This window comes from Kitasatospora sp. NPDC097605, assembly GCF_040302725.1.
Lineage (GTDB): Bacteria > Actinomycetota > Actinomycetes > Streptomycetales > Streptomycetaceae > Kitasatospora.
Window position 1 is genome coordinate 96973 of sequence record NZ_JBEOSF010000005.1, and the last position, 51866, is coordinate 148838.

Annotated in this window: 41 protein-coding genes and 4 tRNA genes; 7 read left to right on the forward strand and 38 right to left on the reverse strand. The window is 72.7% G+C overall.

The window, feature by feature from the left end; genetic code table 11:
• Positions 1-263 precede the first annotated feature (263 nt).
• Positions 264-1502 (forward strand): DUF2786 domain-containing protein, encoded by a 1239-nt coding sequence (locus ABTX81_RS07700; protein ID WP_502892728.1) that lies wholly within the window; start codon positions 264-266, stop codon positions 1500-1502.
• Between the two features lie 106 nt (positions 1503-1608).
• A complete protein-coding gene (locus ABTX81_RS07705; protein ID WP_350542318.1) occupies positions 1609-2715 on the forward strand; it encodes an ADP-ribosylglycohydrolase family protein in 1107 nt (368 codons plus the stop codon).
• Between the two features lie 34 nt (positions 2716-2749).
• On the opposite strand, the gene ABTX81_RS07710 is transcribed toward ABTX81_RS07705, so the two are convergent.
• Positions 2750-4063 (reverse strand): serpin family protein, encoded by a 1314-nt coding sequence (locus ABTX81_RS07710; protein WP_350542319.1) that lies wholly within the window; start codon positions 4061-4063, stop codon positions 2750-2752.
• 151 nt (positions 4064-4214) lie between these two features.
• Here ABTX81_RS07710 and ABTX81_RS07715 point away from each other — a divergent pair, with 151 nt between their 5' ends.
• Positions 4215-4859 carry a hypothetical protein gene (locus tag ABTX81_RS07715; RefSeq protein ID WP_350542320.1) on the forward strand — a complete coding sequence of 215 codons (645 nt, stop codon included), beginning with the start codon at positions 4215-4217 and terminating at the stop codon, positions 4857-4859.
• Positions 4860-4874: 15 nt separating this feature from the next.
• Here ABTX81_RS07715 and ABTX81_RS07720 read toward each other — a convergent pair whose 3' ends face one another.
• The 23 genes from ABTX81_RS07720 to ABTX81_RS07830 form a co-directional block, all read right to left on the reverse strand.
• A complete protein-coding gene (locus ABTX81_RS07720) occupies positions 4875-5879 on the reverse strand; it encodes an ADP-ribosylglycohydrolase family protein (protein WP_350542321.1) in 1005 nt (334 codons plus the stop codon).
• Positions 5880-5898: 19 nt separating this feature from the next.
• Positions 5899-7113: a cytochrome P450 gene (locus ABTX81_RS07725; RefSeq protein ID WP_350542322.1), complete on the reverse strand. Its 1215-nt coding sequence runs from the start codon at positions 7111-7113 to the stop codon at positions 5899-5901.
• Between the two features lie 110 nt (positions 7114-7223).
• Positions 7224-8213 (reverse strand): hypothetical protein, encoded by a 990-nt coding sequence (locus ABTX81_RS07730; protein WP_350542323.1) that lies wholly within the window; start codon positions 8211-8213, stop codon positions 7224-7226.
• The gene (locus ABTX81_RS07735) at positions 8210-9490 is read right to left on the reverse strand and encodes a protein phosphatase 2C domain-containing protein (RefSeq protein ID WP_350542324.1); all 1281 of its coding nucleotides are present in this window, start codon (positions 9488-9490) and stop codon (positions 8210-8212) included. The genes ABTX81_RS07730 and ABTX81_RS07735 overlap by 4 nt, the downstream gene beginning before the upstream one ends.
• A gap of 14 nt (positions 9491-9504) precedes the next feature.
• Positions 9505-10164 (reverse strand): vWA domain-containing protein, encoded by a 660-nt coding sequence (locus tag ABTX81_RS07740; RefSeq protein WP_350542325.1) that lies wholly within the window; start codon positions 10162-10164, stop codon positions 9505-9507.
• Between the two features lie 34 nt (positions 10165-10198).
• Positions 10199-10717, reverse strand: coding sequence for a hypothetical protein (locus ABTX81_RS07745; protein ID WP_350542326.1), 519 nt, complete (start codon positions 10715-10717; stop codon positions 10199-10201).
• Positions 10714-12123 (reverse strand): methyl-accepting chemotaxis protein, encoded by a 1410-nt coding sequence (locus tag ABTX81_RS07750; RefSeq protein WP_350542327.1) that lies wholly within the window; start codon positions 12121-12123, stop codon positions 10714-10716. The genes ABTX81_RS07745 and ABTX81_RS07750 overlap by 4 nt, the downstream gene beginning before the upstream one ends.
• A 221-nt stretch (positions 12124-12344) precedes the next feature.
• Entirely contained in the window at positions 12345-13085 is a 741-nt protein-coding gene (locus ABTX81_RS07755) for an SIR2 family NAD-dependent protein deacylase (protein WP_350542328.1), read from the reverse strand.
• A 62-nt stretch (positions 13086-13147) separates the two neighbouring features.
• Positions 13148-13735, reverse strand: coding sequence for a hypothetical protein (locus ABTX81_RS07760; protein WP_350542329.1), 588 nt, complete (start codon positions 13733-13735; stop codon positions 13148-13150).
• A 121-nt stretch (positions 13736-13856) separates the two neighbouring features.
• Positions 13857-14537, reverse strand: coding sequence for a response regulator (locus ABTX81_RS07765; RefSeq protein ID WP_350542330.1), 681 nt, complete (start codon positions 14535-14537; stop codon positions 13857-13859).
• Complete coding sequence (locus ABTX81_RS07770) at positions 14534-15712, reverse strand: sensor histidine kinase (protein WP_350542331.1); 1179 nt, start codon at positions 15710-15712, stop codon at positions 14534-14536. Before ABTX81_RS07770 ends, ABTX81_RS07765 begins: the two co-directional genes overlap by 4 nt.
• A 284-nt stretch (positions 15713-15996) precedes the next feature.
• Positions 15997-16070, reverse strand: a tRNA-Met gene (locus tag ABTX81_RS07775).
• Between the two features lie 124 nt (positions 16071-16194).
• Complete coding sequence (locus ABTX81_RS07780) at positions 16195-20088, reverse strand: DNA-directed RNA polymerase subunit beta' (RefSeq protein ID WP_350542332.1); 3894 nt, start codon at positions 20086-20088, stop codon at positions 16195-16197.
• Positions 20089-20189: 101 nt separating this feature from the next.
• Positions 20190-23666: a DNA-directed RNA polymerase subunit beta gene (rpoB, locus tag ABTX81_RS07785; protein WP_350542333.1), complete on the reverse strand. Its 3477-nt coding sequence runs from the start codon at positions 23664-23666 to the stop codon at positions 20190-20192.
• A 695-nt stretch (positions 23667-24361) separates the two neighbouring features.
• Positions 24362-24745, reverse strand: a complete 384-nt coding sequence (gene rplL, locus ABTX81_RS07790; protein ID WP_350542334.1) for a 50S ribosomal protein L7/L12 — start codon at positions 24743-24745, stop codon at positions 24362-24364.
• A gap of 90 nt (positions 24746-24835) precedes the next feature.
• Positions 24836-25399, reverse strand: coding sequence for a 50S ribosomal protein L10 (rplJ, locus tag ABTX81_RS07795; RefSeq protein WP_350542335.1), 564 nt, complete (start codon positions 25397-25399; stop codon positions 24836-24838).
• Positions 25400-25753: 354 nt separating this feature from the next.
• Complete coding sequence (locus ABTX81_RS07800; protein WP_350542336.1) at positions 25754-26623, reverse strand: SCO4651 family lipoprotein; 870 nt, start codon at positions 26621-26623, stop codon at positions 25754-25756.
• 146 nt (positions 26624-26769) lie between these two features.
• Positions 26770-27663: a hypothetical protein gene (locus ABTX81_RS07805; protein ID WP_350542337.1), complete on the reverse strand. Its 894-nt coding sequence runs from the start codon at positions 27661-27663 to the stop codon at positions 26770-26772.
• A 178-nt stretch (positions 27664-27841) separates the two neighbouring features.
• Positions 27842-28564 (reverse strand): 50S ribosomal protein L1, encoded by a 723-nt coding sequence (gene rplA / locus ABTX81_RS07810; RefSeq protein WP_350542338.1) that lies wholly within the window; start codon positions 28562-28564, stop codon positions 27842-27844.
• 79 nt (positions 28565-28643) lie between these two features.
• Positions 28644-29078, reverse strand: a complete 435-nt coding sequence (gene rplK, locus ABTX81_RS07815) for a 50S ribosomal protein L11 (protein ID WP_224278191.1) — start codon at positions 29076-29078, stop codon at positions 28644-28646.
• 166 nt (positions 29079-29244) lie between these two features.
• A complete protein-coding gene (gene nusG / locus ABTX81_RS07820; protein ID WP_502892720.1) occupies positions 29245-30138 on the reverse strand; it encodes a transcription termination/antitermination protein NusG in 894 nt (297 codons plus the stop codon).
• 210 nt (positions 30139-30348) lie between these two features.
• On the reverse strand, positions 30349-30681 hold the full coding sequence (gene secE, locus ABTX81_RS07825; protein WP_350542339.1) for a preprotein translocase subunit SecE: 333 nt from the start codon (positions 30679-30681) through the stop codon (positions 30349-30351).
• 149 nt (positions 30682-30830) lie between these two features.
• Positions 30831-30903 (reverse strand) — tRNA-Trp (locus ABTX81_RS07830).
• 258 nt (positions 30904-31161) lie between these two features.
• Between ABTX81_RS07830 and ABTX81_RS07835 the strand changes: the two genes are divergently transcribed.
• The gene (locus tag ABTX81_RS07835) at positions 31162-32406 is read left to right on the forward strand and encodes a pyridoxal phosphate-dependent aminotransferase (RefSeq protein ID WP_350542340.1); all 1245 of its coding nucleotides are present in this window, start codon (positions 31162-31164) and stop codon (positions 32404-32406) included.
• A 133-nt stretch (positions 32407-32539) separates the two neighbouring features.
• Positions 32540-33568 (forward strand): adenosine deaminase, encoded by a 1029-nt coding sequence (locus ABTX81_RS07840; protein WP_350542341.1) that lies wholly within the window; start codon positions 32540-32542, stop codon positions 33566-33568.
• A gap of 43 nt (positions 33569-33611) precedes the next feature.
• Here the strand turns inward: ABTX81_RS07840 and ABTX81_RS07845 are convergent, their stop codons facing one another.
• The 6 genes from ABTX81_RS07845 to ABTX81_RS07870 all read right to left on the reverse strand — a co-directional run bounded on the left by ABTX81_RS07845 (position 33612) and on the right by ABTX81_RS07870 (position 36160).
• Positions 33612-34655, reverse strand: coding sequence for a UDP-N-acetylmuramate dehydrogenase (locus tag ABTX81_RS07845; RefSeq protein WP_350542523.1), 1044 nt, complete (start codon positions 34653-34655; stop codon positions 33612-33614).
• Between the two features lie 55 nt (positions 34656-34710).
• A complete protein-coding gene (locus tag ABTX81_RS07850; RefSeq protein WP_350542342.1) occupies positions 34711-35133 on the reverse strand; it encodes a MaoC family dehydratase in 423 nt (140 codons plus the stop codon).
• Between the two features lie 5 nt (positions 35134-35138).
• On the reverse strand, positions 35139-35600 hold the full coding sequence (locus ABTX81_RS07855; protein WP_350542343.1) for an FAS1-like dehydratase domain-containing protein: 462 nt from the start codon (positions 35598-35600) through the stop codon (positions 35139-35141).
• 122 nt (positions 35601-35722) lie between these two features.
• A complete protein-coding gene (gene rpmG / locus ABTX81_RS07860) occupies positions 35723-35887 on the reverse strand; it encodes a 50S ribosomal protein L33 (protein ID WP_006604855.1) in 165 nt (54 codons plus the stop codon).
• An 84-nt stretch (positions 35888-35971) separates the two neighbouring features.
• Positions 35972-36044, reverse strand: a tRNA-Met gene (locus ABTX81_RS07865).
• A gap of 43 nt (positions 36045-36087) precedes the next feature.
• Positions 36088-36160 (reverse strand) — tRNA-Thr (locus tag ABTX81_RS07870).
• 238 nt (positions 36161-36398) lie between these two features.
• On the opposite strand from ABTX81_RS07870, the gene ABTX81_RS07875 reads away from it, so the two are divergent.
• On the forward strand, positions 36399-37682 hold the full coding sequence (locus tag ABTX81_RS07875) for an amidohydrolase family protein (protein WP_350542344.1): 1284 nt from the start codon (positions 36399-36401) through the stop codon (positions 37680-37682).
• Positions 37683-37888: 206 nt separating this feature from the next.
• Here ABTX81_RS07875 and ABTX81_RS07880 read toward each other — a convergent pair whose 3' ends face one another.
• From ABTX81_RS07880 to ABTX81_RS07915, 8 genes are all read right to left on the reverse strand, one after another.
• Positions 37889-38566, reverse strand: a complete 678-nt coding sequence (locus ABTX81_RS07880) for a response regulator (protein ID WP_350542345.1) — start codon at positions 38564-38566, stop codon at positions 37889-37891.
• Positions 38563-41142: an ATP-binding protein gene (locus ABTX81_RS07885; protein ID WP_350542346.1), complete on the reverse strand. Its 2580-nt coding sequence runs from the start codon at positions 41140-41142 to the stop codon at positions 38563-38565. The genes ABTX81_RS07880 and ABTX81_RS07885 overlap by 4 nt, the downstream gene beginning before the upstream one ends.
• 114 nt (positions 41143-41256) lie before the next feature.
• Complete coding sequence (gene kdpC, locus ABTX81_RS07890) at positions 41257-41880, reverse strand: potassium-transporting ATPase subunit KdpC (RefSeq protein ID WP_350542347.1); 624 nt, start codon at positions 41878-41880, stop codon at positions 41257-41259.
• Positions 41881-41899: 19 nt separating this feature from the next.
• A complete protein-coding gene (gene kdpB / locus ABTX81_RS07895) occupies positions 41900-44038 on the reverse strand; it encodes a potassium-transporting ATPase subunit KdpB (protein ID WP_350542348.1) in 2139 nt (712 codons plus the stop codon).
• A complete protein-coding gene (kdpA, locus tag ABTX81_RS07900; RefSeq protein ID WP_350542349.1) occupies positions 44038-45699 on the reverse strand; it encodes a potassium-transporting ATPase subunit KdpA in 1662 nt (553 codons plus the stop codon). Before kdpA ends, kdpB begins: the two co-directional genes overlap by 1 nt.
• A gap of 1 nt (position 45700) precedes the next feature.
• Positions 45701-45790 carry a K(+)-transporting ATPase subunit F gene (kdpF, locus tag ABTX81_RS07905; protein WP_350542350.1) on the reverse strand — a complete coding sequence of 30 codons (90 nt, stop codon included), beginning with the start codon at positions 45788-45790 and terminating at the stop codon, positions 45701-45703.
• Positions 45791-46125: 335 nt separating this feature from the next.
• Positions 46126-48222, reverse strand: a complete 2097-nt coding sequence (locus ABTX81_RS07910; protein ID WP_350542524.1) for an APC family permease — start codon at positions 48220-48222, stop codon at positions 46126-46128.
• Positions 48223-48597: 375 nt separating this feature from the next.
• Complete coding sequence (locus ABTX81_RS07915; RefSeq protein WP_502892721.1) at positions 48598-50460, reverse strand: APC family permease; 1863 nt, start codon at positions 50458-50460, stop codon at positions 48598-48600.
• A gap of 340 nt (positions 50461-50800) precedes the next feature.
• On the opposite strand from ABTX81_RS07915, the gene ABTX81_RS07920 reads away from it, so the two are divergent.
• Complete coding sequence (locus ABTX81_RS07920) at positions 50801-51487, forward strand: HAD family hydrolase (protein ID WP_350542351.1); 687 nt, start codon at positions 50801-50803, stop codon at positions 51485-51487.
• Positions 51488-51866: the final 379 nt, after the last annotated feature.

A 51866-nucleotide genomic window follows, 5' to 3' on the forward strand; every position in this document is an offset into this window, starting at 1 on the left:
ACGGCGAGGCGCAGCCGAAACCGCCCGGGCGAAGCCCACGGCGAGGCGCAGCCGAAACCGCCCGGGCGAAGCCCACGGCGAGGCGCAGCCGAAACCGCCCGGGCGAAGCCCACGGCGAGGCGCAGCCGAAACCGCCGGGGCCGGGGGTTTGGGTGGGTCCGGCATCATGGGTGGGAGGTAGTGGGACCCCGGAGGTAGGCGGCGTGGGCAGGCGGAAGCAGCAGGGCGGTGGTGGCGGCGGGGAGGCCGGGGCGCTGCTGGAGATGGCGGTGCGGGGGGTGGTGACGGCTCCGGAGGAGGGGCTGGACCTCGCGTTGGACACCGGGGCCTCCCTTCTGGCGGCCTCCCCCGGGCAGTGGCCGGCGGTGAGCCGGGCGGTGCTGGGGTACGCGGACACGGCGGTCGGCCGGTGCTGGTCGGCCGGGTGGCGGCCGGCGGATCTGGTGCGGGTGGTGCGGCGGGAGCTCAAGCCCGTGCACCTGGCGCTCGCCGTGGACCTGATCGCCGCCGAGGGCCGCCGCTACCCGGCGGCCGCGACGGACCGGCGCTGGCAGGAGCAGCTGCGCGAGCTGGAGGCCGAGATCTGGTGGCCCTCCGACGAGGCGTACCTGCCCGCGTTCGCCCAGCGGCACCGCCTCGACCGCTTCGCGCTGGCCACCGCGCTGCTGGAGCTGCTGCGCGGCTGGGGCCGGCTGCCCCCGATCGCCCCGGTGGGCCCTGCTCCGGGACAGGCCGCGCACCGGGAACGCGCCCGCGGCCCGGTGACCGGCGAGCCGCGGATGCTGTCGCGGATCCGCGCGCTGCTGGCGAAGGCGGAGTCCACCGACTTCCCCGAGGAGGCCGAGGCGCTGACCGCCAAGGCCCAGCAGCTCATGGCCCAGCACAGCATCGACGAGGCCCTGCTCGCCGTCGACGGCGCCGACCCGCACGCGCCGGGCGCGCTGCGGATCGGCGTGGACAACCCGTACGAGGGCCCGAAGACGATGCTGCTGGACGCGGTGGCGGCCGCCAACCGCTGCCGGGTCGTCTGGGCGAAGGAGTTCGGCTTCTGCACCGTGATCGGCTTCGACGCCGACCTGGACGGCGTCGAGCTGCTCTACACCTCGCTCCTGGTCCAGGCGACGCACGCGATGCAGCAGGCCGGCGCCCGCCAGCACCTGGACGGCGCCTCCCGCACCAAGGCGTTCCGGCAGTCCTTCCTGGTGGCCTACGCCGCGCGGATCCGCGAGCGGCTGACCGAGGCGACCGAGCGGACGACCAGCGACGCCGCGGCCGGCCGGCACCTGCGCGAGGACGGCACGGCGGAGCAGCTGGTCCCGGACGAGCGGCTACTCCCGGCCCTGAAGGCGCGCACCGAGGCGGTGGACCAGGAGGTGGGCCGGATGTTCCCCAAGCTGGTGTCGCAGCGCGTGCGGGTGAGCGACGGCGAGGGCTGGGCGGCGGGCCGCGCCGCGGCGGACCGGGCCTCCCTGCGCCAACGCTCCGGTGAGATCCGCCGCTGACGTCCTCCACCAGGATCTGAAGCCCGGATCCGAAGCCCGGTTCCGAAGCCGCGGTCCGGCCGCCTGATAGAACAGATCGCGGGGAACCGACGAGGGGCGGACGGCAGTGACGAGTACGGAGACGGGCTACCGGGACCGGGTGCGCGGCGCGCTGCTCGGCGGCGCGATCGGCGACGCCCTGGGCTGGCCGGTGGAGTTCCAGCAACTGCAGCAGATCCGTGAGCGCTTCGGCCCGGACGGCGTGACGGGCCTGCCGGGCGGCGGCCTGGTCGCCGAGGTCACCGACGACACCCAGATGACGCTGTTCACCGCAGAGGGCCTGATCCGGGGCTTCGTCCGCGGCTGGTCGGGCGGCGGCGGCTCGGTGCCGCAGGCGGTGCACGGCGCGTACCGGCGGTGGCTGCTCACCCAGCAGCAGGGCGCGCCGGACCGGGAGCCGCTGCCCAGCCCGTACGACGGCTGGCTGCTGCGCGAGCCGTTCCTGTACGCGCGGCGGGCGCCGGGCAACGCGTGCCTGAGCGGGGTGCAGTACCACCCGGTGTTCGAGCCGCCGGTGGCACTGGGGCAGCCGGGACCGATCAACGCGCACTCCAAGGGCTGCGGCACGGTGATGCGCTCGGCGCCGTTCGGGCTGGGCCGGCTGGGCGTGGAGCAGTCCTTCGGGCTGGCCGCCCAGTGCGCGCAGCTGACCCACGGGCATCCGACCGGCTATCTGGCGGCGGGCGCGTTCGCGGCGCTGGTGGAGCGGCTGGCGGCCGGAACCGAGCCCTGGGCGGCGGTCGGCGAGACGGTGGAGCAGACCCGGCAGTGGCCGGCCTCGAAGGAGACGGTGCAGGCGCTGGCCCGGGCGGTGCGGGTGGCCCAGGAGTCGGAGCCGTCGGCGGAGGCGGTGGAGCGGGTCGGGCTCGGCTGGATCGCCGAGGAGTGCCTGGCGATCGCGGTGTACTGCCTGCTCGCGGCGGCCGACGGGCCGGAGCCGGCCCGTGCGGCGCTGCTGCTGTCGGTGAACCACTCCGGGGACAGCGACTCGACCGGCGCGGTCTGCGGCAACCTGGTCGGCGCGGCGTACGGCGCGGGCGCGCTGCCGGCCGACTGGACGGAGGCGGTGGAGGGCCGGGAGGCGCTGCTGCGGACGGCGGACGACCTGCTGGTGCTGTTCGGCAGCCGCGAGCCGGGCCACCCGGCGCTCGGGGACCGCTACCCGGCCGGGTAGCGGTCCCCGGCCGTGGCGGTCCGGGGCCCCCGGCTTAGCTGGCCGCCGGGTCGGTGACCTGCCCGAGGAAGAGCGGCCGCCCGGTGGCGGTGTCCCGGATCAGGAAGAGGAACGGCCGGTCGATGTGCAGCTGGACGGGGCTCGCGGGCGCCGGCGCGGCCATCGCCTCCACGCCGACGCCGCTGCCGGCCGCGGCGACCGTGCCCTGCTCGTCGACCTGCACGGTGGCCTTCTGCACCACCGTGCCGATGGTGAGCGCCTCGCCGGCGCCCGGCCCGGGGATGCCGGAGAGGTCGGCGGCCGGGCCGAAGGCGGCCTGGACGCCGAGGGCCCGCAGGGTGGGCATGAGCTCGTTCGCCGTGTCGAAGTGGAACTTCGGCAGCGTGAGGTCGACGGTCCGCTGGGCGAGCGAGCCGAGGATCCGGTCCAGTTCCGCCTGGTCCAGGCCCTTGCGGAAGGCCGCGAAGCCGCCCTGCGCGGGAACCACCAGATCCATCGCCAAGGTGCTTCCGGCGTAGGGGAGTTCGACGGCCTGCCAGGGTTCGCCGAGGATGCCGCCGGAGCCCTCGGCGTACCGCAGACCGGTGGTCTGGGCCATGGTGGGGACGGCGGCCTCGGTGCCGTCGAGCCGGTGGAACGGCCGGCCGGTGGTCTTCCCGGCCTTGAACGGCTCCGCCCAGTCGGCCTTGAGGTAGAGCGCGTCGGTGAGCGCGAGCCGGGTGTTCGGGTTGATCTGCCCCTCGGCGAAGAGGTTCTTGATCCGGCCCTCGGTGGCCTTCTCGACGACGCCGTTGACGGCCTTGCGGGCGCCCTCCGGGTCCTTGCGGAAGTCGGCGGTGTGCACGCGGGTGTCGAAGGCGGCGGCCAGCACGCCGAGGTAGTGCGAGTCGAGCGGGTAGTCGCGCTGGGCCCAGAGGTCGTCGGACTGCCGCAGGACCGGCCCGCCCTTGGCAGTGGCCGTCGCGGGGCGGTTCAGGGCGCCGGTGGCGAGCGCGTACTGCTCGGGGGTGAGCTCGGTGTGCAGCGCCTTGGCGAGTTCGTCGGCGGTGGCGCCGCGGGCGCCGGGCAGCACCATGGCGAGGACGGTGGCCAGGCCGGACGGCGAGAGCACCAGGTTGCGGCCGGCCGCGGCGGGGTCGGCGGTGAGGGTGTGCAGCAGGTCGAGGCCGAAGGCGCCGGTGCCCGCGGCGGTGGCGGCGACCTGCGCGGGGTCGGCGGGCGGCAGGGCCGCGGGATCGACCCGGACCACGGTCGCGGTGCCACCGGAGGAGCCGCAGGCGGTGAGCAGGGCGGCGCAGCAGAGCAGGAGCGCCGCCGGGCGGCGGGTGCGGACGGACGTCGCGGACATGGCCGGCCTCGCCTCTCGGTCGCGGCGCGGGCCGGTGCCCGCGCCTCGGTGCCGGTTCGACGCGGCGCGGCCGCGACCGGTTCCCGGGCCGCCGGCCGGCTGTGCCATGATCGTTCGCCGCAGGACGGCCATGGGACGACCGGGAGGATCGATGAGCAGGCTCAGCTGCCCGCAGTGCGGTGGGCTCGACCAGGTGCAGAGCGTGCCGAGCGTCTACGAGTCGCAGACCAGCACCTACACGGGGCGCAGCACCGGCTACTCCTCCGGTGTCGCCTACGCCCGCGGGGTCGGGATCGTCCCGACCTTCGGCAGCACCACGACGTACGTCTCCGGCTCCTCCAGCAGCCTGCTGGCCGACCAGCTGGCCCCGCCGCCCGCGCCCCGGCTCGCCGCGCCCCGCAACGGCTGCGCGATCGCCGCGATGTTCGGACTGGTCGCCGGCGCCGGCTTCCTGGCACTGATCGTCTCGTTCTCCACCAGCGGCCAGGAGAACAGCGGCCGCGACGCGCTGATCCTGCTCGCCGTGCTGGCGACGCCGTTCCTGCTGACGGCGGCGGGCCTGCTGATCGGGCGCGGCCGCTTCCGCCGCCGCGCCCGGCGGGACTTCGAGGCCTACGCGGCGGTGCACCCGTCGCTGGTCACCGCCTGGCAGGCCGGCTACCTGTGCCACCGCTGCCACACGGCCTTCCTCCCGGACGGCGCGCTGGGCCTGGGGCTCGGCACCACCGCCGTGGTGCCGGTCCCCCGCTTCCCGGACCTGGTCGCCTTCGTCGCCGGGCGCCTGCGCGGCGAGTAGCGGCACGCCGGGCGGTCAGTCCCAGAACGCGCCGAACTCCAGCAGCTCGTCCCGGTGCTCGATCCGCTCCACCCAGTCGGCCGGCCAGGCGCCGGCGCCCAGGTGGGCACCGGCGAAGGCGCCGGCCAGGCAGGCGATCGAGTCGGAGTCCCCGGAGGAGTACGCGGCCCGGCGGACGGCGGCCACCGGGTCGTCCGGCAGCAGCAGGAAGCAGAGCAGCCCGGTGGCGAGCGCCTCCTCGGCGATCCAGCCCTCGCCGGTGGCCAGGCAGGGGTCGGCCTCGACGTCCGGCGCCGCGAGCGCGGCGTCCAGCCGGTCGAGCACCGCCAGGCACTCGTCCCAGCCGCGGGTGGCGAACGCCTCGGCCGTACGGTCCTGGGCGTGGTCGGCGAGGTCGCCGAGCCAGAGTGCGTCGTAGCGGCCCCGGTGGGCGAGCGCGTACGCCCGCAGCACGGCGGTCAGGCCGGCCGGCGGCAGTCCCTCGGCGAGCTTGCGGACGGCGTACGCGGTCAGCTCGCCGGCGGCCAGCGCGGTCGGGTGGCCGTGGGTGAGCCCGGACTGGAGCTGGGCGGCCCCGGCCAGCTGGTCGATCGTCAGCTCGCGGACCAGGCCGAGCGGGGCGACCCGCATATTGGCGCCGCAGCCCTTGGAGCCGACGTCGCTCGCCAGCTGCCAGCGGACGCCGGGCGAGGCGAGCCGGTCACAGGAGCGCAGGCAGGTCATGCCGGGCGCGCGGTTGTTCTGCGGCGAGCGCGACCAGGCGACGAACTCGGCGCGCAGCGGCGGCTCCAGGCTCTGCGGGGTGAGCGGGCCGTGGGCCGACGCGGTGCGCAGGGCGCGGGCCAGGGCGAGCGTCATCTGGGTGTCGTCGGTGACCAACGCGTCGGCCGGCAGCGGAAGTCGCCGCCAGTCCGGCCACTGCCACGCGATCAGCTCGACCTCCGAGAACTCGGTGACCTTGCCCAGCGCGTCCCCGATCGCCAGTCCCAGCAGCGCCCCGGTCGCCCTGCCGCCGCCCATGGCCCGCTCCCCTCGTCCGCTACACCTCGACCACCAATTCCTCCAGCCCCCGGATCACATAGCCCGGCTGCCACGCGGGCTCGCGGACCAGCCGCAGGCCCGGGGCGCGCCGCAGCAGGGTGCCGTACGACTCGGTGAGCTCCAGTCTGGCGAGCGGAGCGCCGAGACAGAAGTGGATTCCGGCGCCGAAGGTGATGTGCGGGTTGTCCGTGCGGCCGAGGTCCAGGCGGTCGGGGTCGGCGAAGCGCTCCGGGTCACGGTTGGCGGAGCCGAAGAGCAGGGCGACCTCGGAGCCGCGCGGGATGCTGACGCCGCGCACCTCGATGTCCTCCAGCACCCAGCGCTCGAACAGCTGCAGCGGGGTGTCCCAGCGCATCAGCTCCTCGATGGCGGTGGGCAGCAGCCCGTCCACGTCGGCGCGCAGCCGGGCCAGCTCCTCCGGGTGGCGGAACAGCGCCCACCAGCCGTTGCCGGTGGTGTTGACGGTGGCCTCGTGGCCGGCGTTGAGCAGCAGCACGCAGGTGGAGATCATCTCCTGCTCGCTGAGCGCGTCCGAGCCCTCCTGGGCCTGGATGAGCGCGCTGATGAGGTCCTCGCCGGGGGCGGCCCGGCGCTCGCGGATGAGGGCGCGCAGGTAGTCGGAGAACTCGGTGCTCGCGGTGACGGCCCGGCGGGCGGCCTCCTCGCTCGGGTTGAGCTCGAACATCCCGGTGATGTCGGCGGACCACGGGCGCAGCAGGTGCCGGTCGGACTCCGGGACGCCGAGCATCTCGGCGATCACCGCGACCGGCAGCGGCTCGGCGACGGCGGCGATCAGGTCGCCGCCGCCGTCCGCGAGCAGTCCGTCGACGAGTTCCCCGGCGAGCCGGCGGACGGTGGGACGCAGGCCCTCGACCATGCGCGGGGTGAAGGCCTTGGAGACCAGGCGGCGGATCCGGGTGTGGTCCGGGGCCTCCAGGTCGAGCAGGCCGTTGTCGTTGAGGGTGTGGAACGGCTCGTGCGCCGGGTCGGGTTCGGGGCGGCCGAACTCCTGGTGGCTGAACCGGTGGGTGTAGGTGCGGCCGAGCCGGCGGTCCCGGAGCAGCGCGCTGACGTCCTCGAAGCGCGAGACCAGCCACTGGTCGGTGGGTTCGAAGTACGTCACGGGGGCCTGCTCGCGCAGGGCGGCGTACGCGTCGTAGGGGTGGGCCACGAACGCCGCCGACCAGGGGTCGAACTTCGCCGTCGTCGTCATCGGTCGATCACTCCAGGCCATGAGGGGGGAGCCGGAAGGATCATCGTACGCATGCGCTCCGTCCGGCCCCCGGCCCCCGACCTCGTCGGCCTGCCCGCCGCCCCGCCCCGTCAGCTGGGCCGCTGCAAGCGGATGCTGCCCCGGGCCGCCCGCCCGTCGAACAGCCGCTCGTCCACCGGCCGGGCCGGACGCGGCGGCGGCGGGGCGACGCCCGGCGCGAGCGGGATGCTGCCCCGCCCTCCGAGCGCCAGCAGCCAGGCGGTCAGGTCCGGCCGGCTCCCGTACGGTCCGGCGGCCTGCTCCCAGACCCGCCGGACCATCACCAGCTGCCGGTCCGTCAGCACCCCCGGCAGCGGGTGCAGCTCCGTGCCCGGCGCCGCGTACGGGTCCTGCGCCAGCGTCCGGCCGACCAGCAGCGCCGCCTTGTAGCGGTCGCTGTCCACCGAGGCCGCGCTGCCGTGCGGAGAGCGCGGATCCGCCCAGTTGGGCGTGTCCGCCTGCTCCAGCACCGGGGCGGCGCCGACCCGGCGGATGCCGTCGCAGTCCAGCAGGTGCACGGCCGGCTCGGGCCGCACCGTCCAGAGCACATTGGCGTGCGAGAGGTCGCCGATCACCAGCCCCCAGCGGTGCAACCGGTCGATCAGCCCGACCAGCTCCAGCACCAGGGCCAGGCGCTGCTCCCCGTCCGGGCGGAGGATGCCCTGGGTGGCGGGCTTCTCCGGGTAGAGCAGGTACTGCGCCTCGGTGAGCTTGCGCGCGCCGGCGGCCGTCTGCCAGGTCATCGTCGGCGGGGCCTCCCGCATCAGGAAGCCGACGCAGCGCGGACCGTCCACCACCCGGCAGAGCGGCCAGGCGGCCTGGGCGTCCAGCCGGTCCCGGTCGGCCTGCGGCAGCGCGAGCCGCAGGCCGACCAGCTCGACCAGGGCCCGGCCGTTGACCCGCCCGGCGTCCAGGTAGCGCTTGAACAGCAGGCCGGGGTAGCCGTCCAGCCGCTGAACCAGGCCCTGGCCGCCCCGGCCGGCCTCGCCGCCGACCGGCAGCAGCGCCAGATCCGCGTCCCCGCCGTCGGCCAGCGCGGTGGCGATGTCCGGGGCGGTCACGGCGCGGCCTCCCAGAGGCAGACGACCGAGCGGTCGTCGTCGTAGCTGCGCACCCGCACCTGGGCCTGCCAGAGGAACTCCGCGAGGCCGGGCACCTCGCGGCCCCAGCGCCCGCCGAGCCACTCCCGCAGCTCGGACTCCTTGAGCAGCGGCAGCGCGAGCCCGTCGGTGCAGAGCACCAGCAGGTCGCCGGGGCGGGTGTCGGTGATCAGCCGGGCCCGGGCGTGCTCGTACGCCTCCGGGAGGCAGTCGGTCCGGGTGCTGATCAGCGCGCCGCCCTCGTCGTCCTCGGCCGCTTCGAGGTTCTGCCAGCCGCCCTCGCGCAGGCGCAGCAGGCCGCCGTCGCCGACCGAGACGAAGCCCCGGAACGGGACCGCCGGGTCGGCCGGCACCAGCAGGGCCCGCAGGGTGGTCGAGTAGGACTTCGGCGGGAGGCCCGCCCGCTCGGCCTCCCGGGCGAGTTCGCCGGCCGCCGCCGCGATCAGCCGGCTCATCAGGCTGGCGAAGTCGAGCTCGGCGCCGGAGCGCAGGAAGGCCAGCAGGGTCTCCGCCTTCTGGGCGACCTGCCTGGTCAGCAGCCGGACGATGCCGTGGGAGCCGTGGTGGGAGTGCGACTGGGAGCCGACGCCGTCGGCCACCGCGACCAGCAGCAGCTCGCCGGTGCGGACGACCAGGGCGGTGTCCTGGCGGCACTCGGCCGCGTAGCGGTGCCCGTCGCCGCGGACCGAGGCGGCGCGGACGGTGACCGGGCCGAACCGTCCGCCGTCCACCACGGTGTCGGGCAGCAGGGCGCCGAAGAGGTCGCCGCCGGAGGGGGCGGGGATGTCGGTCGGCTCGGCGGGGTAGGTCGGAGGCTTGCGGCCGACGTGGGTCAGCGGGCCGGTCTCCCGGAACGAGGACGGCCGGACGGCCGGCCCGGCCTCGTGGACCGGGGCCGGAGTCGGAGCCGGAGCCGGAGCCGGAGCGGTGACGGCCTCGGCGACCGGCGGGACGACGGCCGGCCCGTCGGCGCCCCACGGCTCACGGACCGCCGACGGCCCCGGGCCGATCGGGCGCGGCAGGAACCCCTCCGGGACCACCGGCCCGGAGACCACGGGCCGCGCCGCCTCGGCCGGCGCCTCGACCGGTGCCTCCGCCGGGACCGCGGCCGGTCCCCAGCCGTGCTCGTACACGGAGGCCGCGAGGTCGATCGGGTCGCCCTTGCGGGTCGGCGCGTGCTCCGGCCCGGGCTCCGGCGCCCGGCCGCCGCCCGGCACCTGGTTGTCGTACGCGTTCATCCGGCGGCCCGGCCTCAGAGCTTGTCGAGCGAGACGGAGGTGAACCCGGGCACGTGGTCGTCGACCTGCAGGCTCATCCCCTGGCCGGCCTCGGTCGCCCCGCTCACCGAGCGGACGATCGAGCGGGTCAGGCTGGCCGCGAACTCCCGCAGCGCGACCGCCGGGTTCGCCGTGCCCTCGTCCTGCATGAACGCCTTGAACGTGGCGACCCGCGCGATCACGCTCCGGTCGGCGCCGGTCATGCCGAAGGCGATGATGTGCGGCCGGAACGCGGCGGCCAGCAGGTCCTGGTAGGCCTGCTCCCAGTCGTCGTCCGTCGGCATGCCGTCGGAGAGGAAGAACACCACCGGGCGGTAGACGTCGTGGCCGTCGGCCTTCAGCGCCTGGACGTCCCGCTCGATCGCCCGGCGCAGCAGGGCGAAGGCGTTGCCGAAGGAGGTGAGGCCGGAGGCCTCCAGGGCGGGCAGCTCGTCGAGGTCGCTCAGGTCGACCAGCGGCTGGAGCTCATGGGCGTCGGTGGAGAAGCCGATCAGCCCGAACCGGGTCTTGTCGGCGATGGTCGGGTTGGTGCTGATCTCCTGGTGGAGGTCGAACAGGGCCTTGTTGAGGGTGTCGATGTCGGTGCTCATCGACCCCGACTCGTCGCACACGGCGTAGAACGGGAGGATCTGCACTGCACTTCTCCTTCGATTGGCAGAGCGTTGGCGGTCAGCCGGTGTAGAAGTAGATCTCCACCGAGGCGTGCCGAGGGTTGTCCGCGAGCGAGATGAAGTCCCGGGTGGTGGTGCCCCGGAACATCTCCGGACGGGCCTGCGCCAGCAGGCCGTTGACGGCGTGGGCGTAGGCCTGGCCGGTACCCGGGTCGCGGTTGCTGCCGAACGTGAGGACGACGGCGGCCTGCCGTCCGGCGTACCGCTCGGTGGCCGCGCGGATCTGGGCGGCCAGGCCGGCGGTGTCCGAGGCGTCCCCGCTGACGTCGACGGTGACCGGGTCGTGCTCGACACCGCGCGGTCCGGCCGGGGTGGGCGTCGCGGTGGGCGTGGCACTGGGGGTGGCGGTGGCGCTCGGGGTGGCGGTGGGCGCGGCGGCGGCCCGCTCGGCGGCCACCGGGTCGCCCTGGTCGCCCATCGCGACCAGGGCGAGCACCAGCAGCATGTCGGCGAACAGCCAGCCGGCCAGGTGCACGCCCCGGGCCCGCGGGCGCGCCGTCCGGAACCGGCCCCTCATCGGCCCTGCCCGTGCACCGGCACCTCGTCCAGCTCCAGCAGCGTCCGGTCGTCGGCCTCGACGGAGGAGGCACCCGATGCGGCCGAGCCGGCCGAGGCGGAGGCACCGGTCGCCCGGGACCGGGCGGCGCCCGCGTCGGGCCCGGGTCCGGAGGCCGTCTTCACCATGACGATGCCGCCGTCGCCGCGCTGCCCGCCCGGCGCGGGCGCCTCCGCACGCGCCGCCGCCGCAGTGGCCGCCGAGGCCGCCGCCGCGACCCGGTCGGCCAGCACCGCGACCTCCCGGGCCAGCCCGTCGAGCCGCTCCAGCAGCTGCCCGTTGACGTCGGCCACGGTCTCCGCGCCGGTGGTGAACCCGCGCTGGGCGACCGCGAGATCGCGCACCGCCTCCTCCACCCGTTCGCCCGCGCCGGCGAGTTCGGCGCCCACCCGGTCGGTGGCCCGGCGGACCAGCTCGGCCGCGTCGGCGACCTGCTTGCCGCCCCGGTGGACCAGGTCGTCGGTGGCCGCCGCGCCGTCCCGGACCGTCTCGGCGAGCCGGTCCCCGCTGTCCCGCACCGCCCGGCCGACCCCGTCGACGGCCTTGCCGATCCCGTCGACCGCCTTCTCGACGCCGTCGACGGCCCGGCGCAGCGGGTCGACCGCCTCGCCCGCCTCCGCGAGGCGCTGCTCGGCCCCGGCGACCGAGCGCTCGACGGCGGACGCCGCCTCGCTCAACTCCCGCTGGGTGTCGGCCGCCTGGCGGCCGAGCCGCTCCAGGGTCTCGGCCGCGCCGGTCAGCTCGGCCACGAAGCGCTGCGGCGTGGAACGGCGGCGCTCGTTCAGCACCAGCTGGGCACGGGTGAGCACCGGCGCCAGCTCCGCCAGCAGGTCCTCCGCCCCGGCCTCGGCCGCCGCCTCGCGGCGCTCGGTGCCGGCCCTGCGCACGCCGTGCGCGACGGAGAGCGCCAGCAGCAGCGCGATGAACAGGGTGGCGGACAGCGCGACGTCGCCGAAGGTGGCCCAGCCGGGCAGCCGCCCCTCGAAGCCGGTCTGCCAGAGCTGCAGGAACGGGCGCGCGGCCTGGCCGGCGTCCGCGCCGATCAGGCCCCGGTAGGCGCTGGTGGCCTGCATCAGGCCGGCCCAGGTGACCAGCAGCGGCACGAACACCAGGGCTCCCAGGGCGACTTCGACCCAGCCCCAGAACCGCGGCTCGGGGCCCGGCCGCACCGCGGCCCGCACGCTCTCCGGCCGGACGAAGCTGTGCACCAGGTCGAGTTCGGCCCACCGGTCGAGATCGCCGGTACCGGAGAGGGCCAACCCAAGCTCCTTGAGCTCTTCCTGACGGTGCGCCAGGCCGGGCCGGTCCGCCAGCGCCCGCAGTTCGCCCCCGATCGCGTGCCGGTCCAGCAGTCGGCCTGAGGTCATGAGGGCTCCTTCGTACGCGCCGCCGCGGAGCAGGGGACGCCCGTGGCCGGTACCGCGCGCAGACGCGGCCGCCCGTGCGGCCTCCCCCGGTGGCCGGAAACCGACCGCGCCGCTCCGCGCGGCAGCGTAGCGCAGAACGAGCTACCGGGAGCGGCGAGTTCGGAACCTTGCTATCGACTCGTCACCGAACTCCCCGCCCCCGGGGCACCGCTTCGCGACGCTCAGGCGTACCGGGCGACCAGCCGCTTCACCAGGGCCGGCAGGGCGGTGGAGATCGGCTCCCGGATCACCTCCTCGGCGGCCTCGTCGAACGGCGTCGGCTCACCGTTCACGATGATCAGCCGGGCGCCGGTCTTCACCGCGTTGTACGGCAGCGCGGCCACCGGGAAGACCTGCAGACTGGTGCCGACGGCGATGAACAGCTCGCAGGCCTTGCTGATCGCGTCCGCCTGCTGCAGCACGTCCGGGTCCAGGTTCTCGCCGAACATCACCGTGCGCGGCCGCAGGATCCCGCCGCAGGCCCGGCACTCCGGGTCCGGCTCGCCCGCCGCGACCCGCTCCAGGGCCTCCTCCATCGGGCCCACCACCCGGCACTCCACGCACTGCACCTCCCGTGCGGTGCCGTGGAGTTCGAGCACCTTGCGGGGGGTCTGCCCGGCCCGCTGGTGCAGCCCGTCGACGTTCTGGGTGAGCACCCGCACCGGCAGCCCGGAACGCTCCAGCCCCACCAGCGCCCGGTGCCCGGCGTTCGGCTCGGCGCCGAGCGCCCCCGTCCCGGCCCGCATCCGCCAGGCCTGCCGGCGGACCTCGGGGTCGGTGAGGTAGGGCTCGATGGTGACCAGCCGCTGCGCGTCCGGGTCGCGCTGCCAGAGCCCGTTGGGGCCGCGGTAGTCGGGGATGCCGGAGTCGGTGGAGATCCCGGCGCCGGTGAGCACGGCGATCAGCGGGCGCTTCGCGTTCATGCCCCGGACGGTACGGCTCTCGCCGCCCGCCCGCCACCGATAATCCGACCCGGGAACGCGGCTCAGGCGACCGCCGGACGGGCCGCGCCGCCGAAGCCCGCCAGCGGGGCCAGCGCCACCAGGTAGCAGCCGGCGGCGACCGGGACGAACGCCAGGTCCACCGCGGTCAGCACGGTCCCGGCGAACATCAGCGCCGGGCTCCACCAGCGCAGCACCCGCCCGGCGCCCACCGACGCGGCCACCAGCAGCGCCAGCAGGCCGACGTAAAACAGCATCGGTCCCGCCGAGTAGAACACCGGCAGCACGCCCGGCCGGCTCTGGACCACGTCGAACAGCCGGTGCTGGTCGGCCTTGTCCACCGCCACCGCACCGACGTACAGGTCGATCCCGATCTGCCCCAGCGAGGCGGCCAGTCCGGCGAACGCCACCCCCGCCGCCGCCCGGGCCCACATCCCGCGCCCCCGCCCCAGCGCGGCCAGCACGGGACCGAACAGCAGCAGCCCCAGCAGCATCAGGGCGTGACCGATCAGCCAGCCGGGGCCCGGCTCGCGCGAGCCGTCCAGCAGCCGGATGCCGCCGTACAGCGCCATCAGCACGGGGGCGGCGACGACGGCGAACGAGGTGACGCTGCTGCGCCGCGAGGTGTCCATGGGTGCGCTCCTGACGAAGGGTCCGGTGGTTCCGACACCCCGGATCCTGTCCGCCGCGCCCCTCGTCGCGGATCGCCCGCACCGGCGAATCCGCCCGCTCCCCCGCACGGGGGAGACCCGGTCAGGGCTCCCCCGCCACCACCGCGCCGGCCTCGTACGCGAACACCACCGCGTGCACCCGGTCCCGCAGCCCCAGCTTGGCCAGCACATTGCTGACATGGGTCTTCACGGTGTGCTCGCTGACCACCAGCGCGGCGGCGATCTCCGCGTTGGACAGTCCGCGCGCCAACAGCACCAGCGTCTCCCGCTCGCGCGCGGTCAGCTGCTCCAGCAGCCGCGCCGGCGCCCGCGCCGGCCGCCCGGCGGAGCCCGGCCGGCGGGCGGCGAACTCACCGATCAGCCGGCGGGTCACCGAGGGTGCCAGCAGCGCCTCCCCGGAAGCCACCATCCGCACCCCGTGCGCCAGGTCGTCGCGGCGGACGTCCTTGAGCAGGAACCCGCTGGCCCCGGCGTACAGCGCGTCGAAGACGTAGTCGTCGATGTCGAAGGTGGTCAGCATGATCACCCTGGTGCCGGGGTACTCGGCGCAGACCCGGCGGGCCGCCTCCAGCCCGTCCATCACCGGCATCCGGACGTCCAGCAGCAGCACATCGGGGCCGTGCACCCGGACGGCCTCGACCGCCTCGGCGCCGTCCGCCGCCTCGGCGACCACCTCGATGTCCGGCTGCGCGTCCAGGATCATCCCGAACCCGGCCCGCACCAGCTCCTGGTCGTCCGCGACGACCACCCTGATCGGCGTCATCCCGCAGCCCTCCGCACCGTCGTGCCCAGCGGAAGCCGGGCGCTCACCAGGAATCCCCGCCCGCGCGGCCCGGGCCCCGCCTCGGCCCGGCCTCCGCAGGCCGCCGCCCGCTCCCGGATGCCGACCAGGCCGCGGCCGCCGGAGAGGCCGTCCGCCGGCCGGTCCGGCCGCAGCCCGCGGCCGTCGTCGGAGACCAGCACCGCCAGCTCCTCCCTCTCCCGGACCACCCGGACCGAGACCCGGGAGGCCCCCGCGTGCTTGACCGTGTTGGTCAGCGCCTCCTGCACGATCCGGTAGCCGGCCGCCTCGACGTCCGCGGGCACCGGCCCGGTCCGCCCGTCGACCTCCAGCTCGACCCGCACCCCCGCCCGGCGCACCCGCTCGGCCAGCGCGGGCAGCTCGGCCAGCCGGGGCTGCGGCGCCAGCTCGGGCGCGCTGCCCTCCTCCTTCAGCACCCCCAGTACGCGCCGCAGCTGGACCATCGCGTCCCGTCCGGTGTCGGCGATGGTGTCGAAGGCCTTCACCGCCCGGTCCGGGTCGCCGCGCACCACCAGCGGCCCCGCCTCGGCCTGGATCACCATCAGCGAGACGGCGTGCGCCAGGATGTCGTGCATCTCCCGGGCGATCCGGGCCCGTTCCTCCGCGACCGCCCGGGCCGCGTCACTGGCCGCCCGCCGGCCGGCCTCCCGGGCGCGCTCCGCCTCCACCGCCGCCAGCCGGCGCAGCTCCCGCACCAGGCAGCCGAAGACGAACGCGCCCACCGAGGTGATCAGCGAGAACAGCGCGCCGTCCGGCGAGTGGGTGCCCACCACGTTGGCGGTCACCGTCACCGCCAGCACGCCCCAGCGCTGCCACTCCCCGGCCCGGTCCGCCACCGTGTACAGGCAGATCACCGCGGACAGCGGCAGCTGCGGCATCGCCGAGTGGGCGAGCACCGACAGCACCCCCGACACCCCGCCGCTGACCACCATCACGGTCACCGGCGCGCGCCGCCTCCAGGGCAGCGGCAGGGCCGTCCCCAGCGCCAGCAGATAGACCCACCAGGCCCGGGCGACCTCGTCGTGGTGCACCGACCAGAGCGAGACCGCCGCCGAACCGGCCGCCAGCAGGCCGTCCAGCACGTCCGGGTCGACCCCGGTCACCCGCGCCCGCCACCGTTCCACCCGTCCGGCCATCACCGCTCCCCCGTACCCGGGGACCCCGCCCCCGTGGAGAAGATCATGCCCGACCGGCAGCCCGGTGGGCAGGCCCCCGCCGTCGGCGCCCTCGCCCGCCGGTGCCCGCACCCCCATCCACACCCCTCCGCCCGTCCGCGCCGCCGCTGCGACGCCCCGAGCCTGTCCCGCCCGCACCGCCCCCGCCTCCCCCGCCGGAGGGATCTCCCGCCCTCCCCCGCGCGACGGAGCCGGGGAACGCCGAAGGGCCCGGAGGCTTGAAGCCTCCGGGCCCTTCGATGCAGTAGCGGGGACAGGATTTGAACCTGCGACCTCTGGGTTATGAGCCCAGCGAGCTACCGAGCTGCTCCACCCCGCGTCGGTGAACACGACTCTACGCGAACTCTGCCGAGATCCCTAATCGGTTCTCGCCCGGCCCCGGAAACGCCGCAGGGCGGCCACCCCGGGAGGGGGTGGCCGCCCTGCGGACGGGAACCTTCGACTCAGCCGGTGTACGGGCCGTAGTCGTAGTCGTCCAGCGGGACCGCCTGGCCGGAGCCGGCGCCGAAGGGCGACAGGTCGTAGTCGTCGTAGCCGACGGCCGAGTACATGGCGGCCTTGGCCTCCTCGGTCGGCTCGACCCGGATGTTGCGGTAGCGGGGCAGACCCGTACCGGCCGGGATGAGCTTACCGAGGATGACGTTCTCCTTGAGGCCCAGCAGCGGGTCCGACTTGGCGTGGATCGCCGCGTCGGTGAGGACCCGGGTCGTCTCCTGGAAGGAGGCGGCCGACAGCCAGGACTCGGTGGCCAGCGAGGCCTTGGTGATACCCATCAGCTGCGGACGGCCGGAGGCGGGGTGACCGCCCTCGGAGACCACGCGACGGTTCTCCTGCTCGAAGCGGCCGCGCTCGACGAGCTCGCCCGGGAGCAGCTCGGCGTCGCCCGACTCGATGATCGTCACGCGGCGGAGCATCTGCCGGATGATGATCTCGATGTGCTTGTCGTGGATCGACACACCCTGCGAGTTGTAGACCTTCTGGACCTCGGCGACCAGGTGGACCTGGACGGCACGCTGGCCCATGATGCGCAGGACGTCGTGCGGGTTGGTGGCACCCATGGTCAGCTTCTGGCCGACCTCGACCGCCTCGCCCTCGCTCACCAGGAGCTTGACACGCTTCGAGACCGGGTAGGCGATCTCGTCGGTGCCGTCGTCCGGGGTGACGACGATCTTGCGGGTCTTCTCGGTGTCCTCGATGCGGACCCGGCCCTGGGCCTCCGAGATCGGGGCCACACCCTTGGGGGTACGGGCCTCGAAGAGCTCGACGACACGCGGCAGACCCTGGGTGATGTCGTCACCGGCCACACCACCGGTGTGGAAGGTACGCATGGTCAGCTGGGTACCGGGCTCACCGATGGACTGGGCGGCGATGATGCCGACCGCCTCACCGATGTCGACCAGCTTGCCGGTGGCCAGCGAGCGCCCGTAGCACATGGCGCAGGTGCCGACGGCCGACTCACAGGTCAGGATCGAGCGGGTCTTGACCTCGGCGATGCCGTGGCGGATCAGCTCGTCGATCAGCACGTCACCGAGGTCGGTGTTGGCCGTGGCCAGCAGCTTGCCGTCGACGGTGATGTCCTCGGCGAGCATGCGGGCGTAGACGCTGGTCTCGACGTCGTCCGTCTTGCGCAGGACGCCGTCCGCGCCGACGGTGCCGATGGCCAGCTTCAGGCCGCGCTCGGTGCCGCAGTCCTCCTCGCGAATGATGACGTCCTGGGAGACGTCGACCAGACGACGGGTGAGGTAACCGGAGTCGGCGGTACGCAGAGCGGTGTCCGCCAGACCCTTACGGGCACCGTGGGTGGAGATGAAGTACTCCAGAACGGTGAGGCCCTCACGGAACGACGCCTTGATGGGTCGCGGGATGGTCTCGTTCTTGGCGTTGGACACCAGGCCGCGCATACCGGCGATCTGGCGCATCTGCATCATGTTTCCACGGGCGCCCGAGTCGACCATCATGAAGATCGGGTTGGTCTTCGGGAAGTTCGCGGCCATGGCGTCCGCGACCTCGTTGGTCGCCTGGGTCCAGATGCCGACGAGCTCCTGCTTGCGCTCGTCGTTGGTGATCAGACCGCGCTCGTACTGCTTCTGGACCTTCTCCGCCTTCGCCTCGTAGCCCTCCAGGATCTGGGGCTTGCTCGGCGGGACGATGACGTCCGAGATGGAGACGGTGACACCCGAACGGGTCGACCAGTGGAAGCCGGCCGCCTTCAGGTTGTCCAGGGTCGCCGCGACGGTGACCTTGGGGTAGCGCTCGGCCAGGTCGTTGACGATCGCGGAGAGCTGCTTCTTGCCCACCTCGTAGTCGACGAACGGGTAGTCCTCGGGCAGCAGCTCGTTGAAGAGCGCGCGGCCCAGGGTGGTCTTCAGGCGGAAGGACTCGCCCTCGAACCAGGACGACTGGCCGTCCTCGTCCAGCGGCGGGGTCCAGCCGCGGGGCGGGACGGTGCCGATGGGCAGGCGCAGCTCGATCGGGGCCTGGACGTCCAGCTCGCGGGCGTCGAAGGCCATGATCGCCTCGGCGGTCGACGAGAAGGTGCGGCCGGCGCCCTTCACGTTGTCGCGGTCCGAGGTCAGGAAGAACAGACCGAGCACCATGTCCTGGGTCGGCATGGTGACGGGGCGACCGTCGGCCGGCTTCAGGATGTTGTTCGAGGACAGCATCAGGATGCGGGCCTCGGCCTGCGCCTCCGCGGAGAGCGGCAGGTGGACGGCCATCTGGTCACCGTCGAAGTCCGCGTTGAACGCGGTGCAGACGAGCGGGTGGATCTGGATGGCCTTGCCCTCGACCAGCTGCGGCTCGAAGGCCTGGATGCCGAGGCGGTGCAGGGTGGGCGCACGGTTCAGCAGGACCGGGTGCTCGGCGATGACCTCTTCGAGGACGTCCCACACGACCGGACGGGCGCGCTCGACCATGCGCTTGGCCGACTTGATGTTCTGCGCGTGGTTCAGGTCGACCAGGCGCTTCATCACGAACGGCTTGAAGAGCTCCAGCGCCATGGCCTTGGGCAGACCGCACTGGTGCAGCTTGAGCTGCGGGCCGACGACGATGACCGAACGGGCCGAGTAGTCGACTCGCTTGCCGAGCAGGTTCTGGCGGAAACGACCCTGCTTGCCCTTCAGCATGTCGCTGAGGGACTTCAGCGGGCGGTTGCCCGGGCCGGTGACCGGACGGCCGCGGCGGCCGTTGTCGAACAGCGCGTCGACGGCCTCCTGGAGCATGCGCTTCTCGTTGTTCACGATGATCTCGGGCGCGCCGAGGTCGAGAAGCCGCTTCAGGCGGTTGTTGCGGTTGATGACACGGCGGTACAGGTCGTTCAGGTCGGAGGTCGCGAAGCGGCCACCGTCCAGCTGCACCATCGGACGCAGGTCCGGCGGGATGACCGGGACGCAGTCCAGCACCATGCCGTTGGGCTTGTTGGTGGTCTGCAGGAACGCGGAGACGACCTTGAGGCGCTTCAGCGCACGGGTCTTCTTCTGGCCCTTGCCGGTGCGGATGATCTCGCGCAGGCGCTCGGACTCCTCCGCCAGGTCGAAGGTCTCGAGGCGGTCCTTGAGGGCCGCCGCGCCCATCGAGCCGGAGAAGTAGGTGCCGAAGCGGTCGCGCAGCTCGCGGTAGAGCAGCTCGTCGCCCTCGAGGTCCTGGACCTTGAGGTTCTTGAAGCGGGCCCACACCTCGTCGAGGCGGTCGAGCTCGCGCTGCGCGCGGTCGCGCAGCTGCTTCATCTCGCGCTCGGCGCCCTCGCGCACCTTGCGGCGCACGTCGGCCTTGGCGCCCTCGGCCTCCAGCTCGGCCAGGTCGGTCTCGGCCTTCTTGGCGCGGGCCTCGAGGTCGGAGTCGCGGCGGTTCTCGATCTGCTGGCGCTCGACCGAGACGTGCGCCTCCAGGGACGGCAGGTCGCGCTGGCGGCGCTCGTCGTCGACCCAGGTGATCATGTAGGCGGCGAAGTAGATGACCTTCTCGAGGTCCTTCGGCGCCAGGTCGAGCAGGTAGCCGAGGCGGGACGGCACACCCTTGAAGTACCAGATGTGGGTGACCGGGGCGGCCAGCTCGATGTGGCCCATCCGCTCACGGCGCACCTTGGCGCGGGTCACCTCGACGCCGCAGCGCTCGCAGATGATGCCCTTGAAGCGGACGCGCTTGTACTTACCGCAGTAGCACTCCCAGTCCCGGGTGGGGCCGAAGATCTTCTCGCAGAAGAGGCCGTCCTTTTCGGGCTTCAGGGTGCGGTAGTTGATGGTCTCCGGCTTCTTGACCTCGCCGTGCGACCACTGGCGGATGTCGTCGGCGGTGGCCAGGCCGATGCGGAGCTCGTCGAAGAAGTTGACGTCAAGCACTGGTCGTCAAGCCCTCTTTCGTAAGTCGAGAGTCGTTCATGTGGTCTGAGGGGGGCCTGGGGGCGGGCCGGCTGCTCAGCGAGCAGCCGGCCCCACCTCCGTCAGACCTCTTCGACGCTGCTCGGCTCGCGCCGGGACAGGTCGATGCCGAGCTCCTCGGCGGCGCGGAACACGTCCTCGTCGGAGTCCCGCATCTCGATGGACTGGCCGTCCGAGGACAGCACCTCCACGTTGAGGCAGAGCGACTGCATTTCCTTGATGAGGACCTTGAAGGACTCGGGAATGCCGGGCTCGGGGATGTTCTCGCCCTTGACGATGGCCTCGTAGACCTTCACGCGGCCGAGAACGTCGTCGGACTTGATGGTGAGCAGCTCCTGCAGCGCGTAGGCCGCGCCGTACGCCTCAAGGGCCCACACCTCCATCTCACCGAAGCGCTGACCACCGAACTGCGCCTTACCACCGAGCGGCTGCTGGGTGATCATCGAGTACGGGCCGGTCGAGCGGGCGTGCAGCTTGTCGTCGACCAGGTGGTGCAGCTTGAGGATGTACATGTAGCCGACCGAGACCGGCATCGGGAACGGCTCGCCGGAGCGGCCGTCGAACAGCCGGGCCTTGCCGGTGGAGTTCACCAGGCGCGCACCGTCACGGGTGAGCGTGGTGTTGTCCAGCAGGCCGGTGATCTCGTCCTCGCGGGCGCCGTCGAAGACCGGGGTGGCCAGGTTGGTGCCGCCCTCGACCGTGTCGGCGCCGATCGCCTGCAGGCGCTGGGCCCACTCGTCGGCGAGGCCGGAGACGTCCCAGCCCTGCTTGGCGAGCCACCCGAGGTGGATCTCCAGGACCTGTCCCGGGTTCATTCGGGACGGGACACCCAGCGGGTTGAGGATGATGTCGACCGGGGTGCCGTCCTCCAGGAACGGCATGTCCTCGACCGGCAGGATCTTGGAGATGACGCCCTTGTTGCCGTGGCGGCCGGCGAGCTTGTCACCGTTGGTGATCTTGCGCTTCTGGGCCACGTAGACGCGGACCAGCTGGTTCACGCCCGGGGGCAGCTCGTCGCCCTCTTCGCGGTCGAAGACGCGCACGCCGATGACCTTGCCGGACTCACCGTGCGGCACCTTCAGCGAGGTGTCGCGGACCTCACGGGCCTTCTCGCCGAAGATCGCGCGGAGCAGGCGCTCCTCCGGGGTCAGCTCGGTCTCGCCCTTCGGGGTGACCTTGCCGACCAGGATGTCGCCGGTGACGACGTCGGCGCCGATGCGGATGATGCCGCGCTCGTCGAGGTCGGCGAGGACCTCCTCGGAGACGTTCGGGATGTCCCGGGTGATCTCCTCGGGGCCGAGCTTGGTGTCACGGGCGTCGACCTCGTGCTCCTCGATGTGGATCGAGGAGAGGACGTCGTCCTGCACGAGGCGCTGCGACAGGATGATCGCGTCCTCGTAGTTGTGACCCTCCCACGACATGAACGCCACGAGCAGGTTCTTGCCGAGGGCCATCTCGCCCTCGTCGGTGCACGGGCCGTCGGCCAGCACCTGGCCGGACTCGACCCGGGCGCCCTCGTCCACGAGCACCTTCTGGTTGAAGGCGGTGCCCTGGTTCGAGCGGGTGAACTTGGCGGCGCGGTACGTGGTGTACGTGCCGTCGTCGTTGGCCACGGTGACGTAGTCGGCCGAGACCTCCTGGACGACACCCGGCTTCTCGGCGGTGATGACGTCCGCGGCGTCGACGGCGCAGCGGTACTCCATGCCGGTGCCGACCAGCGGGGCCTCGCTCTTCAGCAGCGGCACCGCCTGGCGCATCATGTTCGAGCCCATGAGCGCGCGGTTGGCGTCGTCGTGCTCGAGGAACGGGATCATGGCGGTCGCGACCGACACCATCTGGCGCGGCGAGACGTCCATGTAGTCGATCTCGGTGCCCGGGATGTAGTCGATCTCGCCACCACGGCGGCGGACCAGGACGCGGGGCTCGGCGAAGTGCAGGTCCGCGGTCAGCGGGGCGTTCGCCTGGGCGATGACGTAGCGGTCCTCCTCGTCGGCGGTCAGGTAGTCGACCTGCTCGGTGACCACGCCGTCGACGACCTTGCGGTACGGGGTCTCGATGAAGCCGAAGGCGTTGACCCGGCCGTACGAGGCCAGCGACCCGATCAGACCGATGTTCGGGCCTTCCGGGGTCTCGATCGGACACATGCGGCCGTAGTGCGAGGGGTGCACGTCACGGACCTCGAAGCCGGCGCGCTCACGGGAGAGACCGCCGGGGCCGAGGGCGGACAGACGGCGCTTGTGGGTCAGGCCCGACAGCGGGTTCGTCTGGTCCATGAACTGCGACAGCTGGCTGGTGCCGAAGAACTCCTTGATGGAGGCGACGACCGGCCGGATGTTGATCAGGGTCTGCGGCGTGATCGCCTCGACGTCCTGGGTGGTCATGCGCTCGCGCACGACGCGCTCCATACGGGCGAGACCCGTACGGACCTGGTTCTGGATGAGCTCGCCCACGTTGCGCAGGCGGCGGTTGCCGAAGTGGTCGATGTCGTCGACCTCGACCACGATGTCGCGGCCGGTCTCGTCACGCCAGTCGACCTCGCCGGCGTGCAGCTTGACCAGGTACTTGATCGCGTTGATGATGTCGGGCTCGGTGAGCACACCGGAGTCCAGCGACTCGGCGTTGCCGAGCTTGCGGTTCACCTTGTAGCGGCCGACCTTGGCGAGGTCGTAGCGCTTCGGGTTGAAGTACAGGTTCTCCAGCAGCGTCTGCGCGGCCTCGCGCGTCGGCGGCTCGCCCGGGCGCAGCTTGCGGTAGATGTCCAGCAGCGCGTCGTCCTGGCCCTGGGTGTGGTCCTTCTCCAGGGTGGCGCGCATCGACTCGTACTCGCCGAACTCCTCGAGAATCATCTCGTTGGTCCAGCCGAGCGCCTTGAGCAGCACGGTGACCGACTGCTTGCGCTTGCGGTCGATGCGGACGCCGACCATGTCGCGCTTGTCGATCTCCATCTCCAGCCAGGCACCACGCGAGGGGATGACCTTGCAGGAGTAGATCTCCTTGTCGGAGACCTTGTCCAGGGTGGAGTCGAAGTACACACCCGGGGAGCGGACGAGCTGCGACACGACGACACGCTCGGTGCCGTTGATCACGAACGTGCCCTTGTGGGTCATGAGCGGGAAGTCGCCCATGAAGACCGTCTGAGACTTGATCTCACCGGTCTCGTTGTTGGTGAACTCGGCCGTGACGAAGAGCGGGGCGGCGAACGTGAAGTCGCGGTCCTTGCACTCGTCAATGGAGTTCTTCGGCGGCTCGAAACGGTGGTCGCGGAAGGTCAGCGACATCGACCCACTGAAGTCCTCGATCGGCGAGATCTCCTCGAAGATCTCCTCCAGACCGGACTTGGTGGGGACGTCCAGACCGTTCTCCAGCGCCTCCTCGACCCGGGTCTTCCAGGCCGCGTTGCCGAGCAGCCAGTCAAAGCTCTCGGTCTGCAGGGCCAGGAGGTTCGGGACCTCGAGGGGCTCCTTGATCTTCGCGAAGGAGACGCGGAGCGGGGCGGTGGATGCGGCGGAATTGTTCGAGGCGTTGCGCGGCGCGGCCAAGAGGGGGGTCCTTCCGAGGGCTCGGAGCTCACTACGCGCGTACCAGCCGGGCCTTCACGGGCTTGGTCCCGCCTCCCTCGCCACTGGCCTCTGCCGAGGTCGAAACCCCAGGTCAGAGCCGCTTTGCGGAGGTGGTGCCAGACCCCTTCGGGGCAACGCAAACTCCGGGCGACGAGTCACGGAGCAGCTAACAGGCAGCGCAAAGGGACAGTGTAGCCAAAGGCGACACTGCTGTCCAGCTCTGATTCGGAGACCGAATCGGAGACTCCTCCCGGTAGCCGTCGGGCGCGGACGCCCGCCGGGTACTGCACCGGCCCGGACTCGCCGGGCCCACGACTCACGTGGAGTCACTTCCCTCCGGAGCCGCCGGTTATGCATCCGGCGGTGGACCAACCGGGCCGACTCGCGCCTTGAGAATCGCGCGCCGTGCCGGGTTCGTCAAGGGCCCGCCTCCGGTGCGGGCCTCGACCCGTTCATCGCGCCGGACCGCCCCGGCGTTACAGAAGCCGTGGTCGGGGCCTCAGCCGATGACGATCACCATACCCGCCCCCACCGACAGTGCCGAGTGGGCGTTCGGCCACACCGGTCAGCGCGGGCGCGGGGAGGCCGTCGGGGCCGGCGGACGCAAAAGGCCGGGCCGACCACCCGCAAGGGTGATCGGCCCGGCCCGCAGCCCCCTCAGAGGGGGCGGAGAGTCACTTGACGGTGACCTTGGCGCCGGCGGCCTCGAGGGCGGCCTTGGCCTTCTCGGCAACGTCCTTGGCAACCTTCTCCAGGACCTTGGCACCGGCGGTGTCAACGAGGTCCTTGGCCTCCTTCAGGCCGAGGGAGGTCAGGGTGCGCACCTCCTTGATGACCTGGATCTTCTTGTCGCCCGCGCCATCGAGGATGACGTCGAACTCGTCCTGCTCCTCGACGGCCTCGGCGGCGGCGGCCGGGCCACCGGCGGCGGCAACGGCGACCGGAGCGGCGGCGGTGACGTCGAACTTCTCCTCGAAGGCCTTCACGAACGCGGCCAGCTCGATGAGGGTGAGCTCCTCGAACTGCGCGAGCAGCTCGTCCTGGGACAGCTTCGCCATGATTGGCGTCCTTCCACTAAATCGGCAGGTGGTGCCGGATGTACGGGTTGGCGGGCGTACGGGCCCGCAGCGAGGCAGGGCCTCGGCCGATCACTCGGCCGCGGTCTCCTCGGCGGCGGGAGCCGGCGTACCGGCACCGCCCTGCTCGACCTTGTCGCGCAGCGCGTCCACAGTGCGGACGAGCTTCGACGGCAGGGCCTGGAAGAGCGCGGCAGCCTGGGACTGCTTGGCCTTCAGGGCACCCGCCAGCTTGGCGAGCAGCACCTCGCGGGACTCGAGGTCCGCGAGCTTCTTGATGTCGTCGGCAGACAGCGCCTTGCCATCAAGGACACCGCCCTTGATGACGAGAGCGGGGTTCTCCTTGGCGAAGTCACGCAGAGCCTTCGCCGACTCCACCGGATCACCGGTGACGAAGGCGACAGCCGTCGGACCGGCGAACAGGTCGTCGAGCTCCGTGATCCCGACCTCATTGGCCGCGATCTTGGTCAGCGTGTTCTTCACCACGGCGTACTGGGCGTTGTCACCCAGGGAGCGACGCAGGGTCTTGACCTGCTTCACCGTGAGACCGCGGTACTCGGTCAGCACGGCCGCGTTCGAGCCACGGAAAAGCTCCGTGATCTCGGCGACGGCAGCAGCCTTGTCGGGCCTAGCCATAGGCTTACGCCTCCTTCCGTGATGTCGAAGTCCGGCCGACCGCGAGAGTCGACCATTCGCGCCTCGGACCACCGGACGGAGGAAAGCCCCTGCGGAAAAGCAGATGAGCCCCGGTGCGCAGGCGCACGGGGCTCGGCGTGAACTCGACGGATCCACGTGCGGGGCACGCGACCCGGAGGTCAAAGCTCCAAACAGTCCTGCGCGGGCTGTCTGCGCGTGAAGCGCAGATCCTTCGGTCGCGCACTCCCTTGCGGGCGCACGGCGACAACCAGCGGTCTTTGGCTTCGGCAACAGTAACCGGACGCCGCCGTCCGGGGCAAATCACCTCCGCGGACCGGCTCGGCGGACCGGGGCTCAGCGGGCCAGCGGGGACACGCTGCGGGTGCCGGTGTCCACGGTGTCCGCCTCGGCCGGGGCCTGCGCCGAGAGCGGGCCGCCGGGCTCGGAGTAGAGCACCGAGTCGTCCAGCCGGCCGCTGTCCCCCGTCCCGGTCCGCTCCATCCGGACCAGCTGGTCCTTGTCGTTCAGCCAGAGGTCCAGGGTGAGCGAGGCGGAGCCGCCGGGCGCCAGCGCGGTCCGCAGGCCGTCCCGGCGGGCGGGGCTGAGCTGGGTCTGCGCCGCCGCGTAGCGGGCCGCGTCGGTGACCACCCGGTAGTGCTCCAGGGTCTCGTCCTGGATCTTCTCCTCGCCGATGTACTGGGCGGTGATCCCGTCGGCGGTCGCGGCGGCCAGCGCCACCACCGGGTTGAGCAGGTCGATCAGCCCGGCGTACGGGATCTCCCGGTGCCCGTCCGGACCCTGCGGCCCGGCGAACCGCTCCCAGTGCTTGCCGCCCAGCCGGGCCGCGGTGGCCGCGTCACCGCCCTCGTAGGCCACGGTGTCCACCACGATCAGCTGCTCGGGGACGCCCAGGTTGGCACGTTTGACGTGGAGGGCCGTCTTCGGCTGCCAGAACAGCGGCCCGGAGCCGGCGTCCGCGCCCAGCCGGTAGCTCACCTTGGCCCGGCGGGCGGTCTGCATCGCCAGCTGGGAGGAGAGCAGCACGCCGTGCGGGGAGCGGTCGGTCGGCTTGGCCGGCCAGGTCGGCGAGGCGCTGCTGGGCGTCGGTGTCGGGGAGCCTGGCGTGCTCGGCGGGGAGGACGGCTCCGGGCCGGCGGCCGAGCTGCACCCGGCCGCGAGCACCGCGACGGCGACCACCGCCGCCAGCCGCTGCCGCACCGCCATCCAACGCCTCCCCGATATGCCACTGATGTCACTGATTCCGCCGGACGTCCGTACGGGTCGGGACGTCCGCTCCTGCCCACCTTGCCACCCGGCCTCCCGGGACCCCGTGGCACCCCCCGCCACTCGGCCGCACGGCCGTCCCCCGGCTACGGCGTGCGACCGGCCGACGGAGCGGAGGACGGGACGCCGGACGGGTACGCGGAGGCACCGGCGGAGGGCCCCGCGGACGGCTCGGCGCCCGGCTCGGCAACGGGCTCGGCGCCCGGTTCGGCACCGCCCTCGCCGTCCGCGGCGATGTCCGTGGTGGTCACCACCGCGCCGGCCGTGCCGCGGACGGTGGACCGCACCCGCAGCAGCCGGTCCCCGGGGGCCACCCAGAACTCGTAGTCCAGCGTCTCGACGCCGGCCCGCTCGTAGTAGCCGAGCAGTTCGGTCAGCCGCGCGGGGCTCAGCCCCTCCTCCGCGCCGTAGTAGTCCGCCACCGACGCGGTGCCCCGGTAGTGCGCGACCGTCCCGCCGTTCAGCTGCTCGCCGCCGAGCGGGGTGAGCCGGCCCGCCAGCGCCATCGTGTGCGCCGGTCCGCCCGGGTTGGACAGCAGGCCGGTGATCCAGCCGCCGGCCCAGCCGGTCGCCCCGGACGCCGCCGCCCGCGGGTCCAGCGACTCCGCCCTCCCCCGCTCCGCCGTCCTGGGCGCCGCGCCCGGGTAGCCGAGCTCCAGCGCGCCGTCCTGGCCGTGCAGCCGCCCAGTGCCGAGCTCGTCGGTGACGGTCAGCTCGGCCGCGTCGCGGGCGCCCCAGGCCAGCGTGCCGTCGGCGGCGCGCCGCCCGGCCGGGCCCTCCTGGACCACCTGGACCCGGGCCCCGCCGGCGTCGTCCAGCCGCTGCGAGGCGGACAGCAGCACCTGCTTGGGCGGCCGCACGGCGGGACGGTCGCTGATCGGGGTGCGGTCCCCGGACACGGCCAGCACGCTGCACGCGGTCAGACCGGCGGCGAGCAGCAGCAGGGCCGCTCCCTTGGCGGCGGGGCGAAGGGCGGGCACGGCACTCTCCGGCGGTCGGACGGCGGCGGCCCCGGGCGGGAGCGCACGGGCGGACCGGGCGAGCGTACGACGGACCGGGCGGCCGTTCGCCCCGCCGGGGGTATCGATCGGGAAACGACGGCGGGCCCGCACCCCCGGCGAAGGGGGTACGGGCCCGCCGTACGGACGACGACTGCGATCAGACCGCGGCCGGGTCCTCCTCGACGAGGAGGTTGCGGGTGCGGTTCGGGTCCACCTGGATGCCGGGGCCCATGGTGGTCGAGAACGCGGTCTTCTTGATGTAGCGGCCCTTGGCGGCGGACGGCTTGGCGCGGAGCACCTCGTCCAGCGCGGCGGCGTAGTTCTCGACCAGCTGCTCGTCGGTGAAGGAGGCCTTACCGATGATGAAGTGCAGGTTCGAGTGCTTGTCGACGCGGAACTCGATCTTGCCGCCCTTGATGTCGTTGACAGCCTTGGCGACATCGGGGGTGACGGTGCCGGTCTTCGGGTTCGGCATCAGGCCACGGGGACCGAGCACGCGGCCGAGGCGGCCGACCTTGCCCATGAGGTCCGGGGTGGCGACGACGGCGTCGAAGTCCAGCTTGCCCTTGGCGACCTCGTCGATGAGCTCGTCGGCACCGACGATGTCGGCACCCGCAGCACGCGCGGCCTCGGCACGCTCGCCGGTCGCGAAGACCAGGACCCGAGCGGTCTTACCGGTGCCGTGCGGGAGGATCACGGTGCTGCGGACCATCTGGTCGGCCTTGCGCGGGTCGACACCCAGACGCATGGCGACCTCGACGGTGCCGTCGAACTTGCTGGTGCTGGTCGCCTTGGCGAGGCGGACGGCCTCGAGGGGGGCGTAAAGGCGCTCGCGGTCCACCTGGGCGTCCGCGGCCTTCAGAGCCTTGCTGCGCTTCACTGCTGCTCCTGAATGGTGATGGGAGTTGTGGTATTCACGGGCCAGCGCAGGCCCTACCACAGGGAACGAGAAGGGGTGATCAGCCCTCGACGGTGATGCCCATCGACCGGGCGGTGCCGGCGATGATCTTCTCCGCCGCGTCCAGGTCGTTGGCGTTCAGGTCGGGCATCTTGGTGGTGGCGATCTCGCGGACCTGGGCGCTGGTGAGCTTGGCGACCTTGGTCTTGTGCGGCTCGCTGGAGCCCTTCTCGATGCCGGCGGCCTTCAGGATGAGGCGCGCGGCCGGCGGCGTCTTCGTGATGAAGGTGAAGGAACGGTCCTCGTAGACCGTGATCTCCACCGGCACGATCATGCCGCGCTGCGACTCGGTCGCGGCGTTGTAGGCCTTGCAGAACTCCATGATGTTGACGCCGTGCTGACCCAGCGCGGGGCCGACCGGCGGAGCCGGGTTGGCCGCACCGGCGTTGATCTGGAGCTTGATAAGCCCCGTGACCTTCTTCTTCTTGGGAGGCATGTCTCTCCGGGTCCTTCCGAGAGGTGATTGCTGGTGTGCGCCGAACCGGGGCGACACCCGGTCGCCAGCACACACATCGGACCAGGCTAACGCCTCGGCGTCGCTGGGCCAAAACGGATTCGGGGCGGGAGCCTCGGCCCCCGCCCCGGATCCGAAGACGGTATGACTAGTTCTTCTGGATCTGGTCGAAGGAGAGCTCGACCGGGGTCTCCCGGCCGAAGATCTCGACCAGGCCCTTGACCTTCTTCGAGTCGGGGTTGATCTCGTTGATGGTCGCCTGCAGGGTCGCGAACGGACCGTCGGTGACGGTGACCGAGTCGCCGACCTCGAAGTCGAGCACCTGGACCTCGACCGGGCGGACCGGCGAGGCCTTGCCGGCCTCCTTCGCGGCCTGGCGCTCCACGTCGGGGGCGAGCATCTTGACGACCTCGTCCAGGGTCAGCGGGTACGGGTCGTAGGCGTTGCCCACGAAGCCGGTGACACCGGGGGTGTTGCGCACGACGCCCCAGGACTCCGGGGTGAGGTCCATGCGCACCAGGACGTAGCCGGGGAGCTTGTTCTGGCGGATGGTCTTGCGGTCGCCGTTCTTGATCTGGACGACCTCCTCCTGCGGCACCTCGGCCTGGAAGATGTACTCCTCGACGTTGAGGGAGACGGCGCGCTGCTCCAGGTTCTGCTTCACCCGGTTCTCGTAGCCGGCGTAGGTGTGGATCACGTACCACTCGCCCGGCATGAACCGCAGGTCCTCACGGAACTTGGCGACCGGGTCGACCTCCTCGGCCGGCTCGGCCTCGGTCTCGGTCTCGGTCTCCTCGGCGGCGGCCTCCTCGGCCTCGTCCTCGGCGGCCTCGTCGGACTCCACGTGCAGCGCGGCCTCCTCGGCCGACTCCCCGGCCTCGGCCTCGTCGTGCGCCTCGGCCTCGTCCTCGTCGGCGTCGACGGCGTCCACGATCTGCTGCTCGTCGGTCTCGACGTCGTCAGCCAGCTCGGCCGCGTCCTCGGCGGCGACATCCGCCTCGCGGACGGTCTCGTCGGCGTCGTACAGGGGGGACTCAGACACGGTGGCTGCTTCTTTCCTGGAGATGGTGAAGGTGGCGCGCTCCGCGACGGACCGGCGACGCTCCGCTCACGCGGTCGCCGGAAGTTCGCCTCGGAGACTTCAACAGTACCGAGTCCACGGTAGCGGCCTCGTCCCGCCGACGCAGACAGCTCGACCCGGGCCGAGGATCGGCCCGGGTCGGGGAAGCTGTTTCGAAGGTGAACGGCCGCGTCAGCCGAAGATCCAGAGGGCAGCCTTGGAGAATCCATAGTCGAGGCCGGACACGAAGGCCATCATGACCACGACGAACACGACCACGACGGTCGTGTAGCTCACCAGCTGGTTGCGCGTCGGCCAGACGACCTTGCGCAGCTCGGCGATGATCTGCCGGTAGAAGAGCGCGAGCCGGGCGAAAGCGCCCTTCTTGGCACGCTTGCCGGACTTCTTGTCGCCAGAGCGCTTGCGACGCGACTCGCCCTCCGCGGGCGTGGTCTCGGCAGCGCCGTCGGTCCCCTCGGGGTTGCCGCTCTCAGGCGTTGCGGTGGAGCCCGTGGTCTCCGTCACTCGTCCTCACCTGAATCCGGGTCCTGCCGAGCGTCGACTCGATACCCCGAAAAGGGCACGAGCGGCCGGCTAACGGTGCTGATCGGCGCCCTCTCCGCATCAAGCCCGCTCGCTCTGTGGAGCGAACGGGCTGAATGCGGATCAAGCAGCAGGGCAAGAGGGACTTGAACCCCCAACCGCCGGTTTTGGAGACCGGTGCTCTACCAATTGAGCTATTGCCCTACGGAACCTCGCGGCCCCAGTAGCGACCACCAACCTACCGCATCTTCCGCCGATCCCCGTACAGGTTCTGCACGGTGGCGGATGCTCCGGTTCGTTCGGTGGCCGTCGAGCAGTGAGTGTACGTGGTCGGAGGGCGTTTGGTCGAACCTCTTCTTTTCCATCCGTCACCCGGGTCGCTCCGGGCCGCCATGTGGACGGCCCCGTACATATCGTGAAACCGCCATGCCCGGCCCGTGTGCGGTCTGCGACCATGCAGGCATGAGCGCTTCCACCCCGCAGCCCGACAGTTCCGTCCGTCCCGCCGACCGCCGCGTCTCCGCCCGGATCGGCGCGATCGCCGAGTCCGCCACCCTCGCCGTGGACGCCAAGGCCAAGGCCCTCAAGGCGGCCGGCCGTCCGGTCATCGGCTTCGGCGCCGGCGAGCCGGACTTCCCGACCCCGGACTACATCGTCGAGGCGGCCGTCGAGGCCTGCCGCGACCCCAAGAACCACCGCTACACCCCGGCCGGCGGCCTGCCGGAGCTCAAGGAGGCGATCGCGGCCAAGACGCTGCGTGACTCCGGCTACGCGGTGGACGCCTCCCAGGTGCTGGTGACCAACGGCGGCAAGCAGGCGATCTACGAGGCGTTCGCGGCGATCCTCGACCCGGGCGACGAGGTCATCGTCCCGGCGCCGTACTGGACCACCTACCCCGAGTCGATCCAGCTGGCCGGCGGCGTGCCGGTGGAGGTCGTGACCGACGAGACCACCGGGTACAAGGTCTCGGTCGAGCAGCTGGAGGCCGCCCGCACCGAGAACACCAAGGTGGTGCTGTTCGTCTCGCCGTCCAACCCGACCGGCGCGGTGTACACCCGGGCCGAGGCCGAGGCGATCGGCCGCTGGGCCGTGGAGCACGGGCTGTGGGTGCTCACCGACGAGATCTACGAGCACCTGGTCTACGGCGACGCGGAGTTCACCTCGCTGCCGGCCCTGCTGCCCGAGCTGGCCGACAAGACCCTGGTGGTCAACGGCGTCGCCAAGACCTACGCGATGACCGGCTGGCGGGTGGGCTGGGTGATCGGCCCCAAGGACGTCATCAAGGCCGCGACCAACCTGCAGTCGCACGCCACCTCGAACGTCTCCAACGTCGCCCAGCGCGCCGCCCTGGCCGCCGTCGCCGGCGACCTCTCCGCCGTCCACGAGATGCGCACCGCCTTCGACCGGCGCCGCCGCACCATCGTGAAGATGCTGAACGAGATCGACGGCGTGGTCTGCCCCGAGCCCGAGGGCGCGTTCTACGTCTACCCGTCCGTCAAGGCCCTGCTGGGCAAGGAGATCCGCGGCAAGCGCCCGCAGAGCTCCGCCGAGCTCGCCTCGCTGATCCTGGACGAGGTCGAGGTCGCGGTCGTCCCCGGCGAGGCCTTCGGCACCCCCGGCTACCTGCGGCTCTCCTACGCCCTGGGCGACGCCGACCTCGCCGAGGGCGTCGGCCGCATCCAGAAGCTGCTGGCGGAGGCCCGCTGATTCTTTGGGCTCGCTCGCACGTGGCTGTGAGGCGGGTCAACCGCTGATTGACCGGACCGCCCTCTTTCCACCCCTTCGGGGGACGGGAAGAGGGCGGTTCCCGTAGCACCCCCCGATGCGGCAGGATTCGTGAATGGAACGCCTGCTGAACCCGCGAGACGTCAGGGACCTCCCGAAGGCCCACCTGCACCTGCACTTCACCGGCTCGATGCGCCCGGCCACCCTGCTGGAGCTGGCCGACAAGCACGGGGTCCGGCTGCCGGAGGCACTCAGCTCCGGCGAGCCGCCCAAGCTGCGGGCCACCGACGAACGCGGCTGGTTCCGCTTCCAGCGCCTCTACGACACCGCCCGCTCCTGCCTGCGCGACGAGAGCGACATCCGCCGGCTGGTCCTGGAGACCGCCGAGGACGAGCGGCGGGACGGCTCCCGCTGGCTGGAGATCCAGGTCGACCCGACCTCCTACGCGCCCCGGCTGGGCGGCCTGATCCCCGCCCTGGAGCTGATCCTGGACGCGGTGGAGAACGCCGCCGAGGCCACCGGGGTCGGCATCCGGGTCCTGGTCGCCGCCAACCGGATGAAGTCCCCGATGGACGCCCGGACGCTGGCCCGGCTCGCCGTCCGCTACGCGGACCGGGGCGTGGTCGGCTTCGGCCTCTCCAACGACGAGCGGCGCGGCCTGGCCCGCGACTTCGACCGGGCCTTCGACATCGCCCGCAAGGGCGGGCTGCTGGCCGCCCCGCACGGCGGCGAGCTGGCCGGCCCGGAGTCCGTCCGGGACTGCCTGGACGACCTCGGCGCCGGCCGGATCGGCCACGGGGTGCGGGCCGCCGAGGACGAGCGGCTGATGCAGCGGCTGGCCGACCGTCAGATCACCTGCGAGGTCTGCCCGTCCTCCAACGTCTCGCTCGGCGTCTACGAGCACCCCGAGGACGTCCCGCTGCGCCGGCTGTTCGACGCCGGGGTGCCGCTCGCGCTCGGCGCCGACGACCCGCTGCTGTTCGGCACCCGGCTCGCCGCCCAGTACGACCTGACCCGCGACGTCCTGGGCTTCACCGACCAGGAGCTGGCCGAGCTGGCCCGCCAGTCGGTGCGCGGCTCGTGCGCGCCCGAGAGCGTGCGCAAGCAGTTGCTGGCCGACATCGACGCCTGGCTGACCGCCTGAGCCGCCCGAGCAGTCCGGGCCGTCCGAGCAGTCCCGAAGCCGTCTAGAGGCTGACGCCCACCATGACCGGCTCGTTGACCAGCTCCACCCCGAAGGCCGCCCGCACGCCGTCCCGGATCTCCCGGGCCAGTGCGAGCAGGTCCTCGGTGGTGGCGGCGCCGCGGTTGGTGAGCGCCAGGGTGTGCTTGGTGGAGAGGGTCGCCGGGCCGCTGCCGTAGCCCTTGCCGAACCCGGCCTTGTCGATCAGCCAGGCGGCCGAGGTCTTGGTGCGGCCGTCCGGCGCCGGGTAGGCGGGGGCGGTCAGCTCGCGCCCGGCGGCCAGCGCCAGGAAGGCGGCGTACTGCTCGGCGCTCAGCACCGGGTTGGTGAAGAAGGAGCCGGCCGACCAGGTGTCGTGGTCCACCGGGTCCAGCACCATGCCCTTGCCGGCCCGCAGGCCGAGCACCGCGTCGTGCGCCTCGCGCAGGCCGACCCGCTCGTCCTGGGCCACCCCGAAGTGCTTGGCGACCTCGGCGTAGCGGACCGGGGTGGAGCGGCCGTCGGCGTCCTCCAGCGCGAAGCGGACCCGCAGCACCACGTAGCGGTCCGGCTCCGCCTTGAAGCGGCTGTGCCGGTAGGAGAAGGCGCAGGCCTCGTTGCCGAGGGTGACGGTCTCGCCGGAGCGGCGGTCGTAGGCGACCACCTCGGTGACGGTCTGGGCGACCTCCTGGCCGTAGGCGCCGACGTTCTGCACCGGGGTGGCACCGGCCGAGCCGGGGATGCCGGCCAGGAACTCGATGCCGGCCAGGCCCGCGTCGACGGTGCGGGCCACCGCGTCGGCCCAGACCTCGCCGGCCGCCAGCTCCAGCGCGGTGCCGTCGAGGACGAAGCCGGTGGTGGCGATCCGCAGCACGGTGCCGGCGAAGCCGGCGTCGCCGATCACCAGGTTGGAGCCGCCGCCGATCACCAGCAGCGGCTCCCCCGCCGCGTCCGCGGCGCGGACGGCGGCGATCACCTCGTCATCGGTGTGCGCGGTCACCAGGCGGCGGGCCGGGCCGCCGAGCCGCAGCGTGGTCAGCGGGGCGAGGGGGGCGTCGAGTTCTTCCAGCACGCCCCCCAGCGTACGGGGGCCCGTACGCCGCCCCGCCCCGGCCGGGCGGCGCTCAGGCCAGCCGGACGACCGCCCGGGACATGCCGAGCACCTTCTGGCCCGCGTAGGTCGCCACCAGGTCGACCTGGACCTTCCGGTCGTCGAGCAGCTTGGCGACCTTGCCGGTGACCTCGATCACCGAGCCGACCCCGTCGTTGGGCACCGGCACCGGGCGGGTGAAGCGGACGCCGTACTCGACCACCGCGCCCGGGTCGCCGACCCAGTCGGTGACCACCCGGACCGCCTCGGCCATGGTGAACATGCCGTGCGCGATGACGTCGGGCAGGCCGACCTCCAGGGCGAACTTCTCGTTCCAGTGGATCGGGTTGAAGTCCCCGGAGGCCCCCGCGTACTGCACCAGGGTGGCGCGGGTCACCGGGAAGGACTGCGCCGGCAGCTCGGTGCCGGCCTCGACCTCGTCGTAGCGGACCGTCATCGGGCTCACTCCCCCGTCTTCTCGTCGGCGGCCCGGGCCACCAGGGTCATGACGGACGTCACCACGTGCTCGCCGGACTCGTCCGCGATCTCGCCGCGCACGGTGAGCACGTCGTTGCCGGCCAGCGACTTGATGTTGTCGACGGTGACCGCGACGGTCAGCCGGTCGCCGGCCCGCACGGGGCGGGTGTAGCCGAACTTCTGGTCGCCGTGCACCACCCGGCTGTAGTCGAGGCCGAGCTCCGGGTCCTGGACCACCTGGGCGGCGGCCCGCATGCTGAGCAGGATCGGGAAGGTCGGCGGGGCGATCACGTCCGGGTGGCCGAGCGCCTTGGCCGCCTCCGGGTCGGTGTACGCCGGGTTGGTGTCACCCACCGCGACGGCGAACTCGCGGATCTTCTCGCGGCCGACCTCGTACGGCTCGGTGGGCGGGTACGTCCGCCCGATGAAGGAGGGGTCGAGTGCCATCGGCAGAGCTCCTCGGAAACGCGGTGGACAAACGGAAAAAACTCCGGGCCGCAACCCAGTGAGGGATGCGGCCCGGAGTAAAAGACCTGATTTTCACACAGGCCCGATGCCCTACGACAGGGTCAGCGGGTCTCGCGGTGCGCGGTGTGCGAGTTGCAGCGGGGGCAGTGCTTCTTCATCTCAAGACGGTCCGGGTCGTTACGCCGGTTCTTCTTGGTGATGTAGTTCCGCTCCTTGCACTCCACGCAGGCCAGCGTGATCTTCGGGCGGACGTCGGTGGCAGCCACGGGAGTGCCTTCCTTGGACAATGAATAAGAACACAGACAAGAGTAGCCGACCGGGAGTGCGATCTCCCGACCGACTACGCGGGGTAGCGGTGACCGGACTTGAACCGGTGACACAGCGATTATGAGCCGCTTGCTCTACCAACTGAGCTACACCGCCACAGTGATCCGGAGCACAGCCGAAGCTGACTCCTTCTCACCAGAGCCCCCATGCGGAATCGAACCGCAGACCTTCTCCTTACCATGGAGACGCTCTACCGACTGAGCTATAGGGGCGAACGAGGAAGAGATTACACGTTCCGCGCCCAGAGGTGAAATCCGTATCCGGCGGCGAAGTCCGCAGGTCCGCGGCGCGCACGGCCGATCGATCGAAGGTCCGGCGTTCGACCGCCCCGCGCGGCCGCGGCCCGACCCGATACGACTATTGCCCGCCTCCCGGCACCCCGGGGCCTCCCCCCGTAGGCTCGGCGCTCATTGACGCGAGCAGGAGCCGGACGCGAGAAGGAGCCGGGCGATGGACAGCGCAGCCGCCGACGGACCGCAGCCCGGCCCCGGCCCGGCCGCCAACCCGCTCGGGCACGGACCCGTCCTGCTGCTCACCGGGGCCAGGCTGGCGGACGGCCGGGTGGTGGACGTGCGGATCAGCGGTGACCGGATCCAGGCCGTCGGCACCGCCGGCGGGCTCGGTCCGCTGCCCGCCCTGCCCGGCGCCCCCACCGTCACCACCGGGGCCCGGATCGACCTGCGCGGCTACCTGCTGCTGCCGGCCCCGGCCGAGGCCCACGCGCACTACGACGTCGCCTTCTCCGCCGCGCTGCCGGCGCCGCCGCCGGAGACGTCCACCGACCTCACCCGGCGGGTCACCGAGGCCGCGCTGACCTCGCTCGGCTACGGCGCCACCGCCCAGCGCACCCACGTCCGGATCGGCGACGTGCACGGACTGCGCCGGCTTGAGGCGGTGCTCACCGCCCAGCAGGCGCTGCGCGGCCTCGCCGAACTGCAGGCGGTGGCGATGCCCCGGCTGCTCACCGGCCGGGCCGGGGCGGACGGCCGGGCCCAGCTGCGGGAGGCGCTCAAGCTCGGCGCCACCGCGGCCGGCGGCTGCCCCGAGCTGGACCCGGACCCGGCGGGCTACGTCCAGCTGCTGCTGGAGGCCGCCCGGGAGGCGGACTGCCCGGTGGACCTGCACACCACCGCCGCCGACCCGGGCCGGCTGGCCCGGCTGGCCGGGGCGCTCGCGCCGCTGCGGCCCCGGGTGGTGCTCGGGCCGTGCGGATCGCTCGCCCCGGGCGCCTCGACGGTGCTGGCCGGCGCCGGGATCCGGGTGGTCTGCCTGCCGCAGAACGGCGGCTGCGCGGGGCTGGAGGGGCCGGCCACCGGGCTGCGGCCGGCGCTGCTGCGCGAGCTGGTGAAGGCCCGGGTGCCGCTGGCGGCCGGCAGCGGATCGCTGCGGGACGGCGCCAACCCGGTCGGACGGGCCGATCCGCTGGAGGCGGCGTACCTGCTGGCGGCGGGCGGTTCGCTGGACGTGGACGCGGCGTACGACGCGGTGTCCAACCAGGCGCGGCTGGCGCTCGGGCTGCCGCCGGTGCGGGTGGACGCCGGTTTCCCGGCCGAGCTGCTGGCGGTGCGCGGGGACAGCCTGGCCGGGGCGCTGGCCGGCGGGCACAGCCGGCTGGTGGTGCACAGCGGACGGGTGGTCAGCCGGACCAGCGCGGTGCGCGAGTTCGCCGACACGGTGGCCCTGGCGCTGCCCCGGCAGTCGGACGGCACGGACGGGCGCGGTCCGAACGAGTGATCGGGGCGCGCGGCATCGATACCGCGCGCCCCTCCCCCACGGTCGGCCGCCGGAGCGGCGAAGCGGCGCCCCGGGCATCCCCCACATGGAGCGGGACGCCGCTTCCTCACCGCTGACGCTACGCCCGCGAACGGCTGTTCCGGCGGCTCTTGACGCCCTGTTGCCGCCGGGACGGCCGCTCTTGACGGCTCGTTGACGCCCCGTCCTCAGGGCTCGTAGCGGTAGCCGATCCCGGGTTCGGTGATCAGGTGACGCGGCCGGGCCGGGTCGCGCTCCAGCTTCCGCCGCAGGCCGGCCAGGTAGACCCGCAGGTAGTTGCCGCGCCGCTCCTGGGCCGGACCCCACACCTCGCGCAGGATCTGCCGCCCGGGCACCAGCCGCCCCGGGTTGGCCAGCAGCAGGGCGAGGATCCGCCACTCGGTCGGGGTGAGCCGCACCGGCCCGTCCGGACCGGTGACGGTGGTGGCGGCGAGGTCCACCGTGTGGTCGCCGATCACCGGCGCGGGCGCCATCGGGCCGGCGACCGGCGGGCGGCGCAGCACGGCGCGCAGCCGGGCCAGCAGCTCCTCCATCAGGAACGGCTTGGTGAGGTAGTCGTCGGCGCCCGCGTCCAGGGCGCCGACCTTGTCGGCGGCGCCGGAGCGGCCGGACAGCACGATGATCGGCACCGCACTGCGGCGGCGCAGCCCGCGCAGCACGTCCATGCCGTCCAGGTCGGGCAGGCCGAGGTCGAGCAGGACGGCGTCGGGGGTGCTGCGCGCGGCGCGGTCCAGGGCCTCCCCGCCGGTGGCGGCGGTGCGGACGGCGTACTGCCGGGCGCCGAGGTTGATCCGCAGGGTGCGCAGCAGCGCGGGCTCGTCGTCGACGACGAGGATCTCGCTCATGCGGGGGCCTCCCCGGGGTGGGCGGCGGGCAGGGTGAGCAGCATGGTGGTGCCGCCGCCGGGGGTGTCCTCGACCTCCAGGCTGCCGCCCATCGCCTCGGCCAGGCCGCGGGAGAGGGCGAGGCCCAGGCCGACGCCCTGGGTGTTGTCGGTGTCGCCGAGGCGCTGGAAGGGCAGGAAGACCCGGTCGCGGTCCTCGGGGGCGATGCCGGGGCCGCGGTCGATCACCCGCAGCTCGACCCGCTCGGCGTGGTGGCTGGCGGCGACCAGCACGGGCGCGCCGGGCGCGTTGTGCCGCAGCGCGTTGGTGATCACGTTGGCGAGGACGCGTTCCAGCAGCGGCGGGTCGGCGAGGACGGGCGGCGCGGTCTCCAGGTCGAGCGGCTGGACGGGCGCGTAGGGGTCGGCGAGCGAGTCGAGGGCGCGCGGCAGGATCTCGTCGAGGTGGGTCTCGGCGAGGTGCAGGGTGAGCGCACCGGCCTGGAGGCGGCTCATGTCGAGCAGGTTGTCCACCAGACGGGTGAGTTTGACCAGCGACTCGTCGGCGGTGGCGAGCAGTTCGGCCTGGTCCTCGGGCGAGAACTCGACGTCGGGGCTGCGCAGCGAGCCGACCGAGGCGAGGGCGGCGGCCAGCGGGGTGCGCAGGTCGTGGCTGACGGCGGCGAGCAGCGCGGTGCGCATCCGGTCGGCGGCCCTGATCGGTTCGACCTCGGCGGCGACCACGGCGAGCCGGTCGCGTTCCAGGGCGGCGGCGACGTGTGCGGCGAAGGCGGTGAGGACGCGCTGGTCGGCGGCGGGCAGCCGGCGGCCGGTGAGGACGAGGACGGCGTCGGGGCCGACCGCGACCTCGGTGGTGACCTCGGCCTGCCCGGGTCCGGGCTCGGGACCGGTACCAGCGCTGGTACCGGCACCTGCGCCGCCGTCGGAGGCGTCGCAGGAGGCCAGCACCTCGCCGCCGGTGCGCTCCAGCAGGGCGACGGTCCGCATGCCGAAGGCGGTGCGGGACTTCTCCAGCAGGGCGGGCAGCGCGTCGGCGCCGCGCAGCACGCTGCCGGCCAGGGTGGAGAGCGTCTCGGCCTCGGCGGTGGCCCGGGCGGCCCGGGCGGTGAGCCGGGTGGCGTGGTCGACCACGGTGGAGACGGTCAGCGCGACGGCGGCGAAGACCACCAGGGCGATGATGTTGTTGGTCTCGCCGATGGTGAAGTCGTGGACGGGCGGGATGAAGAAGTAGTTGAGCAGCACCGAGGCGACCAGCGAGGCCACCAGGGCGGAGGTCGCGCCGCCGAGCAGGGCCACCGCCACCACGCCGAGCTGGAAGATCAGCGCGTCGGTGGTGAGGTTGACGGTCTCGTGGAACTGCGAGAGCAGCGCGGTCAGCAGCCAGGGCACCACCAGGCCGGCGAGGAAGCCGGCGACGGTGCGCCGCCGGGAGTGGCGCCGGCCGAGCGCGGGCAGCCGGCCGCGGCCGGTGAACTCGTGGGTGACCATGTGGACGTCGATGTCCTCGGAGGCGTCGACGGTGGTCTCGCCGATGCCGGGGCCGGTGAGGAAGCGGGCGGTCCGGCCGCGCCGGCTGGTGCCGAGGACGAGCTGGGTGGCGTCATGGGCGCGGGCGAAGGCGAGCAGCGCGGTGGGGATGTCGTCGCCGACCACCACGTGGTAGCTGCCGCCGAGGGTCTCCACCAGCTGCCGCTGCTGGGCGAGCGCGCCGGAGGAGGCGCCGGCCAGGCCGTCGCTGCGGGTGACGTGGACGGCGAGCAGGTCGCCGCCGGCGGTGCGGTCCGCGATGCGGGCGGCGCGGCGGATCAGCGTCTCGCCCTCGGGTCCGCCGGTGAGGGCGACCACGACGCGCTCGCGGGCCTCCCAGACCCGGTCGATGTTGTGGCTGGCCCGGTAGTCGCGCAGGCCCTCGTCGACCCGCCCGGCCACCCAGAGCAGGGCGAGTTCGCGCAGGGCGGTGAGGTTGCCGACCCGGAAGTAGTGGGAGAGCGCGGCGTCCACCTTCTCCGCCCGGTAGACGTTGCCGTGGGCCATCCGGCGGCGCAGCGCCTGGGGGGCCATGTCGACGAGTTCGATCTGGTCGGCCCGGCGGACCACCTCGTCGGGGACGGTCTCGCGCTGCGGGATGCCGGTGATCTTCCGGACCACGTCGTTCAGCGACTCCAGGTGCTGGATGTTGACGGTGGTGATGACGTCGATCCCGGCGGCGAGCAGCTCCTCGACGTCCTGCCAGCGCTTGCCGTTGCGCCCGCCGGGGATGTTGGTGTGGGCGAGCTCGTCGACCAGGACGACGGCGGGTCGGCGCGCCAGCACGGCGTCGAGGTCCATCTCCTCGAAGTCGGTGTCCCGGTAGGAGCGGTGGGCCCGGGGCAGGACCTCCAGGCCGTCGATCATGGCCTCGGTGTGCCGGCGGCCGTGGCACTCGATCCAGCCGACCACGACGTCCGCGCCGCGGTCCCGTCTGCGCCGTGCCTCGTCCAGCATCCGGTAGGTCTTGCCGACACCGGGGGCGGAGCCGAGGTACACCCTCAGCCGGCCGCGTCGGTGGCCGGTGCCGGGGGTGAGGTCGCGGGCCATGGGCGCTGCTCTTTCGTTCTGCGTCGGAAGGGGGACGGACGGAGGGCCGACCCGGTCCCGGGGCCCTCGCCCCGGCCCGGATCGGCCCGTCTCAGGTGCTCGGCCGAGCTCCCGTCACTTCTGTTCCGCCAGCGCCCTGTTCAGCAGGACGACGTTGACGCCCGGCTGTCCGAGGAAGCCCAGCGAGCGGCCGTCGGTGTACTTCTCGACCAGCTCGCGGACGGTGTCGGCCGGCAGGTTGCGGGCCTTGGCGACCCGGTCGACCTGCTGCTCGGCGTAGGCGGTGGAGATGTGCGGGTCGAGGCCGGAGCCGGAGGCGGTGACCGCGTCCGGCGGGACGCTCGCCGGGTCGACGCCGTCGAACGCGGCCACGGCCTGGCGGCGTTCCTGGACCGTCGTGGTGAGGTCCTCGCTGTTGGGGCCCAGGTTGGAGGCGCCGGAGGCGGCGGGGTCGTAGGCGCCGGGCCGCGGCTGGAACCACTGCGGGTCCGGGCGCGGGGCCTCGTCCGGGTCGTCGGGGTTCTGCTTGGGGAGGTCGAAGCTCTGGCCCAGCAGGCTGGAGCCGGCCTCCTTGCCGTCGACCTCCACGATCGAGCCGTTGGCCCGGTCGTTGAACACGGCCTGGGCGACCCCGGTGACCAGCAGCGGGTAGGCGATGCCGAGGATCACCGTCAGGACCAGCAGGGCGCGCAGCGCGGTGAGGCAGGTGCGCACGGCGGTGGGCAGGGGCTTGGACATGATGCGTTCTCCTCTCGTGCTAGTTGAGGCCGGGGATGAACTGGACGACCAGGTCGATCAGTTTGATGCCGACGAACGGGACGACCAGGCCGCCGAAGCCGTAGAGGCCGATGTTGCGGCGCAGCAGGGAGCCGGCGTCGGAGGGGCGGTACTTCACGCCGCGCAGGGCCAGCGGGATGAGGCCGATGATGACCAGGGCGTTGAAGACGATCGCCGAGGTGATCGCGGACTGCGGGCTGTGCAGGTGCATGATGTTCAGCTTCTCCAGGCCCGGGTAGACCGCCGCGAACATCGCCGGGATGATCGCGAAGTACTTCGCGACGTCATTGGCGATGGAGAAGGTGGTCAGCGCGCCGCGGGTGATGAGGAGCTGCTTGCCGATCTCGACGATCTCGATCAGCTTGGTGGGGTTGGAGTCCAGGTCGACCATGTTGCCGGCCTCCTTGGCCGCCATGGTGCCGGTGTTCATCGCGACCCCGACGTCGGCCTGGGCGAGGGCGGGGGCGTCGTTGGTGCCGTCGCCCGTCATCGCGACCAGCTTGCCGCCGGCCTGCTCCTTCTTGATCAGGGCCATCTTGTCCTCGGGGGTGGCCTCGGCGAGGAAGTCGTCCACGCCCGCCTCCTCCGCGATCGCCCGGGCGGTCAGCGGGTTGTCGCCGGTGATCATGACGGTCTTGATGCCCATCCGGCGCAGCTCGTCGAACCGCTCCCGCGTGCCCTCCTTCACCACGTCCTTGAGGTGGATGACGCCCAGCACCCGGGCGGGCTCCTCGCCGGTCCTCGTCGCGACGACCAGCGGGGTGCCGCCGGCCGCGGAGATGCCGTCGACCAGGGCGGAGACCTCGTCGGTGACGGTGCCGCCGTTGCCGGTGACCCAGACGGAGACGGCCGCGGCCGCGCCCTTGCGGACCTGGTGGACCCCCTCGGGCTCGTCGAGGTCGACACCGGACATCCGGGTCTGGGCGGTGAACGGGACCCAGGTGGCGTGGGTCAGCTCGCCCTGGGCGCGGGCCCGCAGGCCGTACGCCGTCTTGGCGAGGACCACGATCGAGCGGCCCTCCGGCGTCTCGTCCGCGAGCGAGGAGAGCTGGGCGGCGTCCGCCAGCTCCTCCACGGTGACGCCGGCGGCGGGCTGGAACTCGGCGGCCTGGCGGTTGCCGAGGGTGATGGTGCCGGTCTTGTCGAGCAGCAGGGTGGTGACGTCGCCGGCGGCCTCGACGGCGCGCCCCGACATCGCCAGCACATTGCGCTGGACCAGCCGGTCCATGCCGGCGATGCCGATCGCCGAGAGCAGCGCGCCGATGGTGGTCGGGATCAGCGCCACGATCAGCGCGACCAGCACGATCATCGACTGCGGGGCGCCCGCGTAGGCGGCCATCGGCTGCAGGGTGACGACCGCGACCAGGAAGACGATGGTCAGCGAGGCCAGCAGGATGTTGAGCGCGATCTCGTTGGGCGTCTTCTGCCGGGCGGCGCCCTCGACCAGGGCGATCATCCGGTCGATGAAGGTCTTGCCGGGCTCGGAGGAGATCCTCACCACGATCCGGTCGGACAGCACCTTGGTTCCGCCGGTCACGGCCGAGCGGTCGCCGCCCGACTCGCGGATCACCGGGGCGGACTCGCCGGTGATCGCCGACTCGTCGACCGAGGCGACGCCCTCCACGACGTCACCGTCACCGGGGATGACCTGCCCGGCCTCGACCACCACGTGGTCGCCGAGCCGCAGCGCGGTGCCGGGCACCTCCTCCTCGGCCCCCGACGCCGGCCAACCGGTCAGCCGGCGGGCCATGGTGTCGCTCTTGGTGCGGCGCAGGGTGTCCGCCTGCGCCTTGCCCCGGCCCTCGGCGACGGCCTCGGCCAGGTTGGCGAAGACGGTGGTCAGCCAGAGCCAGACGGTGATCGACCAGGCGAACACGCTCGGGTCGGCCATCGCGGAGACGGTGGTGACGACCGAGCCGACCTCGACCACGAACATCACCGGGTTCTTGACCATCACCCGGGGGTCGAGCTTCTTCACCGCGTCCGGCAGGGACGCCAGCAGCAGCTTGGGGTCCAGCAGGCCGCCGGCCGCTCTGTGCGGCGCCCCGGCGGGGGCCGTCTCCGGCCGCGGGGCCGGCTTCCCGGCCCGCTCGGATTCTTCGGTCAGGGTGGACGACATCAGGAGAGACCTTCCGCGATCGGCCCGAGGGCCAGGGCCGGGAAGTAGGTGAGGCCGACGACGATCAGGACGACGCCCGACAGCAGGCCCACGAACAGCGGCTTGTGGGTGGGCAGGGTGCCCGGGGTGGCGGGGACCGGCTGCTGCTGCGCGAGCGCACCGGCCAGGGCGAGGACGAAGACCATCGGCACGAACCGGCCGAACACCATGGCCAGGCCGATCGCGGTGTCGTACCAGTCGGTGTTGACGGTGATGCCGCCGAACGCCGAACCGTTGTTGTTCGCGCCCGAGGTGAACGCGTACAGCACCTCGGAGAAGCCGTGGGCGCCCGAGTTGAGCATCCCGGCCCGCTCGCCCGGCAGCGCCATCGCCACACCCGTGCCGACCAGCACGATCGTCGGCGTGGTCAGGATGTAGAGGGAGGCGAACTTCATCTCCCGGCCGCCGAGCTTCCTGCCCAGGTACTCCGGGGTGCGTCCGACCATCAGGCCGGCCACGAAGACCGCCACGACCGCCAGCACCAGCATCCCGTAGAGGCCCGAGCCCACACCGCCGGGCGCGATCTCGCCCAGCATCATGTCGAACATCGTCAGACCGCCGCCGAACGGCGTGTACGAGTCGTGGAAGGAGTTCACCGCGCCGGTCGAGGTCAGCGTCGTCGACGCCGCGAACATCGAGCTGGCCGCGATGCCGAACCGCTGCTCCTTGCCCTCCATCGCGCCGCCGGCCGCCTGCAGGGCGCTGCCCGCGTGGTGCGACTCGGCGAGGGTGATCAGCGCCGTCGAGGCCATCCAGAACAGCGCCATCACGGAGACGATCGCGTAGCCCTGGCGGTGGTCGCCGACCATCCGGCCGAAGGCACGCGGCAGCGCGAACGGGATCAGCAGGATGAGGAAGACCTCGACCAGGTTGGAGAAGCCGCTCGGATTCTCGAACGGGTGCGCCGAGTTGGCGTTGTAGAAACCGCCGCCGTTGGTGCCGAGCAGCTTGATGACCTCCTGGGAGGCCACCGGCCCGCCCGGGACCGCCTGCGGGTCGCCGGCCAGCGTGGCGACCTCGTGGAAGCCGTGGAAGTTCTGCACCACACCGCTCGCCACCAGGACGAGGGCGAAGACGATCGCGACCGGCAGCAGCAGGCGCAGGCTGATCCGGGTCAGGTCGACCCAGAAGTTGCCGACCCGGTCGGTCCGGTTGCGCGTGAAACCGCGGATGAGCGTGGCGACGACGGCGATGCCGACGGCCGCCGAGACGAAGTTCTGCACCGCGAGGCCGGCCATCTGGGCCAGGTGCCCCATCGCGGCCTCGCCGCTGTAGGACTGCCAGTTGGTGTTGGCGACGAAGGAGATCGCGGTGTTCCAGGCCTGGTGGCCCTCCATCCGCGGCACACCGAGGTTGAGCGGCAGCCACTGCTGGAGGCGGATCAGGCCGTAGAGGAAGAGGACGGAGACGGCCGAGAAGGCCAGCACCGAGCGCAGGTAGACCGGCCAGCGCTGGTCGGCGTCGGCGTCGACGCCGATCACCTTGTAGAGCGCCTTCTCGGCTCTCAGGTGCTTGGAGGTGGTGAGGATACGGGCGATGTAGTCGCCCAGGGGGCGGTAGCACAGGGCCAGGGCGCCCACCAGGGCGAGGACCTGCAGCCAGCCCGCGAGAGTCGAGCCCATGTCAGAACTTCTCCGGGTGGATCAGCGCGAGGACGAGGTAGCCGACGAGGGCGACGGCCACGATGAGACCGGCGATGTGCTCGGCGCTCACAGCTTCTCCACCCCCCGTGCGATCAAGGCGATGACGCCGAACACGGCGAGCGTGACGGCGACGTAGATCAGATCGGACATGGCTCCACCACGGTGGCTCGGAGGTGGCCGCGGCCCGCGTCGGGGCGATCGCCCGGGACGCGGGGCACGGCGCCGGCGGCGGGCCGGCAAGGCCAGCCAACCGCGCTCACGGAGCGTCAACGGCGTTCTTGACGCCCTCCATACGGCGTCTGTTCGATTGTTGACGGGCTCCATACGGGGCGTTGTCCGGACCGTGACCGGGTGCGCCGAGGCCCCGGACGGCGGGTGCCGTCCGGGGCCTCGTGCCGCCCTCGCTCAGTGGCTGCGTGTGCTCTTCCCGGGGGCCGGGCGGGTCTCCGCGCGGGTCTCCGCACGGCTCTCCGGGCGGGTCTCCGGGTGAGTCTCCGGGCGGCTCTCCGGGCGGGTCTCCGGGCGGGTCTCCGGGCGGGTCTCCGGGCGCACCGACGGCTCGCCGCGGCGGACCGCGCCGGGGGCGCGCCGCGAGGGCCGGTTCGCCTTGCCGGCAGAGGTCAGCTGCCACGGCACGCTGATCACCATCACCCCCGGCGTGAACAGCAGCCGGCTCTTCAGCCAGAGCGCCGACTGGTTGTGCAGCAGGTGCTCCCACCAGCGGCCGACCACGTACTCGGGGATGAACACCGCCACCGCGTCCCGCGGGCTGGTCCGCCGCTGCTCCCGCACGTACTGCACCACCGGCTTGGTGATCTCCCGGTACGGCGAGTCCAGCACCTTCAGCGGCACCCGGACGTCCAGCTCGCGCCAGCGCCGCTCCAGCTCCCCGGTGGCGTCCGGCTCCACCGCGACGGTGAGCGCCTCCAGCGAGTCCGGCGCGAAGGCCTGCGCGTAGCCGAGCGCCCGCAGGGTCGGCTTGTGCACCTGGGAGACCAGCACGATCCCGTGCACCTTGGACGGCCGCACCGACTCGGCCCGGGCGTCGTCCACCGCCAGCTCCTCGGCGACCCCGTCGTAGTGCCGCCGGATGCCGCGCATCATCAGCCACAGCACCACCGCCGCCACCACGGCCAGCCAGGCGCCCTGGGTGAACTTGGTCAGCAGCACGATGACCAGCACCAGCGCCGTGGTGACCGCGCCGGCGAAGTTGATCACCCGGGAGCGCTGGGCGGCGCCGCGCACCGACGGGTCGGTCTCGGTGGCCAGCACCCGGTTCCAGTGCCGCACCATGCCGATCTGCGACAGCGTGAAGGAGGTGAAGACGCCCAGGATGTAGAGGTGGATGAGGCTGGTGACGTCCGCGTCGTAGAGCCAGAGCAGTCCGCCGGCCACCACCGCGAGCGCGATGATGCCGTTGGAGAAGGCCAGCCGGTCGCCGCGGGTGTGCATCTGCCGGGGCAGGTAGCGGTGCTCGGCCAGGATCGAGGCGAGCAGCGGGAAGCCGTTGAACGCCGTGTTGGCGGCCAGGATCAGCACCAGCGCGGTGACCGCCTGGACGGCGTAGAAGAGGACGCTGTGGTCGCCGCCGAAGATCGCCGCCGCCAGCTGGGCGATCACGGTCTGCTGCGGCGCGGTCGCGCAGTCCCCGGGGAAGCCGGTGAGGTGGCAGGTGTCGTCGGTGATGTGGACCTTGGAGATCAGCGCCAGGGAGGTGATGCCGACGAACATGACCACGGCCGTGGTGCCCATCACGGCCATGGTGGCGGCGGCGTTCCGCGACTTGGGCGCCCGGAAGGCCGGCACGCCGTTGGAGATCGCCTCCACCCCGGTCAGCGCGGTGCAGCCGGAGGCGAACGCCCGCAGCCCCAGCATCAGCAGCCCCAGGCCGGCCAGGGTGTCCTTGCCGTCCTCCGGCACGATCCCGTACGCGGCGCTGGACGCCACCGGCGCGTCGCCGAACGCCACCCGGATCAGGCCGGTGACCACCATCAGCAGGATCGCGCCGATGAACAGGTAGGTCGGCGCGGCGAAGGCCTTGCCGGACTCCCGGACGCCGCGCAGGTTCATCGCCATCAGCAGCAGGACGAAGCCGAGCGCCAGCTCCACCCGGTGGTCCGCCAGCGAGGGCAGCGCCGAGATGATGTTGTCCACGCCGGAGGCCACCGAGACGGCGACCGTCATCACGTAGTCGACCAGCAGCGAGGCGGCCACCACCAGGCCCGAGTTGGCGCCCAGGTTGCGGGAGACCACCTCGTAGGAGCCGCCGCCGCTCGGGTAGGCGTGCACGACCTGGCGGTAGGACATCACCACGACCGCCATCAGCGCGACCACGCCGGCCGCGACCCACGGGGTCAGGTAGAGGAAGGCGGTGCCGCCGACGGTGAGCACCAGCAGGATCTCCTGGGTCGCGTAGGCGACCGAGGAGAGCGGGTCGGAGGCGAAGATCGGCAGGGCCAGGCGCTTGGGGAGCAGGGTCTCGCCGAGCTCCTCGCTGCGCATCGCCCTGCCGATCACGAGGCGCTTGAGCGCCTGGGGCACGTTGAACACATCGGCGAGCGTAAGCGTGTGCGACGGGCGCGCAATGGGACGTTCCGGCGTGCTCATGCCGCCCGGATTGACGGACGGGCGGGATGTTTCCGCAGGTCGGAGCGGCTACGCGCGAGGCGTTCCGGGTGGGGCGGAGGCGTTTGGAGGGCGTTGAGGGGGGCCGTTAAGACATCGTCAAGATATGACGATCAGGCCGCTTATATGGGCGCATATCATCCCAATTCCATCAGGGGGGGCGATTGCCCGACCGACCGCAGCCGCCGCCGCATCCCCAGCCATATCCGTCGTCACACCCGCCGTCCTCCGCCGTCGTCACACCCACCGTCGTCACATCCGCATCCGGAGCCGGCAGACCACCGCGTCGGTGTGCCGGCGCAGCGCCCGGTCGATGACGGCGCCGCGGCGGTTCTGCAGGGCGCGCTGCCAGGGGCGGACCGGCTCGACCTCGGGGATGAGGACGGTGAGGCGGTCGTAGGCGTGCTCGGCGGCGAGGTCGTTGACGAAGGCGGCGATCGGCGGGCCGAGGCGGCGGTGGGCGTCCGGGATCTCGATCAGCGGCACCCCGGGCTGCCAGAGCTCCCAGTCCCGGCGCAGTGCCTCGGCCTCGGCCGGCTCGTGGACGACGGTGACGGCGAGGACCTCGTCGCCGAGCGAGAGGGCGGCGGAGAGGCCGTCGCGGGTGAGCCGGGTGATCGCGGTGACCGGGACGACGACCAGGCTGCGCTGCGGGGTGAGCGGGCCGGGAACGCGCCCCAGCTCCAGTCGCTCGCCGATCCGGGCGTAGCCGCGGTGCACCGCCTCGAACAGCAGCACCAGCAGCGGCAGGGCCAGGCAGATGCCCCAGGCGCCCTCGGTGAACTTGGTGCCGGTGACGACGAGCGCGGCGGTGCCGGTGAGCAGGGCGCCGAAGCCGTTCAGCGCCGCCTTCCACCGCCAGCCGGCCGGCTTCTCCAGCCACCAATGGCGGACCATGCCGACCTGGCAGACGGCGAAGCCGACGAACACGCCGATCGCGAAGAGCGGTACCAGGCGGTTGACGTCGCCGCCGGAGCCGACCAGCAGCACCGCGGAGACGGCGGCCAGGAAGAGCACGCCGTGCCGGCGCACCTGGCGGTCGGCGCGCAGGGCGAAGACGTGCGGCAGGTGGTTGTCGCGGGCCAGCAGGTGGAGCAGGACCGGCAGGCCGCCGAAGGAGGTGTTGGCGGCCAGGCCCAGCAGGACCACGGTGGCGAACTGCACCAGGTAGAAGCCGGCGCCGTGGCCGAGCGAGGCGTCGGCCAGCTGGGCGAGCACGGTGACGCCCTCGACCGGCTGGAGGTGGAAGCGGCCGATCAGCACGGCCAGTCCGATCAGCATCACGCCGAGCAGCGCGCCGAGCGCGACCTCGGTGTGCTGCGCGCGCTTCACGCCCGGCGCGCGGAAGGACGGGACGGCGTTCGCCACCGCCTCCACACCGGTCAGCGCCGAGCAGCCGGCGGCGAAGGCCTTGAGCAGCAGCAACGCGCCGACGGCGGTCGCGTTGTCGGCCAGGACGGAGGCGTGCCCGTCGGCCGCCGCCGTGCTCACCGGCGCGTCCCGGAACAGGCCGACCACGACGATCGCCAGGACCGACAGCACGAAGACGGCGGTCGGCGCCATGAACCAGCGGGCCGACTCGGCGATCCCGCGCAGGTTCACCGCCGTCACCAGCGCCAGCACGCCCAGGCAGAGCCAGACCCGGTCGTCGTACAGGCCCGGCACGGCGGAGGTGAGCGCCGCCACGCCGGCCGTCACCGATACCGCCACGTTCAGCACGTAGTCCACCACCAGCGAGGCCGCGGCGGTCAGCGCCGTCCGCCGCCCCAGGTGGGCCTTGGCCACCGCGTAGGAGCCGCCGCCGTCCGGGAAGGCCGCGATGACCTGCCGGTACGAGGCGACCAGCACCGCCAGCAGCACCGCGATCGCCGCCGTGACCGGCAGCGTGAACCCGAGGCCGTACGCCCCCGCCGCGGCGAGCACCAGCACGATCGACTCCGGCCCGTACGCCACCGAGGCCATCGCGTCCAGCGACAGCGCCGCCAGCCCGCCGAACGCGGTCAACCGGTGCCGGTCCTCGGCGTTCCCGCTCCCGTTCCCGTTCCCGTTCCTGTTCCCGGCGGTATCCGGAGGCTCGGGTTCGGCGGCGAGGGCCGGGGCGAGGGGGCTGGACATCGGACGGAACCTCCGCAGTCGATCGGTTGCTCCGATCCTGCGGGCGGCGACCGGCTCCACCACCGGCCCCTACGCGTTCCTGACGCGCCGTCGCCCGCTCTTGACGGGCCCTTGACGGCGACTGGGCGGGGTGGGCGGACCGCTGTCCCGGCGGGCGCCGGTTGGGAAGACGATCAGCTGCTACGGAGGACTCCCGGCGCGCTCACACGCGTCCGGGACTGCTCGGAGGCCAAGCCGAACGGTCCGACCCCACCCTGCCCCACCACTGTGCTGCCTGAACCAGGTAATTGCAAGTCATTCGCAATAACCTCGACCCAGCCCCATCCACTACCCTCCGCACATGACCCACCACCCTCCGCCTTCCTCTCCCGCCTCCCCCCTCCTCCTCATCGACCTGGACCACACCCTCGTCGAACGCGACGGTGACGCCGACGCCTGGGCCCCCGCCTTCTGCGCCGCCCACGACCTGCCCGCCGAGGCCGCCCCCGTCGTCCGCACCCTCTTCCGCGCCGACCGCTCCCCCACCGGCTTCGGCCGCATCGGCGCCCGCTTCCGCCTCCCCCACTCGGGCGCCACCCTCTGGGAGGAGCACGTCGCCCACGAGGCCGGCCGTACCCACCTGATCCCCGGCGTCCCCGAAGCCCTCGCCGCCCTCCGCGCGGCCGGCTGGACCATCGCCGTCGTCACCAACGGCCGCGCCGACATCCAGCGCGCCAAACTCGCCCGCACCGGCCTGCTCCCCGCCGTCGACGCCGTCTGCGTCTCCGAGGAGGCCGGCACCTGCAAGCCCGACCCCGCGATCTTCCACCTCGCCGCCGCCCGCCTCGGCCGCACCCTCGCCCCCACCGACTGGATGGTCGGCAACAACCCCGACACCGACCTCCGCGGCGCCCACGCCACCGGCCTCCGCTCCATCTGGATCACCCCCACCCCACCCCCACCCCTCCCCCCGTCCCACCCCACCCCCACCCACACCGCCCCCAACACCCCCACCGCCGCCACCCTCCTCCTCTCCCTCCCCTACTAACCCCAAGGCCCCCGGCCCACATCTCCGCAAACCGGGGGCCCTTCTCCATCCTGCGGCTGGTGCAGCGTTCGAACGTGCGCAGCTTGCGCGACAGATCCACAGACCGCTGACCACTCGCGGCCAACTCACACCCTGACCTGCACTGCAGCACGGCGCCAACGCTTCGCGCCACCTCCTGGTCCGCAACTGGTCCGGATCATGACCAGCTGGGCACCTCAGCACCGGCCAAGCTTCACATCCATGGCCGAGCCTCGGGTTGCGATCAGCCGACCATCGACCAGTTCCCATCGATGCACTTCCGACAGCCACCACCACCCACCCGCAACGAACGCCGCGCCACCAAGGCGACGACTCCTACTAGCTTGGGAGCAACTAGGAC

Coding starts and splice junctions, on each gene's coding strand:
- kdpB (WP_350542348.1), bottom strand. CDS start 44,038: ATGTCGTCCACCCTGACCGAAGAATCCGAGCGGGCCGGGAAGCCGGCC.
- ABTX81_RS07850 (WP_350542342.1), bottom strand. CDS start 35,133: ATGACGGTCCGCTACGACGAGGTCGAGGCCGGCACCGAGCTGCCGGCG.
- ABTX81_RS07760 (WP_350542329.1), bottom strand. CDS start 13,735: ATGGACACCTCGCGGCGCAGCAGCGTCACCTCGTTCGCCGTCGTCGCC.
- ABTX81_RS07910 (WP_350542524.1), bottom strand. CDS start 48,222: ATGCGCAGCGAGGAGCTCGGCGAGACCCTGCTCCCCAAGCGCCTGGCC.
- ABTX81_RS07710 (WP_350542319.1), bottom strand. CDS start 4,063: ATGTCCGCGACGTCCGTCCGCACCCGCCGCCCGGCGGCGCTCCTGCTC.
- ABTX81_RS07885 (WP_350542346.1), bottom strand. CDS start 41,142: ATGGCCCGCGACCTCACCCCCGGCACCGGCCACCGACGCGGCCGGCTG.
- kdpC (WP_350542347.1), bottom strand. CDS start 41,880: ATGTCCAAGCCCCTGCCCACCGCCGTGCGCACCTGCCTCACCGCGCTG.
- ABTX81_RS07720 (WP_350542321.1), bottom strand. CDS start 5,879: ATGGGCGGCGGCAGGGCGACCGGGGCGCTGCTGGGACTGGCGATCGGG.
- ABTX81_RS07855 (WP_350542343.1), bottom strand. CDS start 35,600: ATGGCACTCGACCCCTCCTTCATCGGGCGGACGTACCCGCCCACCGAG.
- ABTX81_RS07750 (WP_350542327.1), bottom strand. CDS start 12,123: ATGACCTCAGGCCGACTGCTGGACCGGCACGCGATCGGGGGCGAACTG.
- ABTX81_RS07835 (WP_350542340.1), top strand. CDS start 31,162: ATGAGCGCTTCCACCCCGCAGCCCGACAGTTCCGTCCGTCCCGCCGAC.
- ABTX81_RS07800 (WP_350542336.1), bottom strand. CDS start 26,623: ATGGCGGTGCGGCAGCGGCTGGCGGCGGTGGTCGCCGTCGCGGTGCTC.
- ABTX81_RS07915 (WP_502892721.1), bottom strand. CDS start 50,460: ATGTCCAGCCCCCTCGCCCCGGCCCTCGCCGCCGAACCCGAGCCTCCG.
- ABTX81_RS07770 (WP_350542331.1), bottom strand. CDS start 15,712: ATGGCCGGACGGGTGGAACGGTGGCGGGCGCGGGTGACCGGGGTCGAC.
- rplK (WP_224278191.1), bottom strand. CDS start 29,078: ATGCCTCCCAAGAAGAAGAAGGTCACGGGGCTTATCAAGCTCCAGATC.
- ABTX81_RS07840 (WP_350542341.1), top strand. CDS start 32,540: ATGGAACGCCTGCTGAACCCGCGAGACGTCAGGGACCTCCCGAAGGCC.
- ABTX81_RS07755 (WP_350542328.1), bottom strand. CDS start 13,085: ATGAACGCGAAGCGCCCGCTGATCGCCGTGCTCACCGGCGCCGGGATC.
- ABTX81_RS07920 (WP_350542351.1), top strand. CDS start 50,801: ATGACCCACCACCCTCCGCCTTCCTCTCCCGCCTCCCCCCTCCTCCTC.
- ABTX81_RS07715 (WP_350542320.1), top strand. CDS start 4,215: ATGAGCAGGCTCAGCTGCCCGCAGTGCGGTGGGCTCGACCAGGTGCAG.
- ABTX81_RS07745 (WP_350542326.1), bottom strand. CDS start 10,717: ATGAGGGGCCGGTTCCGGACGGCGCGCCCGCGGGCCCGGGGCGTGCAC.
- rplL (WP_350542334.1), bottom strand. CDS start 24,745: ATGGCGAAGCTGTCCCAGGACGAGCTGCTCGCGCAGTTCGAGGAGCTC.
- ABTX81_RS07875 (WP_350542344.1), top strand. CDS start 36,399: ATGGACAGCGCAGCCGCCGACGGACCGCAGCCCGGCCCCGGCCCGGCC.
- ABTX81_RS07735 (WP_350542324.1), bottom strand. CDS start 9,490: ATGAACGCGTACGACAACCAGGTGCCGGGCGGCGGCCGGGCGCCGGAG.
- ABTX81_RS07765 (WP_350542330.1), bottom strand. CDS start 14,537: ATGACGCCGATCAGGGTGGTCGTCGCGGACGACCAGGAGCTGGTGCGG.
- kdpA (WP_350542349.1), bottom strand. CDS start 45,699: ATGGGCTCGACTCTCGCGGGCTGGCTGCAGGTCCTCGCCCTGGTGGGC.
- ABTX81_RS07725 (WP_350542322.1), bottom strand. CDS start 7,113: ATGACGACGACGGCGAAGTTCGACCCCTGGTCGGCGGCGTTCGTGGCC.
- ABTX81_RS07700 (WP_502892728.1), top strand. CDS start 264: ATGGCGGTGCGGGGGGTGGTGACGGCTCCGGAGGAGGGGCTGGACCTC.
- rplJ (WP_350542335.1), bottom strand. CDS start 25,399: ATGGCTAGGCCCGACAAGGCTGCTGCCGTCGCCGAGATCACGGAGCTT.
- ABTX81_RS07880 (WP_350542345.1), bottom strand. CDS start 38,566: ATGAGCGAGATCCTCGTCGTCGACGACGAGCCCGCGCTGCTGCGCACC.